Origin of the sequence: Advenella mandrilli (genome assembly GCF_016595155.1) — a bacterium.
Lineage (GTDB): Bacteria > Pseudomonadota > Gammaproteobacteria > Burkholderiales > Burkholderiaceae_B > Advenella > Advenella mandrilli.
On record NZ_JAENGP010000012.1, the window covers coordinates 57,672 to 115,342 of the forward strand.

At 50.0% G+C, this 57,671-nt stretch carries 51 protein-coding genes (2 of these 51 cut by a window edge); 28 read left to right on the top strand and 23 right to left on the bottom strand.

Annotation, left to right across the window (positions count from 1 at the left end; all coding sequences use genetic code 11):
* Nucleotides 1–17, bottom strand: the beginning of a protein-coding gene (locus JHL22_RS11095; protein WP_200237288.1) for an AMP-binding protein. It extends 1,825 nt beyond the left edge of the window; 17 of the gene's 1,842 nt are visible here — the first part of the coding sequence; its start codon is at nt 15–17; the stop codon falls past the left edge of the window.
* A gap of 161 nt (nt 18–178) precedes the next feature.
* Here JHL22_RS11095 and JHL22_RS11100 point away from each other — a divergent pair, with 161 nt between their 5' ends.
* The 12 genes from JHL22_RS11100 (at nt 179) to JHL22_RS11155 (ending at nt 12,904) form a co-directional block, all read left to right on the top strand.
* Entirely contained in the window at nt 179–1,348 is a 1,170-nt protein-coding gene (locus tag JHL22_RS11100) for a thiolase family protein (protein ID WP_200237290.1), read from the top strand.
* Between the two features lie 10 nt (nt 1,349–1,358).
* Nucleotides 1,359–2,990, top strand: a complete 1,632-nt coding sequence (locus JHL22_RS11105; RefSeq protein ID WP_200237292.1) for a 3-hydroxyacyl-CoA dehydrogenase NAD-binding domain-containing protein — start codon at nt 1,359–1,361, stop codon at nt 2,988–2,990.
* A gap of 15 nt (nt 2,991–3,005) precedes the next feature.
* Nucleotides 3,006–4,844, top strand: a complete 1,839-nt coding sequence (locus JHL22_RS11110; protein ID WP_200237294.1) for an acyl-CoA dehydrogenase family protein — start codon at nt 3,006–3,008, stop codon at nt 4,842–4,844.
* The gene (locus tag JHL22_RS11115) at nt 4,834–5,247 is read left to right on the top strand and encodes a MarR family winged helix-turn-helix transcriptional regulator (RefSeq protein WP_200237296.1); all 414 of its coding nucleotides are present in this window, start codon (nt 4,834–4,836) and stop codon (nt 5,245–5,247) included. Before JHL22_RS11110 ends, JHL22_RS11115 begins: the two co-directional genes overlap by 11 nt.
* Before the next feature lie 134 nt (nt 5,248–5,381).
* Nucleotides 5,382–6,104: an IclR family transcriptional regulator gene (locus tag JHL22_RS11120; RefSeq protein ID WP_200237298.1), complete on the top strand. Its 723-nt coding sequence runs from the start codon at nt 5,382–5,384 to the stop codon at nt 6,102–6,104.
* A gap of 282 nt (nt 6,105–6,386) precedes the next feature.
* The gene (locus JHL22_RS11125) at nt 6,387–7,277 is read left to right on the top strand and encodes a fumarylacetoacetate hydrolase family protein (RefSeq protein WP_200237301.1); all 891 of its coding nucleotides are present in this window, start codon (nt 6,387–6,389) and stop codon (nt 7,275–7,277) included.
* 2 nt (nt 7,278–7,279) lie between these two features.
* Nucleotides 7,280–8,224 (top strand): cupin domain-containing protein, encoded by a 945-nt coding sequence (locus JHL22_RS11130; RefSeq protein ID WP_234041248.1) that lies wholly within the window; start codon nt 7,280–7,282, stop codon nt 8,222–8,224.
* 20 nt (nt 8,225–8,244) lie between these two features.
* On the top strand, nt 8,245–9,216 hold the full coding sequence (locus tag JHL22_RS11135) for a Bug family tripartite tricarboxylate transporter substrate binding protein (protein WP_200237304.1): 972 nt from the start codon (nt 8,245–8,247) through the stop codon (nt 9,214–9,216).
* Nucleotides 9,217–9,243: 27 nt separating this feature from the next.
* Entirely contained in the window at nt 9,244–10,443 is a 1,200-nt protein-coding gene (locus JHL22_RS11140; protein ID WP_200237308.1) for an FAD-dependent monooxygenase, read from the top strand.
* A 30-nt stretch (nt 10,444–10,473) separates the two neighbouring features.
* Nucleotides 10,474–11,400 carry a hydroxymethylglutaryl-CoA lyase gene (locus tag JHL22_RS11145; protein ID WP_200237311.1) on the top strand — a complete coding sequence of 309 codons (927 nt, stop codon included), beginning with the start codon at nt 10,474–10,476 and terminating at the stop codon, nt 11,398–11,400.
* A gap of 26 nt (nt 11,401–11,426) precedes the next feature.
* Nucleotides 11,427–12,620 carry a CaiB/BaiF CoA transferase family protein gene (locus JHL22_RS11150; RefSeq protein ID WP_200237314.1) on the top strand — a complete coding sequence of 398 codons (1,194 nt, stop codon included), beginning with the start codon at nt 11,427–11,429 and terminating at the stop codon, nt 12,618–12,620.
* Nucleotides 12,621–12,754: 134 nt separating this feature from the next.
* A complete protein-coding gene (locus JHL22_RS11155) occupies nt 12,755–12,904 on the top strand; it encodes a hypothetical protein (protein WP_200237317.1) in 150 nt (49 codons plus the stop codon).
* 116 nt (nt 12,905–13,020) lie between these two features.
* Here JHL22_RS11155 and JHL22_RS11160 read toward each other — a convergent pair whose 3' ends face one another.
* Together JHL22_RS11160 and JHL22_RS11165 are read right to left on the bottom strand one after the other, a co-directional pair.
* The gene (locus JHL22_RS11160) at nt 13,021–13,263 is read right to left on the bottom strand and encodes a dehydroquinate synthase/iron-containing alcohol dehydrogenase family protein (protein WP_200237319.1); all 243 of its coding nucleotides are present in this window, start codon (nt 13,261–13,263) and stop codon (nt 13,021–13,023) included.
* 172 nt (nt 13,264–13,435) lie between these two features.
* Nucleotides 13,436–13,837, bottom strand: coding sequence for a lysozyme inhibitor LprI family protein (locus JHL22_RS11165; protein ID WP_200237321.1), 402 nt, complete (start codon nt 13,835–13,837; stop codon nt 13,436–13,438).
* A gap of 360 nt (nt 13,838–14,197) precedes the next feature.
* On the opposite strand from JHL22_RS11165, the gene JHL22_RS11170 reads away from it, so the two are divergent.
* Nucleotides 14,198–14,776 carry a DJ-1/PfpI family protein gene (locus JHL22_RS11170; RefSeq protein ID WP_200237324.1) on the top strand — a complete coding sequence of 193 codons (579 nt, stop codon included), beginning with the start codon at nt 14,198–14,200 and terminating at the stop codon, nt 14,774–14,776.
* Nucleotides 14,777–14,901: 125 nt separating this feature from the next.
* Here JHL22_RS11170 and JHL22_RS11175 read toward each other — a convergent pair whose 3' ends face one another.
* The gene (locus tag JHL22_RS11175) at nt 14,902–16,179 is read right to left on the bottom strand and encodes a bifunctional O-acetylhomoserine aminocarboxypropyltransferase/cysteine synthase (RefSeq protein ID WP_200237327.1); all 1,278 of its coding nucleotides are present in this window, start codon (nt 16,177–16,179) and stop codon (nt 14,902–14,904) included.
* A 199-nt stretch (nt 16,180–16,378) separates the two neighbouring features.
* Between JHL22_RS11175 and trhO the strand changes: the two genes are divergently transcribed.
* Nucleotides 16,379–17,404, top strand: coding sequence for an oxygen-dependent tRNA uridine(34) hydroxylase TrhO (trhO, locus tag JHL22_RS11180; protein ID WP_200237489.1), 1,026 nt, complete (start codon nt 16,379–16,381; stop codon nt 17,402–17,404).
* Between the two features lie 323 nt (nt 17,405–17,727).
* Here trhO and JHL22_RS11185 read toward each other — a convergent pair whose 3' ends face one another.
* Together JHL22_RS11185 and trxB are read right to left on the bottom strand one after the other, a co-directional pair.
* Nucleotides 17,728–18,432 (bottom strand): Smr/MutS family protein, encoded by a 705-nt coding sequence (locus tag JHL22_RS11185; protein WP_200237331.1) that lies wholly within the window; start codon nt 18,430–18,432, stop codon nt 17,728–17,730.
* Nucleotides 18,419–19,381, bottom strand: coding sequence for a thioredoxin-disulfide reductase (gene trxB, locus JHL22_RS11190; protein WP_200237334.1), 963 nt, complete (start codon nt 19,379–19,381; stop codon nt 18,419–18,421). The genes JHL22_RS11185 and trxB overlap by 14 nt, the downstream gene beginning before the upstream one ends.
* 44 nt (nt 19,382–19,425) lie before the next feature.
* Here trxB and JHL22_RS11195 point away from each other — a divergent pair, with 44 nt between their 5' ends.
* From JHL22_RS11195 to JHL22_RS11205, 3 genes are all read left to right on the top strand, one after another.
* On the top strand, nt 19,426–21,801 hold the full coding sequence (locus JHL22_RS11195) for a DNA translocase FtsK (protein WP_200237337.1): 2,376 nt from the start codon (nt 19,426–19,428) through the stop codon (nt 21,799–21,801).
* Between the two features lie 495 nt (nt 21,802–22,296).
* Complete coding sequence (lolA, locus tag JHL22_RS11200; RefSeq protein WP_200237341.1) at nt 22,297–23,016, top strand: outer membrane lipoprotein periplasmic chaperone LolA; 720 nt, start codon at nt 22,297–22,299, stop codon at nt 23,014–23,016.
* 236 nt (nt 23,017–23,252) lie between these two features.
* On the top strand, nt 23,253–24,584 hold the full coding sequence (locus JHL22_RS11205; protein WP_200237344.1) for a replication-associated recombination protein A: 1,332 nt from the start codon (nt 23,253–23,255) through the stop codon (nt 24,582–24,584).
* Nucleotides 24,585–24,705: 121 nt separating this feature from the next.
* Here JHL22_RS11205 and JHL22_RS11210 read toward each other — a convergent pair whose 3' ends face one another.
* Together JHL22_RS11210 and JHL22_RS11215 are read right to left on the bottom strand one after the other, a co-directional pair.
* A complete protein-coding gene (locus JHL22_RS11210) occupies nt 24,706–26,073 on the bottom strand; it encodes a type II toxin-antitoxin system HipA family toxin (protein WP_200237346.1) in 1,368 nt (455 codons plus the stop codon).
* Nucleotides 26,070–26,387 (bottom strand): helix-turn-helix domain-containing protein, encoded by a 318-nt coding sequence (locus JHL22_RS11215; protein ID WP_200237348.1) that lies wholly within the window; start codon nt 26,385–26,387, stop codon nt 26,070–26,072. Before JHL22_RS11215 ends, JHL22_RS11210 begins: the two co-directional genes overlap by 4 nt.
* Before the next feature lie 517 nt (nt 26,388–26,904).
* Here JHL22_RS11215 and serS point away from each other — a divergent pair.
* From serS to JHL22_RS11230, 3 genes are all read left to right on the top strand, one after another.
* On the top strand, nt 26,905–28,251 hold the full coding sequence (gene serS, locus JHL22_RS11220; RefSeq protein WP_200237350.1) for a serine--tRNA ligase: 1,347 nt from the start codon (nt 26,905–26,907) through the stop codon (nt 28,249–28,251).
* Between the two features lie 268 nt (nt 28,252–28,519).
* The gene (gene yaaA / locus JHL22_RS11225; RefSeq protein ID WP_200237353.1) at nt 28,520–29,290 is read left to right on the top strand and encodes a peroxide stress protein YaaA; all 771 of its coding nucleotides are present in this window, start codon (nt 28,520–28,522) and stop codon (nt 29,288–29,290) included.
* On the top strand, nt 29,287–30,522 hold the full coding sequence (locus JHL22_RS11230) for an MFS transporter (protein WP_200237356.1): 1,236 nt from the start codon (nt 29,287–29,289) through the stop codon (nt 30,520–30,522). The genes yaaA and JHL22_RS11230 overlap by 4 nt, the downstream gene beginning before the upstream one ends.
* A 47-nt stretch (nt 30,523–30,569) precedes the next feature.
* Here JHL22_RS11230 and JHL22_RS11235 read toward each other — a convergent pair whose 3' ends face one another.
* The 6 genes from JHL22_RS11235 to JHL22_RS11260 all read right to left on the bottom strand — a co-directional run bounded on the left by JHL22_RS11235 (nt 30,570) and on the right by JHL22_RS11260 (nt 38,779).
* Nucleotides 30,570–31,694, bottom strand: a complete 1,125-nt coding sequence (locus tag JHL22_RS11235) for an ABC transporter permease (RefSeq protein WP_200237359.1) — start codon at nt 31,692–31,694, stop codon at nt 30,570–30,572.
* A 2-nt stretch (nt 31,695–31,696) separates the two neighbouring features.
* A complete protein-coding gene (locus JHL22_RS11240) occupies nt 31,697–32,836 on the bottom strand; it encodes an ABC transporter permease (protein WP_200237362.1) in 1,140 nt (379 codons plus the stop codon).
* Complete coding sequence (locus tag JHL22_RS11245) at nt 32,833–34,599, bottom strand: ATP-binding cassette domain-containing protein (RefSeq protein WP_200237364.1); 1,767 nt, start codon at nt 34,597–34,599, stop codon at nt 32,833–32,835. The genes JHL22_RS11240 and JHL22_RS11245 overlap by 4 nt, the downstream gene beginning before the upstream one ends.
* A 1-nt stretch (nt 34,600) precedes the next feature.
* Nucleotides 34,601–35,647, bottom strand: coding sequence for a secretion protein HlyD (hlyD, locus tag JHL22_RS11250; protein WP_200237367.1), 1,047 nt, complete (start codon nt 35,645–35,647; stop codon nt 34,601–34,603).
* Complete coding sequence (locus JHL22_RS11255) at nt 35,644–36,261, bottom strand: TetR/AcrR family transcriptional regulator (RefSeq protein ID WP_200237370.1); 618 nt, start codon at nt 36,259–36,261, stop codon at nt 35,644–35,646. Before JHL22_RS11255 ends, hlyD begins: the two co-directional genes overlap by 4 nt.
* Before the next feature lie 238 nt (nt 36,262–36,499).
* Nucleotides 36,500–38,779 (bottom strand): FUSC family protein, encoded by a 2,280-nt coding sequence (locus JHL22_RS11260; RefSeq protein WP_200237373.1) that lies wholly within the window; start codon nt 38,777–38,779, stop codon nt 36,500–36,502.
* 546 nt (nt 38,780–39,325) lie between these two features.
* On the opposite strand from JHL22_RS11260, the gene JHL22_RS11265 reads away from it, so the two are divergent.
* From JHL22_RS11265 to ilvC, 3 genes are all read left to right on the top strand, one after another.
* Nucleotides 39,326–41,047, top strand: a complete 1,722-nt coding sequence (locus JHL22_RS11265; RefSeq protein WP_200237378.1) for an acetolactate synthase 3 catalytic subunit — start codon at nt 39,326–39,328, stop codon at nt 41,045–41,047.
* 9 nt (nt 41,048–41,056) lie between these two features.
* Complete coding sequence (gene ilvN, locus JHL22_RS11270) at nt 41,057–41,548, top strand: acetolactate synthase small subunit (RefSeq protein WP_200237381.1); 492 nt, start codon at nt 41,057–41,059, stop codon at nt 41,546–41,548.
* Between the two features lie 83 nt (nt 41,549–41,631).
* Nucleotides 41,632–42,648 (top strand): ketol-acid reductoisomerase, encoded by a 1,017-nt coding sequence (gene ilvC / locus JHL22_RS11275; protein ID WP_200237384.1) that lies wholly within the window; start codon nt 41,632–41,634, stop codon nt 42,646–42,648.
* 152 nt (nt 42,649–42,800) lie between these two features.
* Here the strand turns inward: ilvC and JHL22_RS11280 are convergent, their stop codons facing one another.
* Nucleotides 42,801–43,790 (bottom strand): SLAC1 anion channel family protein, encoded by a 990-nt coding sequence (locus JHL22_RS11280; RefSeq protein WP_200237387.1) that lies wholly within the window; start codon nt 43,788–43,790, stop codon nt 42,801–42,803.
* Between the two features lie 17 nt (nt 43,791–43,807).
* On the bottom strand, nt 43,808–45,226 hold the full coding sequence (locus tag JHL22_RS11285; protein ID WP_200237390.1) for a dihydrolipoyl dehydrogenase: 1,419 nt from the start codon (nt 45,224–45,226) through the stop codon (nt 43,808–43,810).
* Between the two features lie 383 nt (nt 45,227–45,609).
* On the opposite strand from JHL22_RS11285, the gene JHL22_RS11290 reads away from it, so the two are divergent.
* Both JHL22_RS11290 and JHL22_RS11295 read left to right on the top strand, forming a co-directional pair.
* Nucleotides 45,610–46,368 carry an ABC transporter substrate-binding protein gene (locus JHL22_RS11290; RefSeq protein WP_200237392.1) on the top strand — a complete coding sequence of 253 codons (759 nt, stop codon included), beginning with the start codon at nt 45,610–45,612 and terminating at the stop codon, nt 46,366–46,368.
* A 29-nt stretch (nt 46,369–46,397) separates the two neighbouring features.
* Complete coding sequence (locus JHL22_RS11295) at nt 46,398–47,540, top strand: methionine aminotransferase (RefSeq protein WP_200237394.1); 1,143 nt, start codon at nt 46,398–46,400, stop codon at nt 47,538–47,540.
* Between the two features lie 226 nt (nt 47,541–47,766).
* On the opposite strand, the gene JHL22_RS11300 is transcribed toward JHL22_RS11295, so the two are convergent.
* Nucleotides 47,767–48,726 (bottom strand): Bug family tripartite tricarboxylate transporter substrate binding protein, encoded by a 960-nt coding sequence (locus JHL22_RS11300; RefSeq protein ID WP_234041250.1) that lies wholly within the window; start codon nt 48,724–48,726, stop codon nt 47,767–47,769.
* Nucleotides 48,727–48,959: 233 nt separating this feature from the next.
* Between JHL22_RS11300 and JHL22_RS11305 the strand changes: the two genes are divergently transcribed.
* Nucleotides 48,960–49,934: a tripartite tricarboxylate transporter substrate binding protein gene (locus JHL22_RS11305; RefSeq protein ID WP_200237399.1), complete on the top strand. Its 975-nt coding sequence runs from the start codon at nt 48,960–48,962 to the stop codon at nt 49,932–49,934.
* Between the two features lie 250 nt (nt 49,935–50,184).
* Nucleotides 50,185–51,153 carry a tripartite tricarboxylate transporter substrate binding protein gene (locus JHL22_RS11310; protein ID WP_200237402.1) on the top strand — a complete coding sequence of 323 codons (969 nt, stop codon included), beginning with the start codon at nt 50,185–50,187 and terminating at the stop codon, nt 51,151–51,153.
* Between the two features lie 174 nt (nt 51,154–51,327).
* Here the strand turns inward: JHL22_RS11310 and JHL22_RS11315 are convergent, their stop codons facing one another.
* Nucleotides 51,328–51,921, bottom strand: a complete 594-nt coding sequence (locus tag JHL22_RS11315) for a nitroreductase family protein (RefSeq protein ID WP_200237404.1) — start codon at nt 51,919–51,921, stop codon at nt 51,328–51,330.
* 107 nt (nt 51,922–52,028) lie between these two features.
* Nucleotides 52,029–52,733, bottom strand: coding sequence for a pirin family protein (locus JHL22_RS11320; RefSeq protein ID WP_200237407.1), 705 nt, complete (start codon nt 52,731–52,733; stop codon nt 52,029–52,031).
* 402 nt (nt 52,734–53,135) lie between these two features.
* On the opposite strand from JHL22_RS11320, the gene JHL22_RS11325 reads away from it, so the two are divergent.
* Nucleotides 53,136–54,092, top strand: a complete 957-nt coding sequence (locus JHL22_RS11325) for a LysR substrate-binding domain-containing protein (RefSeq protein ID WP_200237410.1) — start codon at nt 53,136–53,138, stop codon at nt 54,090–54,092.
* On the opposite strand, the gene JHL22_RS11330 is transcribed toward JHL22_RS11325, so the two are convergent.
* The 4 genes from JHL22_RS11330 to JHL22_RS11345 all read right to left on the bottom strand — a co-directional run.
* Entirely contained in the window at nt 54,080–54,877 is a 798-nt protein-coding gene (locus tag JHL22_RS11330) for a hypothetical protein (RefSeq protein ID WP_200237413.1), read from the bottom strand. The genes JHL22_RS11325 and JHL22_RS11330 overlap by 13 nt on opposite strands.
* Nucleotides 54,878–55,084 (bottom strand): hypothetical protein, encoded by a 207-nt coding sequence (locus tag JHL22_RS11335; RefSeq protein ID WP_200237415.1) that lies wholly within the window; start codon nt 55,082–55,084, stop codon nt 54,878–54,880.
* 80 nt (nt 55,085–55,164) lie between these two features.
* A complete protein-coding gene (locus JHL22_RS11340) occupies nt 55,165–56,373 on the bottom strand; it encodes an RNA-guided endonuclease InsQ/TnpB family protein (protein WP_200237417.1) in 1,209 nt (402 codons plus the stop codon).
* Between the two features lie 779 nt (nt 56,374–57,152).
* Nucleotides 57,153–57,671, bottom strand: the final stretch of a protein-coding gene (locus JHL22_RS11345; RefSeq protein WP_200237420.1) for an acyl-CoA dehydrogenase family protein. It continues 636 nt past the right edge of the window; 519 of the gene's 1,155 nt are visible here — the last part of the coding sequence; its start codon lies off the right edge, out of view; the stop codon is at nt 57,153–57,155.

The following is a 57,671-nucleotide window of genomic DNA, read 5'->3' on the forward strand; positions in this document are numbered from 1 at the left end:
AGGAACTCTTCCTTCATAAAAATCCTTGATCCTTAACTTAAAGTAAGGTAATCTTATATTAATAAATACACTTATTAACCTAGGGAAAACCCCTTTTTTATTGATATAAAATGAATTATATCATTATTTAATAGGTAATTATAATGAGTATACTCTTAATATATAAGGTAACCATACAATGAAAATAAAAGATAAAGCATATATAGCTGGTATTTGCGAGCACCCGATCAGAAGGGCGGGAGAACTGACCACGGCACAGCTTCATGCTGATGTTGCGTTGGGGGCACTGGAAGACGCCGGGCTAACGCTTGATGATGTTGATGCCTACTTTTGTGGTGCTGATGCGCCAGGCCTGGGTGGGTTAACCATGGCGGAATATCTGGGTTTGCGTAATCTTAAACACATGGATACCACCGAAACAGGCGGTTCGTCTTATCTTTTGCATGTACGTCATGCGGCACAGGCCATTGCCGTCGGTCATTGTAGTGTTGCGCTTATCACGATGGCTGATCGCCCGCTGGCGAAAAAACAAGGGACTGCTTTATCGGGGGTGGATCGCAGCAGTATGCCCGATTTGCCCTTTACGGTGGGTGTGCCTGGCATGCCTGTTTACGGATACGCCATGGTGGCAAGGCGTCATATGTATGAGTTTGGCACAACGCCAGAGCAATTGGCTTGGGTGAAGGTGGCGGCATCGCATCATGCACAGTACAACCCACACGCATTGCGACAAGAAGTGGTCACGGTTGAGGATGTGCTTCAGTCACCGATGGTGGCGGATCCTTTGCACCGGCTTGATTGTTGTGTGATGACAGATGGCGGAGGAGCTGTTGTTGTTGTCAGTCCAGAAGTTGCTGCCCGCTTGAATAAGCCCAAGGTCAAGATTATTGGCACCGGTGAAGCCACTAAGCACAGGGATGGCGGGTTTATGGATATCAGCTACTCCGCAGGAAAATGGTCGGGAGAGCGGGCGTTTGCTGAGGCCGGTATTTCGGTTGATGATATTCATTATGCCTCGCTGTATGACAGCTTCACCATTACGGTCATTATGCAGCTGGAAGACCTTGGTTTCTGCAGGAAAGGAGAAGGGGGCAAATTCGTACAGGATGGCAATCTTATCAGCGGCCAGGGCCGGCTGGCTTTTAATACGGATGGTGGCGGGTTGTGCAGCAACCATCCGGGTAACAAGGGGGGGATGACGAAGTTGCTGGAGGCGGTTCGTCAGTGTCGCGGGCAGGCGCATCCCTTGCTGCAAGTAAAAAATCGTGAATTCGTCTTGGCCCACGCAACAGGCGCCATGATGTCAAGTTACCACAGCGCCGGAACAATCATTCTGCAGGCAGAGTAAAGGATATAACGTGCAAACTTCATTAAATACATCTACATCTACCGGTATTTCAGCGCATTATTCGCAATTTCTCGATGCGGGTCAACTTGGCTTCAAATGGTGTGAGCAATGCCTGAAGCCCCATTTTTATCCTCGTGTCCATTGTCCTCATTGCGGCAATCGCGAGACGGTTTGGCGTGTTTCAAGTGGAAAGGGGCGTATTTATTCTTTTACGATTGCCGATCGAATTGCACCGGCCATCATTGAAATGGAGGAAGGTTTCAGGCTGACGTCAATCATTGTAGAGGCTGATGTTAATGCGCTGGCTATTGGAGATGAAGTGGTGGTGCATTGTTCCAAAGAGCCGTCAGGTGAAGCTATCCTGAGTTTTACGACACCGGCAGCAAATTGTGCCCGAGAGTACTCTCAAAAAGCATTGGCGCAAATTCAGGCGTCCATTCCTTCTGCTGATGATGGCGCATTTCCGTTGAACTGCGTGGCCATTATTGGTAGTGGTCGTATGGGGCGGGGTATTGCGATGGCATTGATCAATGCGGGCATTTCCGTGATGCTTTATGATCAAACGCAAGAAGCGCTTGATGCGGCACACAAAGCTATTAATGACGAGCTGCAAAAATTGGTTGATAAAGCCAGAATTAGCCAGGATGAAGCGCAGAAGCGTTCAGCACGCATACGCGCTACCCTTGATATTTCCGACATTAGCGCGGCCGATGCCGTGATTGAAGCGGTATGGGAACAGATGGAATTGAAAAAATCCATCTTTGCGCAAATAGATCAATATGCCCCACCGCATGCGATATTGTGCAGCAATACTTCTACGCTGGATATTGACCAAATTGCATCGGTAACGCGTTGCCCCGAGCGTGTGCTTGGCCTGCACTTTTTTAACCCGGCGCATGTAATGCGTTTAATTGAAGTCATTAAAGGGCCGCGTACCAGTACGCACGCCATCAATCTGGCCAAAGTACTTTCAAACCGTCTTGGCAAGATCCCGGTGGTGGTGGGTATTTGCAAGGGGTTTGTGGGTAACCGTCTTATGATGGCGCGAGAGCGACAGGCTGGCCAATTGTTACTGGAAGGCGCATTGCCGCAGCAAATTGACAGGGTATTACGTGCTTTTGGTTTGCCCATGGGGACTTTCGAATTGCAGGATATGGCAGGGGGTATTGCCGTTAATTATATGCGCAGGCAGGAAAGTGGCGAGAAGGATCTGATTATTGACCGGCTTTACGAAACGGGGCGAATAGGCAAGCAGGCAGGGAAAGGATACTACGATTATGTACCGGGCAAGCGTGCACCCGTTCCCTCTCAAGAGGTAAAAAACATGCTTGAGGCCGCCTCGGCGCAGGCGCAGATTCCCCGACGTCGCATTGGCGATGAGGAAATTATTCAGCGTCTTGTTTTCCCGATGATTAATGAGGGCATCAAGTTGCAGGAGGAAGGTATTGTTGAGCGTGAGAGCGATATTGATATGGTATGGCAATACGGATATGGCTGGCCGTCATGGAAGGGGGGGCCGATGTATTTTGCCAGGCAGCAGGGTTACGCAAAAATTTACCATAAGCTTGTTGAGCTTGAGCAACGTTATGGCGAGTCTTTCCAGCCTGCCCGTTTACTTAAAGAATTGGCTCTTAATCAATAATACAAGGAATGCGCCATGCTGGTTTACAAAGCACCTACAAAAGACTTTTTATTCATTTTGAACGATTTGCTGAAGGTACAGGAGCTTAAGGGGGTAGAGGGGTTTGAAAGCCTGACGCCAGAGTTCTGCCAAGAAGTTCTTTATCCTGCAGCACGGTTTCATGAAGAGGTGCTGTTCCCGGTAGGCATCGCAGGAGATCGTCATGGCGCGCATCTTGTTGATGGCAAGGTGCTGACGCCACCCGGTTATAAAGAGGCCTGGAAGCAGTACTGTGCGTCCGGTTGGTTGCAATTAAGCATGCCCGAGGAACTGGGTGGTGCAGGCTTGCCGTCCATTATGGCGTCGATTATTGGTGAAATGCGTATTACGACGGCACACTCCCTTGCCATGTACGGCAGCTTTTGCCTGTCGGCCGCGCGGATGCTGAACTCACTGGCACCCGAGTGGATCAGGACGCATGTTGTGCCCAATCTGGCCACGGGTCAGTGGACGGCGACGATGTGCCTGACGGAAAGTCATTGCGGCACCGATCTTAAACAAATCCGGACCACGGCGGTACCGCAGCCGGATGGCAGTTACGCTATCCATGGCAGCAAAATATTTATTTCAGGGGGGGATCATGATCTGACTGACAATATCATCCATCTCGTCCTGGCAAAAATACCGGATGCAGATGGCAAGGTGGGAGCCCGTCTGGATGAGGTGAATGTGTTTATGGTGTCCAAGCACAAGATAGATCTGCAAACGGGGGAGCTTCTTGAGAAAAATGCCTGTCATGTCAGTTCAATTGAACATAAGATGGGGATTGAGGGTAGTGCCACCTGTGTGCTGAACTTTGATGGGGCACAGGCATGGCATATTGGCAGTACTTCCGGGGGCGTGAAGCGTAACTCCATGTTGCCCATGTTTCTCATGATGAATTATGCGCGTTTGAGTACGGCGTTGTCCGGGGTGGGTTATGCCGAGATCTCGGCGCAAAATGCCCTGTTTTATGCCAAGGAGCGCAGGTCAGGCAAGACACCCATTTTCTCGTCGGGTGACCAGAGCATCGCAGATCCTATTATCAATCACCCGGATATTCGCCGTAATATTATGGCGGCCCAGTCCTTTGCGGAAGGTGGTCGGGCCACGGCTTTACGTGTGGCGGTCTGGCAGGCTCAGGCTGAGTCAGATCAGATAAGTGCCGAAGAAAGACGGCGTTTGAAGGATATGGTGGATTTGTTTACCCCAGTGATGAAGGCATACTTTACCGATAAGGGGTTTGATTGTGCGAGTGATTGTCTGCAGGTGTTTGGCGGGCACGGCTATACCAAGGATTATGGTATTGAGCAGGTAGTAAGGAATGCGCGTATAGGAAAGATTTATGAAGGTGCCAACGGTATTCAGGCCATTGATTTGTTGCGCAGGAAGTTGCCAGACAACGATTGGCGGGCGTTTGATTATTTTTTTCAAACGATCCATACCTTTATAGGCCAATATTGTGTATCTGGGCAGGCCGACCAAGGTCTGCTTGGGCGTTTTGTTGCTGCGGTTACTTTATTGCAGAACACGGTGGAAGAAATCAGGCAGGAAAGTCAGCAAGGTGCGGGCGTCTTGCCACACTTGGCCGTTGCTTATGACCTTTTGCACGCTTTTGGTATTATTGTTGTCGCATGGAATTGGCTTGAAATCCATCAATTGCTTCAAGAGAAAGCGAATGCTGTTGAATTGACACCCTTTGAGAACAGGAAAGTTATACTGGCTTGTTTTTGGGTTGAGTACGAGTTACCCTTGGTTCACGCATTATGCCAGCGAATCCAGCAGGGAACTCCCTCGGTTTTGAAACTGCCACCGGAAGCATTAGATGTCGAGTAAACGCAGACCATTTTTTTACATTCATCAACTGGAACAACTTGTCAGGCTACAGTTGGAAAGCACTTTAAATCCCTTGGGGATCACGGCAGGCCAGTATATGATACTAAGTCTGATTAGCCACCACGAGCCCATATCATCGGCTGAGTTATCACGACTCGTAAGGATTACCGCCCAATCGATGGGTGAATTCATCAAATATCTGGAGAGTAAAGATTGGATTCTTCGAAGGGAAGATCCCTGTAATAAGCGTGTGTTGCTTATTGAGACGACGATCGAAGGCCGCGTTTTGTTACGTCGTTGTGAACAGGAGGTGGGCAATTTGGAAAAAGAGTTTTTCAAATCAGTTCCTGCGCAGGAACTGGTGCTTTTTGAGGAAACTCTAAAGAGGTTAAGTGCTGGATAACGTTAAATTGTCAAGTGGATCACTGTTGTTAGTCATTAATGAAAATGGTGATATTGCATTTGGATAGCAATATTCAGTGATAGGCCAGCCAGAATGGGTTTAAATGAGTTTTTACTGGGTTACGAACGGGTTTTATGTCTAAAAAATCATCAACTTTATCAATAGCTGACAAAAATCCATCTGCAGGAGGTGTTGCCGCTGTTGACAGGGCATTGTCCTTATTGGTTTCTTTCAATAAAGATGATGAGTACTTGTCTTTGATGGAGCTTGCCAATCGTACTAACATGTACAAAAGTACCATTTTAAGGCTTCTGGCTTCTCTTGAGCATTATGGCCTGGTTCGCCGAACAGAAGAGGGGCGGTATGGGCTTGGGGAGACGGTTGCTCAATTATATGGTGTTTATAATGCTTCATTTTCTCAGGCTGAAGTTATTGTCCCCGTGCTTAAAGCATTAGTGGAAAAAACAAAAGAAAGTGCTTCGTACCATGTCATTAGTGGCAAGGGACGATTATGTTTACACCGTATTAATTCGCCACTCCCCATCAGCTATCAAACAAGCGTTGGTGATATTTTGCCCCTGGACAAAGGGTCTGGAGGACGTGTTCTTCAGGCCTTTAATGGTGCGGTGGGCGAGATTTATGATCAAATCCGTCAAGAAGGTGTGATTGTAATGGATGGAGACAGAATCCCGGATTTGGCAGGTGTATCAGCCGCGGTTTTTAATGCTCACAATGAACTTGTGGGGGCAATCACATTAACGATGCCCTCCAGCAGGTTGGTGCCATCTTTTAAAGAAGATGTTTTGGAAGCGGCTCTTTCTTTAAGTCGAAAACTGGGTTATGTAAAAAATAAATAAATTATTTTCATCCAAAGGTGACTCAGCCGTTAACCGGGGTGTTCCTATGGGCAAGCGGGGTCTTTGCCTTTTTTAGGATTTTTTAAGTTCAGGGATTTCCGCAAGTTGAAAAAGCAACAAGATATTGCCAGACAAAAGTCTGGCTTTTTTTGGGCTAAATAAATCTTAAATTGTTGACTTTAAGGTGAAAAAAATATAAAATTCTATTAGGTAGAATAAGATTCTGTTAGATAGAACTAGTTTTGATTTAATTAAAAATATTGATTTTTTAGGAGTTGGGCAATGAAGTTGGCTAGATTTAATGAGGGGCGTGTTGGTCTTGTTCTTGGTAATGAAGTGGCTGACCTGACCAATGTCCTGGAGGTGGATACGACAGAGTGGCCGCCCATGGGCTTGTTGCGAGTAATCGCAAATATTGAAACTTACCGGCCGGTTATCGAAGAGGCGCTTAAAAATGCCCGGCGATACAACCTTGACGACATTAAACTGGTCACGCCAATTCCTTGGCCAAATAAAGTGATTGCTTTTCCTGTTAATTACCATGACCACGGTCAGGAAATGCAGGCTGATTATCGTGCGACCCATCAAGGGTTTTTCTTAAAACCCAATTCTTCGCTTTCTGGCGCCGGAGAGCCTGTTGTGCTTCCAAATGTGAACGATAGAGAGGTGCATCACGAGTGCGAGTTGGGCATCGTTATTGGCAAGGGCGGAAAGGATATTCCTGCTGAAAACTGGAAAGACCATATTTTTGGCTATACATGCTTGTTGGATATGGTTGTTCGGGGGCGCGAAGAGCGTGTAGCACGAAAAGCCTATGATACTTTTTGTCCCGTTGGTCCATGGGTGACAACCGCCGATGAGGTAAGTGATCCATGTAATCTTGAAATGAAGTTATGGGTGAATGGTGAGTTACGCCAGCATGCCAATACACGGGATCTGGTTTTAGATATTCCGGGCATGATTGAAATGGCATCCGCTGTGATGACCTTGTATCCAGGCGATATCATTGCAACAGGTACCCCGGCAGGTGTAGGTCAGGTCAAAGACGGGGACACAATACGTATTGCCATTGATGACTTGGGGGAGATGAATATACCCGTGATACAAGGCGAGGGTGGTCGTACCTTTATTTTTGAAAAAGATTACACACCAAATATTATCAAGCAGAGGTAATCATGAGCAAACAGATAAACACGTTAGAAAAACTTTATGACGCATTTGATGGGCTAAGCGTAGAAGGGGGGTGGCATCGCCGCACGCCAGCTTTATGGCCAGAGCCCAGGAAAACCATGCATCCTTTTATGTGGACTTACGATTCCGTGAAGCCCATTCTTGATGCAGCAGGTGATTTGGTGAGTACAGAGTTTGCAGAACGACGCAACTTGACCATGACCAATCCTCTGGAAGGCAATATTTATTCTACCGTCCGGACCATGGTTGCGGCTTATCAAATGATCAAGCCGGGCGAGACCGCAGCGTCGCATAGACATACCCCCAATGCACTCAGGATTATCCTGGAGGGTCATGGCAGCTATACAACGGTAGAGGGAACGCGTGTTGAAATGCGCCCCGGTGATGTTCTGCTTACACCCAGCATGATGTGGCACTCGCATGAGAACGTTGGGAATGAAGATTGTTATTGGGTTGATATTCTGGATGTGCCACTGGTTCATTTGCTTGAACCCATGTTTTTTGAGCGTCACCCAAACCGTGTCGAGAACGAGTTTGTTAATGCAGAAGAGTCCCCTATTGCATTTCGCTGGGAAGATACCTTGAAAAACCTTGAGGCGGTTAGCGAAAGTGGGAACCCGATGGCAGAGCGTGAAGTGCAGCTAGGCAATCCGGCGATGCTGACGATTGCGCTATTTGTGCAGCAGTTTGGAGCAGGGTTTACCTCTGCCCGGAAACGGACAACCGCCAATCAGATTTTCACTGTTCTTGAAGGATCAGGAAAAACCTATGTGGATGACCAGGTTTTCGAGTGGAAAAAAGGCGATGTCATTGCAGTGCCCGGCTGGAGGCCTTACAAACATGAGGTGTTGGAGCCTTCTTATATGGTATGCGCAACGGATGCCCCACTTTATGCCGGCTTAAATCTGTTGCGCGAAGAAATTAATTAAATGTTGATCTGGAGACATCAATGAAAGTATATAAAAACGTATTAAGAAATATTGTTTTAAGTGTTTTGGCTTTAGGTACGTGTGCAGCGTATGGCGCAGAAACTTATCCGCAAAGACCAATCAAAATTGTGGTGCCTTATCAACCGGGTAGTGCCGTGGATACCACCAGTCGAAAAATTGCCGATCAGTTGTCAAAACGTTTAAACCAACCGGTTGTGGTTGAAAATAAAACGGGTGCTTTCGGGCTAATCGCCTTGAAAGCCCTTAGGGATGCCCCTGCCGATGGCTACACATTAATGGTAGATACGCCTGCCATGGCGATTAATCCAAGCGTTCGGAAAGTTGACTATGATCCCTATACCGATATTCAGCCGATTGCACAGTTAATGGCTTTGCCTTTTGTGGTGGGTATGAATCCGGCTATTCCGGCGAAAAACCTGGAAGAGTTTATCGCATATGGGAAAAAACATGAAGACAAAATGAATATTGCAGAGGGGGGTACGTCAACATTACTGGCCAGTTTGCTGTTTGGGATGGAAACAGAGGTCAAGATGCAAACTATTAGCTACAAAGGTGCAGCACCGGCTGTCCTGGCGGTGCTGCAGAATGAGTGCCAGGTGATCGCCATTGATTTGGCGAATCTTGCGCCACATATCAAGGCTGGAAAAATGATCGGGCTGTTGACGACAGGGGAAAAAAGATCGCCCATGTTGCCAGATGTTCCTACCGCTAAAGAGGTGGGGCTTGAGAATTTTAATGTTTCAACCTGGTTTGGGTTATTTGCCAGAAAAGGCACCCCTCAAGAGATTTTAGATAAATTGAATGCAGTGATTAGCGATACTTTTAATGATCCTGATTACAAAGAATATGTTGAAGCTCGCGGCGCGACGCTCAATCCTTATTCGGTTGAAGAGTTTACTGAATTCTTTAATAACGATGTAAAAACCTGGGCCAAAGTCGTTAAAGACTCTGGCGTAAAGTTTGAGCAGTAAACCGACTTCAGTTCATAGGACAAAATTATGAAAAAAGATATAAAAGTAATTATTGCTGGTGGTGGCATTGGTGGTTTGTCGGCAGCATTGGCGTTATTGAGGCAAGGCTTTGATGTGGAAGTTTATGAACAGGCCAAAGAACTCAGGGAAGTGGGTGCAGGGATCCAGATAAGTCCTAATGGCAGTCGTGCCCTGGATGCGCTGGGCATTTATGAAAACGTTAAAGCAGACTCTTGTAATCCAGAAAAAAAAGAGTTTCGGTTGTGGAATACAGGAAAATCCTGGTTGCTTTTTGATCTTGGCGATGACGCCGTTGAAAAGTACGGTTATCCCTATTTAACGGTTTATCGTCCCGACTTGCTCAAAGCCCTGGTTGACGGCGTCGAGGCCATAAAACCAAACGCCATTCATCTTGACAGTAAAGTGCATTCTTTTTCCCAAGACAAGGATTCCATCAAGCTTAAACTTGAAAATGGTCAGGAAATAAGCGGCGACTTGCTGATTGGGGCAGACGGGGTGCGCTCGGCCATTCGTAATCAATTGTGGGGGCCAACCAATCCTAATTTTTCGGGGATGGTTGCGTGGCGCGGTGTGATTCCAATGAAGAACTTGCCAGAACATTTGCAAAAAATGGTGGGCTCAACCTGGATTGGACCAGGAGGCCATGCCGTTAATTATCCCTTGCATAGGGGAGAAATAATGAACTTTGTTGGCACCATAGAACGTAAAGACTGGCAAGTTGAATCCTGGAGTACCCAAGGTACCGCAGAGGAATGCCTGAATGACTTCAAAGGCTGGCATGAAGATGTGCAAACCATGATTCGCTTATCACCTCAGTTATTTAAATGGGCGCTTATGCAGCGTGATCCGATACCTCAATGGACGCAGGGAAGGGTGACATTGGTTGGCGATGCCGCACATGCCACGTTACCTTTCCTCGCACAGGGGGCTGTTCAGTCTATCGAAGATGGCGTGGTGCTGGCAAGATGTCTGGATAAGTATGTGCATGATTTGCCATTGGCATTTGAAAAATATGAAAGCGCCAGGATTGAGCGGACAAGCAAAATGGTGCGTGGTGCAACGGCCAATACAGGGCGTTTTCATAGCGCAGAGTTGGAAACTGAAGAGGGAGCTGAAGCCTATCTCCAACGTGAGTGGGGCAGTAATCCTATTGCTGACCGGTATGATTGGCTGTATCGCTACGATGTATTGACAGCTGAAATTTAATCAACATTCACCGATATAAAAGAGGAATTCATGTCAAATAATACTGGCGATAATGTGTTGATTAGTGAAGTAGGCCCAAGGGATGGATTGCAGAGTATTAAGACCATTATGCCAACCGCATTCAAGCTTAAATGGATTTCGGCGCTTTATGATGCGGGAGTCAGGGAAATTGAAGTGGGTTCTTTTGTTCCCAGCAAGCTGTTGCCACAATTGGCTGATACAGCCGAAGTGGTGGCGCATGCATTACAGCATCCGGGTCTGACTGTGATGGCCCTAGTGCCGAACTTACGCGGCGCGGTCACGGCTTTTGAGGCGGGCGTGCATAAAATCACCTTGCCTATTTCTGCAAGTGTTGCACATTCTCAAGCCAATGTGCGCAAGACACCTGAGGAGATGATGGAAGAGGCAAAGCGAATTGTTGCCTATCGTGATGCCAATTTTCCGGCTATTAGCATAGAGGCGGGTATTTCAACCGCTTTTGGTTGCACGCTCCAGGGCAAAGTGGATGAGGACGATGTTATTCGTCTTTCAGTCATGGCTGCTCAGGCCGGTATTGATGATATCGGGCTGTCCGATACCACTGGCTATGCAAATCCCAAACAGGTACGCCGGTTATTTAGAAGGCTTTTTGATGAAGTTGGTGAGAAGGCCGGTGCGGCACATATGCATAATACCCGAGGTCTCGGGATTGCAAATTGCTTGGCTGCTTTTGAAGAGGGTGTCAGGACGTTTGATTCTTCTCAGGGCGGGTTGGGAGGGTGTCCGTATGCGCCAGGGGCTTCAGGAAATGTGGTTACCGAGGATCTGGTGTTTATGTTTGAGGCGATGAATGTAAAGACCCATATCAATTATGAAAAATTAATGCAGGCACGGGTTGCTTTGCAGGAAGGTTTGCCAAATGAGCCCATCTATGGAATGACCCCCGAGGCTGGCTTACCTAAAGGGTTCATTCAATAACAATAATTAATAATACAGGAGCAATAATGTCTGAAGATAAAAAACTGCCTTTGGAAGGTGTTAGGGTTGTTGAGTTTACCCACATGGTGATGGGGCCAACATGTGGAATGGTGCTGGCTGACTTGGGGGCTGAAGTCATTAAGATAGAGCCGGTTAAAGGTGATAGTACTAGACATTTAATGGGGTCGGGTGCGGGTTTTTTTCCACTTTTTAATCGAAATAAAAAAAGTATTGCTCTTGATTTGCAAAGTCCTCAGGGCATAGAGATCGCGTATAAATTGATCTCGACCGCTGATATTGTAAGTGAGAACTTCAAATCGGGCACTATGCAAAAACTTGGCCTGGATTATGCGTCTTTACGTCGTCAAAATGAAAATTTAATTTACGTGAGTCATAAAGGTTTTTTGCCTGGTCCCTATGCGCATCGCACCGCTCTTGACGAAGTGGTGCAGATGATGGGGGGGCTTGCATATATGACAGGCCGTCCCGGGGATCCTTTAAGAGCGGGTACCAGTATTAATGACATTATGGGCGGGTTATTTGGTGCAATAGGTGCCATGGCTGCTCTTATGCAGCGTACGCATACGGGTAAAGGAATGGAGGTTCAATCGGCACTGTTTGAAAATAATGTGTTTTTGGTGGCTCAGCATATGATGCAATATGCGGTTACTGGAAATGCGGCAAAACCCATGCCAGACCGGATATCTGCATGGGGTATTTATGATGTTTTTACCTTGAAAGATAATGAGCAGGTATTTCTTGGTGTGGTCAGTGATACCCAGTGGGATCTTTTTTGTAATGCTTTTGGTTTTAAGGATTTGCGGGCTGATGAACGCTTGAAATCCAATAATGCCCGAGTTCAGCAAAGGTCCTGGTTGATGCCTGCACTGCGTGAGAGATTGGCCGAGTTTAGTGCTAAAGAGATAACGGCTATTTTTGAAAAACAAGGTTTACCTTTTGCTCCTATTTCCAAACCACAGGATCTTTTCGATGATATTCATTTAAAAACAACGGGGGGGCTTGAGGTTATGGAGTTGCCGAATGGTAAAGAAACAGCAGTGCCGCTTTTGCCTATTACATTGGAAGGTGAGCGTCTTCACATACGCACGGCCCCACCAAAAATAGGCCAGAACAGCGTAGAGTTATTAACCGAGCTAGGATATTCCGAGATGGAGACGAAACAGCTGTTTGAGAATAAAGTGGTTCAGGCTCTTGATTAGGTATCCCATCAGGCAGCGCGGCAATACACACCTGGTTTCGAGACTCGTATACTCGTTACCACGCTCCCGCCTGGAAACAAAAACGGTTTTAACGTTAAAATCAAAGCTTGCCTAACCATTTTGGAAGACCTGCCATGAGTAGCGATACTGATCTTGATTTTGATACCGCGTTTGAGAATATTGATTTTGATGAGATTGAAAAGAAAAATGCCGAGCGTATTCAGCAGTTGGACGATAACGTGCCAGAAGCGGATGACGACTGCGGCGATGCCTGCAAGATTTAAGCGGTTCGTTTGTAATTTTTAAATGCAAGAAAAGGATGGAATTGGCCATCCTTTTTTTGCATCATAAGCTGGCAGCTGCCATGATAACGGTCGCTGTGGGTGAGTGGGTTCCGGGTTTATTGAACAGGAGGCCGCCCGTGAAAAGCGTTGTCCAGCAGTTGCCGTATGCTGTCAAGTTCAACCGGGCGGGGGTTCCAGTAGGCGTTTGCCACGGCCAGTTTGGCGGCCTGCTCCAGGTTTTCTTCTTGTAATCCCAATGATTTTAATGAATTTGGAATTCGCAGCTCCTGCAAAAGCTCAAACAGGGCGGCCGGTGCGGATGCTTCAGGGCGGCCCAATGCGCGGGAAATGCGCATCATCGTGTGATTGCCCTAGAAGGCCCGGTACCCACCCGTATTCATGGTTTGATTTTTTCAGAAGCCCATGAATTATCGCCCGCCAGCCTGGCCTTTTCAGTATTAATAAGAAGGCAGGCGTTGTTGAGTAATAATTAAATGGGTTTATTCGACCAGTCTGGGTTTATTAAAGGCTTCAGTCACACCCGGGTTGTGTTCCACCTTCCCAGTTGTTGGCCGCTTCCATTTCGCAGGTGCGTTGCAGGGTCATGTAACGCCTGCATTCGGCCGCCTGAATACGCCTGATGGTGCCTTCATTTGCATAATAAAAACTGCAGTTGGCATCCCGATATTGAATCCACAGGCGCTGAGTGGTTCTTAATAGTCCTTTTTGCTCATCGCTACTGCGAGACATGAGTTCTTGATAGGCTTTGTTCAGGCGATTGTCCCACATTTTTGTTTGCTTCCCGACACATTGTTCAATTTGAGGAGTACTACCTCGGTTACATTTTTGGTAGTCGCCCGAATACATCTGGGCCTGGCTGGGGGTGGATATAAGCAGGGCGGAAGTGGCCAGTAGCAGATAAAGAGGTTTCATGGAGATTCCTTTTTAGGTGGTTGCTGCGGTGGGTGGGTTGGCTTTTTTAGGGGTAAGGCGTTGCATTTTTATACTGCTTTATAGGGGAAGCGCTTTCCCCGATTTGAGTTTCGGTTCAATGCGTTGAAATGCATGTGTATTATGTAGCCAGAACCCCAGTGGTTAGGTTTTTTTGGCTTTATCTGCAAATGTATGAATGAAAAACAGCGGCAGTTAAGACCTTTGATTTGGTTGGGCTAAATATTTTTTGGCCATTGGCTAAAAATGCTTGTTTGCCATTAAAATGATATAAAACAATAATATAGTAAACCTTTATTTCAAAAAAGGTAATAGGGTGTTTTTTAACTTGGGAGACCTGTCATGAGTAAAGCGATTTTAATGATTGCCGGTGATTTCACTGAAGATTACGAAACCATGGTGCCGTACCAGTTTTTATTGGCGCTGGGGTATACCGTACATGCGGTATGTCCCGATAAAAAAGCCGGTGATCGTGTGGCCACGGCCATTCACGATTTTGAGGGGGATCAGACGTATAGCGAGAAGCGGGGTCATAATTTTGCGCTTAATTATGATTTTGCAGCGGTCAATACCAATGATTACGTGGGTTTGTTAATACCCGGTGGTCGTGGGCCCGAATATTTGCGTTTGAATAAGCGGGTGCTGGATATTGTGCGTGAGTTCAATACGGCCGGCAAGCCAATTGCCTCGGTTTGCCATGGCGCGCAAATTCTGGCCGCAGCCGGTATTTTAAAAGACCGTACTTGTTCCGCTTACCCGGCCTGCGCCCCAGAGGTGGAACTGGCCGGTGGCAAATATGCCGATATCGCGATTGATGCCGCCGTAACCGACGGCAACCTGGTAACTGCCCCCGCCTGGCCCGCCCACCCCGCGTGGCTAAGCCAGTTTGCCAAAGCGCTGGGGGCGGAGATCAAGATTTAACCGGGGGTTTTGATCCTCCTGGTTCCCATGCTCTGAACTGACCCCAAAAAGTTGGACACCTCTTCAACTTATTGGGGTCAGTTCAAGCATGGGAACCAATCCTGCTTTATATGACAACGCAGGTATTAAGCCTTGCTGGCTTCCAGTGCCTGGTCCAGGTCGGCGATAATGTCGTCGATGTGTTCAATACCAATAGACAGACGGATCATGTCGGCACTCACACCAGCGGTGGCCAGTTCTTTTTCGTCTAGTTGGCGGTGGGTGGTGCTGGCGGGGTGGCAGGCCAGGGATTTGGCGTCGCCAATATTAACCAGTCGGGTAATAAGCTGCAGGGCGTCAATAAATCGGGCGCCGCCTTCGCTACCGCCTTTAATGCCAAACGTCAAGATGCCAGAAGGAATGCCACCCATGTATTTTTGTGCCAGTGCGTGTTCGGGGTGATCGGGCAGGCCAGCGTATTTAACCCATGCTACTTGCGGGTGGTTGTTAAGGTGCTGGGCCACTTTCAGGGTGTTTTCGCAATGACGTTCCATGCGCAGCGACAGGGTTTCAATACCCTGGATAATTAAGAAAGCGCTTAAGGGGGCCAGGGCGGCACCGGTATTACGCAGCGGGCCAACGCGGCAGCGGCCAATGAAGGCGGCGGGACCGAAGGCGTCGGTGTAAACCACACCGTGGTAGGCCGGGTCGGGTTCATTCAAAATGGCAAAGCGTTCTTTGTGTTCGGCCCAGGGGAATTTGCCTGAATCAACCACGGCGCCGGCAATGGTGGTGCCATGGCCGCCAATGTACTTGGTCAGGGAATGCACCACAATGTCGGCACCGTGTTCAAAGGGGCGGCACAGCGCGGGTGAAGCGACGGTGTTGTCAACAATAAGCGGTACGCCATGGCGGTGGGCGGCATCGGCCAGGGCCTGGATGTCAATAATGTTACCGGCCGGGTTGCCAATAGATTCGCAGAAAACCGCTTTGGTGTTGTCGTCAATAAGCGCTTCCAGGGCAGCAATGTCGTTATGCGGCGCCATGCGTACTTCAATACCCTGACGGGGGAAGGAATGGGCGAACAGGTTGTAGGTGCCGCCATACAGGGTACTGGTGGAAATAATGTTGTCACCGGCGCCGGCAATGGTTTGGATGGCGTAAGTAATAGCGGCCATGCCCGAGGCCACCACCAGAGCAGCCACTCCGCCTTCCAGTGCGGCCACGCGCTCTTCAAGCACCGCATTGGTGGGGTTCATGATGCGGGTGTAAATATTGCCAGCCACTTTCAGGTCAAACAAATCAGCCCCGTGCTGGGTGTTGTCGAATGCGTAGGAAGAGGTTTGGTAAATAGGTACCGCCACGGCTTTGGTGGTGGGTTCGGGTTTATAGCCGGCGTGAATGGCCAGTGTTTCTAACTTCATGTTTCCTCCTGGGGATAAAAATAGCGAATTATTAATCCGTAGACTAGCAGATTTTACATAACTTGAAGTTATTTTGTTATTGCAAGTTTCTGGCTCCCATGCTCCCGCGTGGGAACCAGAAAGAAAAGTGCCAGGCCAATGTCATTGCAAACTCTTGGTTTGATTTATAATGGTTGTTTTATTATTACCCGCTTGCCGTATGTCCAACTTTACCATTGCCGCTTTATATAAATTTGTTGAATTGCCCGATTACCAGGCAATGCGTGAACCCTTGCAGGCTTTTTGCGAGCAGCATGAGGTAAAAGGCACTTTGTTGCTGGCGCTTGAAGGCATTAATGGCACGATTGCCGGCCCACGCGAGGGTATTGATGCGGTGCTGACGTATTTGCGCAATGACCCCCGCTTGGCTACCCTGGAACATAAAGAATCCTGGTCGGAAGACTGCGAGCCGTTTCACCGCATGCGGGTGCGCTTGAAAAAAGAAATCGTGACCATGGGGCAACCCAATGTGAATGGGCAGAATGCGGGTACGTATGTGAAGCCTGAAGACTGGAATGCCTTAATTTCCGACCCTGATGTCGTGTTGATTGATACCCGCAACGATTACGAAGTGGATATTGGTACGTTCAGGGGGGCGGTTAATCCTGAAACGGTTACGTTCCGCGAGTTTCCGCAATGGGTGCAGGCGCAGGCCCAAGAGGGCGGCTTACTGGATAAAACCAGGAAAAAGAAAGTGGCCATGTTCTGTACCGGCGGGATTCGTTGCGAAAAGTCTACGGCGTACATGAAGTCCCAGGGCTATGACGAGGTCTACCATCTGGAAGGCGGTATTCTTAAGTATTTGGAAACCATTCCTGCGCCGCAAAGCCTGTGGGATGGCGAGTGTTTTGTGTTTGATGAACGGGTTTCGGTGGGGCATGGGCTGGTGCCTGGGCCATATATTCAGTGCCGGGCCTGCCGTCATCCTTTAAGTGATGAAGACCGTGCGTCCGCTCATTATGTGCGTGGTGAAAGCTGTCCGCATTGCTGGGACAAAATTACTCAGGAGCAACGTGAGCGTTTTCGGGAAAGGCAGCGTCAGGTGGATTTGGCCGAACAGCGGGACGAAGAACATATTGGCGCGAAAATGGATGAGCAAATTCGCAGGCGTCGCGAAGAAAAACTGGCGCAAAAAGATAAATCCCGCCAATTGGCACATGAGATTGATCAAGAAAAGAGCAATTAGTTGTTTTTATTATTGAAAAACCGTAAAAATTAGTGCATACCCTAAGTGTGAATTGTCATAATCTAATGCATAATACTTTTCATGCAGGTGAGGAGACAAACCACTCGGCAAAGACCGGGTAACTTGCTGGTTAATAACAGCCCATAAGCAGTTATGCCATACCAAAATAAATACAAGAAAGGGCGATTAATGTCACAAGCATTAATCGCCCTTATCAATTTCAGCGCGGTTTATGTATTCCTATGCAGAGCGTGGGAACGAGCCGACGAGCCGACGAGCCGACGAGCCGAACGAGAGCGCAGGAACCCCTTCCACGACTTCGCTTAAATCTTGGTGTTTAACAACACCAGCAAAGCACCGGTTCCACCCATGCTTTCAGGGGCCTGAATAAATGCCTGGGTGGCTTCCAGCTGCCGTAACCACGCTTTCACCCCATCTTTTAGTACCGCCTGCCCGTCTTTAGAGCCGTAGCCTTTGCCGTGAATAATGCAAACGCAACGTACCTGATGTTGCAGGCAAGACTGAATAAACCGGTCGAACCGTTCGGCGGCCTGTTCGGCGGTAGTGCCATGCAGGTCAAGGGTGGCCGAAACGGGCCAGGTGCCACGGGCCAATTTTTTCAGCAGATCTTTACTATGAGCATGCTGCACGTAAGAAGAATCATCGGGCTGCAGGTTTTGGCCTGGTTGCACTGGGCGGGTTTCCTGACCGGCACCGGGGGCCGGGGTAAGCGCGGGTATTGTCCTGCCTTCGGCCTGTGCCCGCCGGGCAAGAACCAGAGCATTGGGTGACTTGCTGGTGGCCACATGTGGAATGCGATTACTGCCAGGCAGGGGGGTAACCCCCTTTACCGATTGCTGGAACAGGGCGGCGTCTTCACTGGACAGCGCTACCGCAGCGGCACTGCCTGAAGTGGGTTTGGTGTGCCGGGCCTGTTCTTTTACCTGCTTTTCTGCCTTGGCCTGTTGTGCACTGCGTTTTTTTTGCAGGCGTTTCAGGTCTTCAAGATTGCCTTTAATTACCTTCATTGTCCAGCCAACGTTGTGCATCAAGGGCAGCCATGCAACCGGTACCTGCGCTGGTAATGGCCTGGCGGTAAATATGGTCTTGCACGTCGCCGGCCGCAAAAACGCCGGGTACGGAAGTCATGGTGGCCAAGCCTTGCTGGCCGCTACGGGTTTTAATGTAGCCGCCGTTTTCCATCTCTAACTGGCCTTCGAAGATGCCGGTATTGGGTTGGTGGCCAATCGCAATAAAAGCACCGGTTACGGGTAACTCCTGTGTGGTATTATCTTGCGTGTTGCGAATGCGCACACCGGTTACGCCGCTGTCGTCGCCCAGTATTTCCTCCAGGGTGTGAAACAGTTGCAGTTCCATATTGCCGTTTTTTACTTTTTCCATCATTTTGTCAATTAAGATGGGTTCGGCACGGAATTTGTCGCGGCGGTGAATAAGGGTGACTTTGCGGCAAATGTTAGACAGGTACAGGGCTTCTTCAACCGCTGTGTTGCCACCGCCCACCACCACCACGTCCTGGTTGCGATAGAAAAAGCCGTCGCAGGTGGCGCAGGCAGACACGCCCTTGCCCATGAAGGCTTCTTCGGAAGGCAGGCCCAGGTATTTGGCGCTGGCACCGGTGGCAATAATCAGGCTGTCGCAGGTGTAAACATTGCCCATTTCGGAATGCAGGGTGAAAGGGCGTTTGGACAGGTCCACGCGCTCAATCTGGTCCAGAATGATGTCGGTGTTGAAACGTTCTGCATGTTGTAAAAAACGCTGCATCAGGTCTGGGCCTTGCACGCCTTCGGGGTCGGCCGGCCAGTTGTCTACGTCGGTGGTGGTCATGAGCTGGCCGCCTTGCGCCATGCCGGTAACCATGACCGGGTTCAGGTTGGCGCGGGCCGCATAAACCGCCGCAGAATAGCCCGCTGGGCCCGAACCCAGAATCAAAACCTTGGAATGTTTAACATCGCTCATTTATATTCATCCTATAATGGTAATCCACAATTATAATATGACTTATGGCACGTTCTTCTAATACACTTTCAAATCGCTCAGCTGGTCGTAATAAACGCAACCAGAAAAGCGGCTCTTCTCCAACGACCGATCGCGTGGTTTCCCTTTTTGGCGAGGCCAAGTGGGTTATTTACGCGGCATTGGCGGTGGCCTTGGCGTTTACGCTGTTTACCTGGCACCCCACTGATCCCGGTTGGGTCAGTACCTCTTCCAGCCAGCTTGTGCAAAACAGGCTGGGTATGGTGGGGGCTTATGTTTCAGATATCCTGTATTACCTGGTGGGGCTTTCCGCCTGGTGGCTGGTGGTTTGCTTTGCGCAAAGAATGTGGGTGGGCTATCGCCGCTTAATGAAACGTATTGTGCTAGACCCAGACCTTGATTTACCCCGCGTGCACTGGGAACAGGGCATTGGTTTTATCATGCTGTTTTTGGGCTCAATGGGTTTTGAAGCCAGCCAGCTACAGGGCTTTGGTGAACAACTTCCCGGGGGCGCCGGTGGCGTTCTGGGGGGAATTTTTGCCAATAACCTGTTAATGCTTATCGGGCCCAGTGGTTCGGCCATTGCGCTATTCCTGTTGTTGGTGTTGGGCATTAGTTTCTTTTTTGGTTTTTCATGGTTAACCGTGGCTGAAAAAATCGGTTTTGCCATTCAGCGCGGTATTGCCGGTGTGGGTGATTTTTTTAGTGCTCGCAAAGACCGCAAGGCCGGAGAAGCCGCCAAAGCGGTGCGTCAGGAAAACCTGGTTGAGCAAAAAGTAAAATTAACCCACGAGAAGCCGGTAAGAATAGAGCCGGCTATTACCAGTATTCCCAAGTCAGAACGGGCGGTTAAAGAAAAGCAGCAAACAGAAAAGCAGCAAACCCAGTTTCCGGTGGTGAGCCATGAGTCCGAAGGGGCCTTGCCGGCCATAGACTTGCTAGACCCGGCCCAAGATAATATAGAAACCGTTTCCCCCGAAACCATTGAATATACGTCCCGCCTTATTGAGAAAAAACTGCGCGATTTTGGGGTAGAGGTGACAGTGGTGGCGGCTCAGGCCGGGCCGGTGATTACCCGTTATGAAATAGAACCCGCTACCGGGGTTAAGGGCAGCCAGATTGTTAATCTGTCCAAAGACCTGGCTCGGGCGCTTAGTTTAATTAGCATCCGGGTGGTGGAAACCATTCCCGGCAAGAATTTAATGGGGCTTGAACTGCCCAACCCGCGCCGTCAAATGGTGCGGTTGTCTGAAATTATTGGCTCTAAAACCTATCACGACAACCCTTCAGCCTTAACTATGGTGCTGGGCAAAGATATTGCCGGTAATCCGGTGGTGGCTGATCTGGCCAAAATGCCCCATTTGCTGGTGGCCGGTACCACCGGTTCGGGCAAGTCGGTGGGTATTAATGCCATGATTCTGTCTTTGCTGTACAAGGCCGATGCGACACAGGTTCGCCTTATTCTGATTGACCCGAAAATGCTGGAAATGAGCATTTACGAGGGCATTCCGCATTTGCTGGCACCGGTGGTTACCGATATGCGCCAGGCCGCCAACGCGCTGAACTGGTGTGTGGGCGAGATGGAAAAGCGTTATAAACTGATGAGTAAAATGGGCGTGCGAAATTTAAGTGGTTATAACGCTAAAATTCGTGAAGCCATCAAAAAAGGCGAGCCTATTCCGAACCCGTTTTCCTTAACCCCTGAAGCGCCCGAACCGTTAAGCACGCTGCCCTTTATTGTGGTGGTCATCGACGAACTGGCCGATTTAATGATGGTGGTGGGCAAGAAAATTGAAGAACTCATTGCCCGCCTGGCACAAAAAGCCCGGGCTTCGGGTATCCACCTGGTGCTGGCCACCCAGCGGCCCAGCGTTGATGTGATTACCGGTTTAATCAAGGCCAATATTCCTACCCGTATTGCGTTTCAGGTGTCTTCAAAAATAGACTCGCGCACTATTTTGGACCAAATGGGGGCAGAAACCCTGCTGGGCCAGGGCGATATGCTGTTCTTGCCACCGGGTACCGGCCTGCCACGCCGGGTGCACGGTGCTTTTGTGGCCGATGACGAAGTTCACCGCGTGGTGGATTGCCTGAAAGAGCAGGGTGAGGCCGATTATATTGATGGCATTCTGGAAGGCGGCGTACCCGGTGAAACCGGCGATGGCCTGGGCAGCGTAACCGGCTTTGCCGACCCTGAATCAGACCCGTTATATGACCAGGCGGTGGCGATTGTGCTAAAAAACCGCCGGGCTTCTATTTCGTCGGTGCAGCGTCACTTGCGTATTGGCTACAACCGCGCCGCCCGCTTGTTAGAGCAAATGGAGCAGTCTGGCGTAGTGTCTGCCATGCAGTCTAATGGCAACCGGGAAATCCTGGTGCCGGCGGGGCAGGAAGAAGGGTGATTATTTCAACGCCGTAATTGGATTTACGCTTGTGTAACAGTGCTGTGGGGTAAATTCTGTTAAAAACAGGTGGTAGGGGGCGTGACAGTTGCTGCGTCACTTGCAGAGTGGTGGCAGGAATTTTGTAGTTGGTGTGTAATTTACAGGGCCTGTAGTGGGAGTTGTAAGTTACGTGTCACTGTGATAGGGCCTGTAAGAGGCGTTTGTAAGTTACGTGTCACTGTGATAGGGCCTGTAAGAGGCGTTTGTAAGTTGCGTGTAACCACCCCGTCGCTTCGCGCCACCCCTCCACGGGAGGGGAATTATCTAAACCCTTTTTACCGCTGAAAAGAGTTCCACAAATTCCCCTCCCGTGGAGGGGTGGCAGGCGGAGCCTGACGGGGTGGTTGTATAAAAAGCACTTCCCCCACCCAATAAACCCCGCCTCCGCGGGAATTGACAAAAACACACCTAGGTTGCACTGCCAAGATTGGCGGGGTTTTCCGGAGAATATAGATGAAGAAAAAAGCATTGCTTGCTACCATTACCCTGATATTGGCCACTTCCAGCTGGGGAGTTCAGGCGCAATCCATGACGGTTTCCCCCGGTTTTCAGCTGCCCGAGGCAGGCCTGAATACCGATTTGCAGAATTTGCAGTTTGAGGAAATTCCGGCAGTTAAAAACACGGTCAAGGCCGATGCCAGTCAGCAGTTGAAAGATTTTGTGCGTAATGTGAAATCGGCCAGTGGCCAGTTTGCCCAGCAAACCACGGGTTCGGGGGCGCAAACGGGTTCATTCGGCTTCGAGCGGCCTGGCAAGTTTTACTGGAATGTGGCTACGCCTTACGAGCAGCAGGTAATTTCCGACGGCAAAATCGTGTATCAGTATGATCCTGATTTAATGCAGGTAACCCAGCGTCCGGTGGACCAGGCGGTGGGGGCGTCACCGGCGGCCATCCTGTTTGGTTCGGGGTCGCTGGATGAAAGCTTCAATGTTAGCGTGTTGCCAGAACAAAATGGCCTGGTGTGGCTGCGTGCCACCCCCAAAGTGCCCGATGCCGGTTTGTCGCACGTTGATATCGCCTTTGCCAACAACCTGCCCGCCGAGCTGGTTATTCTGGACTCTTTCGGGCAGACCACCAGTATCAAAATGCGTAATTTTAAATCAAATGCCAAAATTCCGGCCAGCCAGTTCCAGTTCAAGGCACCAGCCGGGGTAGACACGGTTAGAATGTAAGCGTGTGTTTGCCAGTTCATAGGGGGAAAGGGCCGTGACGATGGCCCTTTTTTTGTTTTGGCTGTTGATGTATACAGTATTTGGCGTGTGGTTTAATATACTGGGGTATTGGTAGCAGTATCCGTATCGATGTAAGATTTTTGCCTAAAAAGACGAAAATGTCCGTTTCTTAATTGCATTTTCACTATTGAAGTGACGAACATATTAATGTTAAGTATTTACAGAGTTTAATCAGCGTGAACGACAATGATTTATTTCAATCCCAGGCATTAAGTTCAGCGCCGCTGGCCGAGCGTTTGCGGCCGCGCACGCTGGATCAGGTGGTGGGGCAGTCGCATTTGCTGGCACCGGGCAAGCCTTTGCGGGTGGCCTTTGAATCTGGCCGACCGCATTCCATGATTTTCTGGGGGCCGCCGGGGGTGGGTAAAACCACGCTGGCACGCCTCATGAGCGACGGCTTTGATGCCCAGTTTATTGCTATTTCAGCCGTGTTGGGCGGGGTCAAAGATATTCGCGAGGCCGTTACCGCTGCGCAGGTGGCACAGGGGCAGGGCCGTAAAACCATTCTGTTTGTCGATGAAGTGCATCGTTTTAACAAGGCCCAGCAGGACGCTTTTTTGCCGTATGTGGAAAGCGGCCTGTTTACTTTTATTGGTGCCACCACCGAAAACCCTTCTTTTGAAATGAATTCGGCCTTGCTGTCCCGGGCCCGGGTGTATGTGCTTGAATCGCTGGGGCAGGAAGAGTTACTGGAACTGGTAAACCGGTCGCTGGAATTGGTGAACAGCGACCGGCCTGAACAACCGGTGCAGATGGATGAAAAGGCCCGCACGCAGCTGGCGGCCTGGGCTGATGGCGATGCCCGCCGCCTGATTAATGCGGTAGAGGTGGTGCTGGATTCGGCCATTTCCTCGGGCCGCGACCTGGTGGACAGTGCCTGGCTGGAAGTGGCCCTGTCACAAAACCTGCGCCGCTTCGACAAGGGGGGCGATGCCTTCTACGACCAGATTTCCGCCCTGCATAAATCGGTACGCGGTTCCGACCCCGATGCCGCCCTGTATTGGTTTACCCGCATGCTGGATGGCGGGGCCGATGCCAAATATCTGTCGCGCCGTATTGTGCGCATGGCCTGGGAAGACATCGGCCTGGCCGACCCCCGCGCCATGCAAATTGCCAATGACGCGGCCGCCACCTACGAGCGGCTGGGTTCACCCGAAGGGGAATTGGCCTTGGCGCAGGCGGTTATTTACCTGGCCGTGGCAGCTAAAAGTAACGCCGGTTATATGGCCTACAACCAGGCCCGTGCTTTTATTAAACAGGACAAAAGCCGCGAAGTGCCGCCCCATCTTCGCAATGCGCCCACTAAATTAATGAAAGAACTGGGCCATGGCCACGCCTACCGCTATGCCCACGACGAGCCTCATGGCTATGCCGCCGGTGAAAACTACTTCCCCGAAGGCATGCGCAAACCCGGCTGGTACCGGCCCGTGCCCAGGGGGCTGGAAAGCAAAATTGCTGAAAAGATGGCGTTTTTGAAGGGGTTGGATGAGGAAGTTTGGAAGAAGTAAGTGGGGATTGCTTGTGTTGTGTGTTGCTCGTTAACCACCCCGTCAGGCTTCGCCTGCCACCCCTCCGCAGAGGGGAATTTTTCTGCTTCGTGGGAATGCCTAACTTTAAAGAGCAAGAATCTTAATTTTGTCTGCGCAATACGCTCTTAACCAAAGGATGGGCCAGAAAGTACTTTAAAAGCTTTTTTTTCTGGCTTTCAAACAATAGGCTGTTTTCAATCATGTCGGGCCAGGTTTTTACCGCATCTTTAACACATTTGGATATTACCGCTGTTGCGGGTTTTTCGGGTATTTCAAGCGCTTCACAAAATACTCTTAAAACCATGGGTGATAATCGTAATTGCCGATGTGTACCGTTGGCTAGTTCTTTGGGGCCAAGTTGTGTTTCAAGGCTTTGGGGTAGCAGTCTAAGCCCGTGCCCATAACTGGGCGTGTAGATACAATGCGCCACAATGTCATAAGCTGGGGGGAGTTCAGGGGTTTTGCCATCGGGATACCAGACACCTATGTTTTTTAAATGCATGTCAGGATTACCCAGCATTTCATTTACTGTGATTCGACGCAATAGTTCATGTACGGCTTCTGTACCCAGACTGGGGTAAGTGAGAAAGGCGGCAGCAATATCCAGATAAGAATGAGCGGAAGAATATTTGTTTTCTGGCATGATGCCCAGTATTTGGGCGAAATCTTCGCAGTGGATACGTTGGCCAATATTGCGATCGTAGCGGGGGACGGCAAGAAAGTTCGTATTGGCCTGGACATCACCTAATTCATAATGGTGTTGCACGGCAAGTTTATGCATGGGGGCCAGATAAGCATTGCAGGCGTTGACCCCTGCGGTGCTGGCAAGGCTAAGGGAAAGCGCCTCTGCCTCGGGAAGCAGCGGATAACTCATCACGGGTAGTTTGGCAATAATATGGGTATCCTGGTCTTTGGTTCGGGCGATATATCGTTCACCTTTTTTAATCACACCCAATTTAGGCTGAAATCCGGAAAGCGACACACCATCTTCCAATGGTTCTGCCGTAATGCTCATTTCCAGAGCGTCTGCATCTTGTGTAACATAGTAGCCAAGTTCGGCACGGCTTAATTCAACCGGCAGGGCATATACGTTGCCGGGTAAATCTTTGCCGCAGGCCGCCAGAAGTTCAAAATGGTCATTGGACGCGCATTGCCGGGCACGTGCAAGCTGGTCTCTGAATACCCCTTCGGGTAATAAATTTTGGAAAAATGCGGGCAAGAGCCAACTTTGCCCGTCTTTTGAGAGCTTGCCGTTAAACAGGGTGCTTTGAAAATCACGCCACAGCAGGGCCTGGTCTTGTGGGGTATCTGCCAGCATGGAAAGCGAAAGGGTGGGTTGCTGGATGGTGTTAATGAATGCTTCGTCTGCGACAAAGCGGTTGATGGTTGCTGCATGCGCGGGTGCAAACTGGAATAGCACACCAATACGTTGTTTGCCAAGATGGATTTCAAGCGCCTTTACATTCATTTGAGTTGTTCCGTCTTGGCTCTTAAACGCTCAAGGGTGGCTTGTACGGTGCTGGTTACTTTTGGAGGGGTCGGGGTGGTGGTCGGGGTAAGGTTTATTCCCCTGGCGGCTTCTTTGGGAAGCAGGACAACATCCAGGCCCAGCCGGTCTGCTATCGCCAGCAGTGTGGTGAGCTTGTAGTCTTGTTTGCCACTTAATACATTAGTAAGCGTACGCCTTGTGATACCTGTGTCTTGTCTAACGGTTTCCTGTGTTAGCTTGAGCGCCTGAAGTTGCTTTCTGAGTGTTTGGGAAATACTGGAAAGGGTAGCCATGATGAGTAATAAAGTAGTATTAATTATGTTTATCCTACTTTAATATTTATTTTTAATCAATGGTTTGTATATTAAAGTAGTATTTATATTGTTTGTACTACTTTAGTGGTGTTTTTTGGTTTGGCGTTTGTTCGTTTTTATGCTATGAACTGACCCATCCTGGTTCTGCGCCTGCGTGGAAATCAGGAACCACCCCGTCAGGCTTTGCCTGCCACCCCTCCGCAGAGGGGAATTTTTCTGCTTCGTGGTAATGTCTGTGTACTTTCTCGTTCCCATGCTCATGTGTGAGCTGCCCCCAAAAAGTTGGACACCTCTTCAACTTTTTGGGGGCAGTTCATTCCTACGTGGTAACGAAGATGGCGTCAATAGCGCTTGCCTGTGAATTTTCTGCGGGCTGGCAGAATGCCGTTTATAATGGTAGGCTTTGGTGCTCACGTGTAATCATCAGACGTGAGGCAAAATCTTCCGGCTTTCTGCCGGCACCTCCCATACTTGAACCCTGTTTAAAAAGAAGATTATGTTAGATCCTGTTTTACTGCGCAAAGATTTACCCCGGGTTGTTGCGGCGTTAAAACGCCGTGGCGTCGAATTTGACGAAGAGCGCTTCAATGCCCTTGAAGCCCGCCGCAAGGCGGTTCAGGTTGACACCGAAACCCTTCAGGCCCAGCGCAACTCGCTGGCCAAGCAAATTGGCAAACTCAAGTCGCAAGGGCAGGATGCCAGTGCCGTGATGGCCGAATCACAGGCGATTCCCGGCAAACTTAAAGAACTTGAAGGGCAGTTGAACGGCATCAAACAAGAGCTGGATGCCTGGTTAATGTCTATTCCCAACCTGCCCAATGATGTCGTGCCTAATGGCAAAGACAGCGATGACAACGTGGAAGTGCGCCGCTGGCTGCCTGGCAAAGAATATGTGAAAGACGAGATGCCGGCTGCCCTGGGCTTTGAAGTGGCCGATCACGTGGCGCTGGGCGAAAAGCTGGGGCTTGAGTTTGATACGGCCGCCAAGTTGTCGGGTTCACGTTTTGTGTTCATGCGTGGTCAAATGGCACGCCTGCACCGTTCCCTAGCCCAGTTCATGCTAGACTTGCACACTGCCGAACACGGTTATACCGAATGCTATACCCCTTATATTGTGAACAGTTCTACCCTGTTTGGCACGGGCCAGTTGCCCAAGTTCAAAGAGGACATGTTCTGGGTGACCAAAGGGGGCGATGATGAGCCTCAGGTAGACGAGCAGGGAAATACGGTTGCCAAAGAAGAGCTGTATCTTATTTCCACCTCTGAAATCACGCTTACCAGCACGGTGGCCGACGAGATCGTGCCCGGTACCAATTTGCCCATCAGGCTTACCGCACATACGCCTTGCTTCCGCTCTGAAGCGGGCAGCGGTGGCCGAGATACCCGTGGCATGATTCGCCAGCACCAGTTTGACAAAGTAGAAATGGTGCAGGTGGTGCATCCTGAAAAATCGTACGATGCCCTTGAAGAAATGGTGGGCCACGCCGAAAAGGTCTTGAAATTGTTGGGCGTGCCTTACCGTGTGGTGTTGCTGTGCGCGGGCGATATGGGTTTTGGGGCTACTAAAACCTATGACCTTGAAGTCTGGATTCCTTCCCAGGATACCTGGCGCGAGATTTCTTCGGTGTCCAACTGCGAGGCGTTCCAGGCCCGTCGTATGCAGGCGCGCTTCCGTAACGAGCAAGGCAAGACAGAATACGCCCATACCCTGAATGGTTCCGGCCTGGCCGTGGGCCGTGCTTTGGTGGCGGTACTTGAAAACTATCAGCAGGCCGATGGTAGTATTGTGGTGCCAGAGGTCTTGCAGCCTTATATGGGCGGCATCAAGGTGCTTCAACCTTAAATTTTCGTCCCCATGCCTGCGTGGGGACGGGAACGTAAAAATGCGCCGCGTGGGAACAGGAACGTCCTTGGTTAACGTTGATGATGAGAAAGGCGTGTAGTCCGGAATAAGTTTTGTATATCAAGGCCTTGTCTATTTTCAATTGGACAAGGCCTTATGTTTGGTTTAAATATAAGACATTGTCAGATATTTTTCCGTATTCAAATTTAATGGTCAGCCCGGGTGTAAAACATGCGGGCAGCATTTTTTATAAAAGTAGATTGAATTTATGTTATTTGTTTTATCTCCTGCTAAAAAACTGGATTACGACACACCGCTGGCTATTCAAAAACATACCCAGCCTTTCTTCGTTCCGCAAGCGGCCGAACTTATTGAGAGTCTTAAAACCAAGTCGGCTGAAGATATTTCAGCCTTAATGAAGTTAAGCCCGGCACTGTCTGAATTGAACGTAAACCGTTACGCCGCCTGGACAACCACGTTTGATCAGCATAATTCACGCCAGGCCCTGTTTGCCTTTAATGGCGATGTGTATGAAGGTCTTGAGGCACAAACCCTGAATGAAAGCCAGGTTGACTGGGCACAGGAACATGTTGCTATCTTAAGTGGGCTGTATGGGGTGTTGCGGCCGCTGGATTTAATGCAGCCTTACCGTCTTGAAATGGGCACCCGGCTGGACAATGCCAAGGGAAACAACCTGTATGCGTTCTGGGGCAGTCAGATTGCCGCCTACCTGAATGCGCGCTTGAAAAAACGGGAATCCAGGGTGGTGATTAACCTGGCTTCGGAAGAATATTTTAAATCTATTGACCGTAAAACATTGGATGCACGTGTGGTACAGTGCGTGTTCCAGGATTATAAAAATGGTGTTTACAAAATCATTAGCTTCAATGCCAAGCGGGCACGTGGGCTGATGGTGCGTTTTGCCATAGAAACACAAGCACAAAAACCCGAAGACCTGCAGTTATTTGACAAGGAGGATTACAGGTTTGACCCCGAGGCCTCTAGCCCGGACAAGCTTGTTTTTAGACGGAAACGATGAATGCAAAAACAGGATTACGCATTTTTTTGATTTTTGCGATAGGCTATTTTTTGTCGTATGTATATAGGGGCTTAAACATTGGGTTTGCCCCTTTTTTGACGGCAGAATTGGGGCTGTCGGCCGGTGATCTGGGTTTGTTAACCAGTGCTTATTTTATGAGTTTTGCCCTGGCCCAGTTGCCGGCGGGCCTGGCGCTGGATACTTACGGTGCCCGTAAAACCGAAGCCTGCCTGTTATTGCTGGCTGCCTTGGGTACGGTGGTTTATGGCATGTCCAGTGGCATGGTTGGCCTGTTTATGGGCCGGTTTTTAATTGGGATGGGGGTCTCGGTGTGTTTGGGTGCTGCCTTTATGGCACTGGCACAAAATTTTCCCATGTCCCGCCTGCCCATGCTTAATGGCGTGATGGTGGCCTTGGGTGGCATGGGTGGTGTGGTGGTGGGTACGCCCTTGGCGGCCTTGCTTCAGCATTATTTATGGCAAACCATTAGTATTGGTATGGCGGTGTGTACCTTGCTGATAGCCACTCTAATCTGGTTTGGCGTGGTGGAACCCAAGTCGCAGCGGGCCAGGGCCAAAGTGTCTTTTAGCCAGCAGATGGCAGGTACCAAACGCATTCTTTCCCACCGGGTATTCTGGCAGCTGGCGTCGCTGCCTTCGGTTTGCGGGGGCGCTTTTTATGCTGCCCAGTCTTTATGGGTGCGGCCTTATATGATTCAGGCGCAGGGCATGCTGCCCGAACAGGCCGACCGGCTGGTTTCCCTGCTAGGCCTGACGATGGTGGCCGGCACGGCAGTGACCGGTTTGCTGGCTCGTAAACTGGAGCGGCTTGGCTTGAATTTATTCCGTTTTGCTGGCTTGGGTATGCTGGTTTTCCTGTTTATCCAGCTGGGGGTGATTATGCAGTGGCCGATACCTCATGCGCTGTTATGGAGTGTTTACGGGTTTTCAGCATCCTGTGGCATTTTGGCTTATTCCGTCATGGCGGAAGTGTTTCCGCAGCATGTAGTGGGGCGTGTGACGACGGCTTTCAATATGGTGTTTTTTGTGTGCATTTTTTCTATGCAAATGGGGATTGGCTATATTCTGGATGTTTGGCCGCAGCAAGAGGGTGTGTATCCGCCCCAGGCACACATTACGGCATGGGGAATCATGCTGGGCCTGCAATTGCTGGCAGCACTGTGGTATTTCTGGCCGTCAGCGCTTAAGGTGGATGCGGCAGAGTTTGCCTGAACCGCTTCGCTACCATGCAGGCACGGGAGCGGGGTGCGTGATTGTTATCATTGCAAACGCCTCCTAACAAACAGGGTGGCGGTGCTTAGTGTGATTAAGGCGATCAGTGCAAGGGGCCAAAGATTGGCAAGCACATCTACTGCCGGCAGGGCCTTAAGAAAACTGCCTTCAACAATAATCAGGAAGTGGGTAAGTGGGATGGCTTGGGCCAGCCATTGCAGGAACACAGGCATGTTTTCTACCGGTGTGGAAAAACCCGACATTAAGACCGATGGTACGCCAATCGCGAAGGCGCCTAAAATGGCCTGTTGCTGTGTCATGCTGATGGCGGAAATCATCAGGCCAATGCCCACAACAGACAGGATGAAGAGTAATAAACTGGCCAACAAGAGCAGAAAAGAACCGTAAAACGGGATGCCAAACAGAAAGACACCGGCACCCGTCATAAACAGGCCAAGCAGGGTGCCAATGGCCAGCCCGGGCAGGGATTTGGCAATAATGATTTCAGACACAGAAGTGGGTGACACCAGTAACTGGTCGAAGGTACCCAATTCGCGCTCGCGGGCAATCGACAGGGAGGTAATCAGTAACGCGCTGAACAGCGCCAGGACACCGGTCAGGCCAGGCACGATGAACCAGCGGTAGATCAGGTTCGGGTTGAACCAATGGCGTACCGCGACGGGCGTGGGTGTTTGCGCGTCAGGCGTCATTTGTGCGCCGGTTTCTGCGGCAATGACCGAAAGATAAGCCAGCGTAATCTGGCCCGAGTTGCTGCGCCGGCCATCAATCACAACCTGGGCCGATGCGCTGCCTCCGGCGGCGATGGTGCGTGAAAAATCGGCCGGAATGGTCAGGGCGGCAATCACTTCTCCTTTGTTAATGAGCTGCTGCAAGGCTTGTCGGCTTTCAATATGATAAATACGCTTGATAAAATGGGCGCTGTCCAGCCGTTGCACCAGTTCATGCGAGGCGCGTCCGGCATCCTGGTTGTTGATGGCAATATTGACATTGCTCACTTCCAGGGTGGCCGCAAAGGCAAAAACCAGCAGCTGCAGCAGGGGCGGCACAAACACCACCATTCGGCTACGGGGGTCGCGCAGCACGCTAAGGATTTCTTTAATGAACTGTGCCCGCAAGCGTGTGAAAACAAGCGCGCCCGATTGTTGTGTCATGATCAACCCTCCAGATTCTTGCGTGTGGCGCGTTTGGCCAGCACAAAAAACAAGGTGCCAATTGCGGCCATGGCCAGCAGGTTGGGGATGAAAACGGCCCAAATGTCACCCGCCAGGAACACGGTTTTAAGTGATTCAACAAAATAGCGGGCCGGAATAAGCCAGGTGATGAGGCGGATGGGGGCGGGCATGGCATCTATTTCAAACAGAAAGCCCGAGAGCATGAAAGCCGGTAGAAAACCTGAAAACAGGGCAATTTGCGCTGCCAGGAATTGGTTGCGTGCCACAGAGGAAATGAGCAGCCCCTGGCCCAGGGCCGGAATCATGAAGACGGCCGAAAGCAGCATGAGAGCGCCAAATGAACCGCGCAAGGGCACGCCAAAAACGTAAATGGCCAAGATGGCCGCGGCCAGGGTAGACAGCATGCCCAGTACAAAATACGGCAGCAGTTTGCCAATCAGGATTTCCGCGACCGAGGCGGGGGTAGACATGACGGCTTCCATGGTGCCGCGCTCCCATTCCCGCGCCACCACCAGGGCGGTTAACATGGTGCCAATAATGGTCATGATGATGGCAATAGAGCCGGGAATTAAGGCACGGCGGCTTTCCAGCTCGGGGTTAAACCAGTAGCGGGGTTCAAGTGTCATGGCAATGGGAGGCGGGTTAATGCCTGCATCAGGCCGGTTGATCCACGATTGCACCACGCCGCGCGCGTAATTTTCAACATAATTGGCGGTATTGGGGTAAGAACCGTCGGTAATGATTTGCACCAGGGGTTCGCTGCCCTGCAAGGCCATGCGTTTTTCAAAATCCTGCGGGATGAGCACGTAACCCCGCAACGCGCCGGACACCAGCATGGGGGTTACTTCCTGGCGACTATGAACGAAGTGCGTGTCTAAATAGCCACTGGCAGAAAATGCGGCGGCCAGGGACTGGGCCGGGGCGCTTTGGGATTCCAGAACCACCCCGATACGTATGTTTTTGGCATCCAGCGACACGGCATAGGCAAACAGCAACAGCAGCACGAGCGGCAGCACGAAAGCGATCAGCAGGGTGGACGGGTCACGCATTGCCTGCAGGCTTTCTTTGTGAATCAGTGCGCCCAGGCGTTGCAGGTTAAAGCGGGAGGTCATGTTCTTCATGGGCTCACCTTGTCATGCTGCGCAGCCGATTCCACCAGATGGATGAAGGCGTCTTCCATGGTTGGATTGGGCCGGGCGGGGGTGGCCGCACCCTGCTTGAGCGCATCGGGGGTGTCCAGGGCAATTAGGCGTGCGTTTGAAAGCATGGCCACGCGATCGCAGTATTCGGCTTCGTCCATGAAGTGGGTGGTTACCATGATGGTCACGCCTTTACGCGCCAAGCCGTTAATGTGGGTCCAGAATTCACGCCGGGTGAGGGGGTCTACCCCAGAGGTGGGTTCGTCCAGAAACAGCACAGGCGGGTTGTGCATTAAGGCACAGGCCAGTGCCAGCCGCTGTTTCAGGCCCAGTGGCAGGGCGTCGGGGGCGGCAGACAGCCAGTTGCCCAGGCCGAAGGTGTCAATCATTTCTGCAATGCGTTCGCGCCGTGCCGGTCCTTCCAGCTGGTAAACGCCCGCTGAAAATTCCAGATTCTGGCGAACCGAGAGCAGGCCGTAGAGCGAGAATTTCTGCGCCATATAGCCAAGTCTGCTTTTGGCGGCACCGGTTGCCCGGTGTAGGTCATAACCGCCTACCTGTGCTTGCCCATGGGTGGGCTTAAGAAGCCCGCACAGCATTTTGAAGGTGGTGGATTTACCGGCGCCGTTGGGGCCAAGCAAGCCGAAAATCTCTCCCTTTTTAACCTCGAAGCTAACGTTATCGGTTGCCGTGAAATTGCCAAAATGCTTGGTTAATTGGTGGCATGAGACGGTAATTTCCGAATCGCTTTCAACCGGCGGCAGACGCTCGGCCAGTGCAGATGTGCCACCCGGGCCGCCGCCCAGCAAATCAATGAAGGCATCTTCAAACCGTGCCGGTACGGGTGTTAATGCCACTTGTGTCTGTTGGGCCAGGGCCTGGATCTGGCTGCCTGATGCACCTTCACGCAGTACCAGGCGCACGCTTGCCCCCTGGATTACGCCATCACTAACGCTGTCCAGGTCAAGTGCCTGGGTAAGCACGGCCCGGCGTTGGGTACCCACATTTTCCAGGCGAAAGCTACGGCCTTCAAGCCGTGCGGTCATGGTTTGTGGCGGACCATCAAATAAAAGCTGCCCCTGGTTTAGTAACAGTACGCTTTCACAGCGCTCCGCTTCGTCAAGATAGGCGGTTGACCAGATAACGGCCATGCCTTCATGGGTTAATGCCTGCACCATGCGCCACAGGTCCTGGCGGCTGACCGGGTCAACCCCCACGCCAGGTTCGTCCAGCAGCAAGACTTTGGGTTGTGCCATGAGTGCGCAGGCCAGCCCCAGTTTCTGTTTCATGCCGCCGGACAGTTTTCCGGCCAGGCGTTGGGCAAAGGGGGCCAGCCGGGTGAAATCAAGCAGTTGGTCAAACAGTTGTGGATGGCGCTTGGTATGCATGCCTCGCAGCCGTGCGTACAGGCGCATGTTTTCCATCACCGTCAGGTCTTCGTAAAGGCCAAAGCGTTGTGGCATGTAACCGCTGGCAACGTGAATGGCGTCGTTATCTTTAACGGTATCATAGCCCGCCAGGGTGACGCTGCCCGAATTGGGCACCAGCAGGCCAGCCAGCAGGCGCATGAGGGTTGTTTTGCCAGCCCCATCGGGCCCTACCAGGCCGGTCAGCCTGCCATATTCAATCTTTGCATTCAGGCCGCGCAATGCCTGGACCTGGCCGAAATGCTTATGGACATCTTCTACCACCACCGCCACGTTTGAGGTGGGTAATGGGCGTTCAGGGACAGGGCCGGTTTGCATGTCAGGGATTCCCGGCGGGCTGGTCAGGGGGATTGTTTGCCGTGTCGTTGACGTCTATGGTCACGGGCATGCCCTGGCGCAGGCCTTTGTCACTGTCGGCTTCATCAATCACTATGCGCAGGCGGTAAACCAGGTCGGTGCGCAAGTCGGTGGTTTCCACTGTTTTGGGGGTGAATTCGGCGCGTGGTGAAATAAAACCGATCTGGCCGCGATAAATTTTATTGGAAGAGTCATTGCTAACGCTCACCGCCATGCCGGGGGCGATGCGGCCAAGATCCGGTTCGCCAATATAAGCACGTACGTAGACGGGTTTGTCCAGGCTCAGGCTGTAGACAGGGTTTTGGCTGGCCACCATGCTGCCGGGTTCGCGTATTCGTGTAATGACGGTGCCAGTGCTGGGGGTCAGCAGTACCGTATCGGCCAGGGCGGTGGCGGCCTGGTTCCGGGTGGCCTGTGCCGCTGCCAGCAGCGCTTGAGCTGCCGCAATATCTTCCTGGCGAAAGCCTTCTGTTGCCAGTGACAGCCTTGCCTTGGCCGTTTCAACCCCGGCCACCGCCTGGTCCCGTTCAGCGCGGGCGGCATCAACCGTACTTTGGCTGCTGGCGCCCGAGGGGCGCAGTTTTGTTTGACGTTGGTAGTTGCGTTCGGCGTTAACGGCAATGGCTTTCGCCTGTTTAAGCGCTTCTTGTGCCAGGACAATTTCCTGGGGGCGCAAACCGCTGCGCAGTTTGGATAATTCCGCCTGGGCTACCTGGACGGATGCTTCTGCGGAAGCCAGAGCGTCACGGTAAGGCTGGTCGTCCAGTTTGGCCATGGGCATGCCCGGGCTGACGGGGTCGCCTTCATCAAACATCATGCTGGCGATGCGCCCGGGTTGCCGGAAAGCCAGCTGCACTTCCCGGATATCCACATTGCCGTATAAACGCAGCGGGTTCTGATTTGTGCCGGTGCGCTGTATTTGTACATAAGCAATACCGCCTGCGATGGTGATGATAATAAGCAGGACCAGTACGCGCCTGATGGGGCGGGAAAGGCGGCCGGTGTTCATTGGGGGCTTTCCATGTGGCTGATGCCTTTGCGGTAGATGGCGAACAGGCCAGGGGCATCCTGACGAATACGGGATACATTGCCAGCAATGAGGGATTGCATGACCAGGCCTTGAATGGTGCCAATAAACAGGACGGCAGCGGCGTTCACATCCAGTTGGGCATTCAGTTCGCCCTTTTCCTTGCCCGCTTCCAGCAGGCGATGCAGGCGTTCTCCGTATTGTTGGGTGAGGGTGTGGACCATTCGTTTGGGCAGGGTGTCTCCGGAGCGTTGCAATTCACCAAAAAGCATTCGTGGCACACCGGGGTGGTCGGAGACGAAGTCAATATGTGTCATGAAAACGGCTTCAAGGGCGGCCAGCGGGGAAGAAATGCCGTGAGCGGCTTTGTCGATGCGCGCCAACAGGCGTTCTGCAACCCAGGACATGACGGCTTGCAGGATGGCGTCTTTGCTGGTGAAGTGACGGAACAGGGCACCCTGTGTCAGTCCCATGTATTGGGCGATGGTGGTGGTGGTGATGTCGCTGGGGTTTTGTGTGCCTGCCAAGTCAATCACCGCCTCTATAGTGGCGGCCCGGCGCTTATCGGCAGGAAGGTGTTTGGGGCGTTCATTCATTGCGGCAAACCTGAAAGTAAGTAATCTATTACTATCTTATCAGGAGTAAAAAACGCTTACAATGACTTTAGGGGTTTTTGTGTTGGGGGGGATTGGTTGGGTTAGAACCACCCCGGCGCTTCGCGCCACCCCTCCGCGTGGGAATACCCCTATTCCAATGACCCGTATTCATTAAGAAACAGTCAGTTCAGCTCCGCGTGGGAATACCGCCAAGCTTGGGCGTTACTGCTACCCATTTTTAAAAAGCGGCTTGAGGCGCATTGCTACTGGCGTTGTCAATCTCTTCATTATTCGCGTCCACCTTTTCAACCGCCGGCATCAGGCCCAGTTCATGGGCTTGTTTGCGGATGGTTTGTACGCCGTTGCGCATTTGTTTCAGCCTTAAGGCCAGTGCGCCGTATTCGCCAGCGTTTTCAATATTGGCCGGGGGGGCGGGTATTTTGGTTTGGCTTTCGTCCAGCATGGCTTCAATATAATCCAGGAACTGCTGCATTTTGGGCGGTATTTCAGCCATATCGGCAATGACCGGCATGACCGAGCCAATTTCACTGGCCATGGCATCGTTTTGCACCAGCAGTTTATTCAGTTGCCGGATATGGACTTGCTTGGATTTGGGTTCGTTCAGCATACGGGCAAAACTGTCGGCAAAATCGCTATAGGCATTCAGCAGGTTCTTTTTGGCCAGCTGGGTACTAACGTAGAAAATATTGTCGGCCGGCGCTTTTTTTTCGCCTTCTTTTTGTGGCAGGTTGGATTGGGCGTACAGCAGGGCGTTTTTCAAATAACTGTGGTTGGCCTGAATGGTTTTGCGGGCCAGGTTCAGGATCTGGTGCTTTTCCCACCAAGGGAAAATGAAACTGGCCCCAAAAGCCACCAGGGCGGCAATCAGGGTATCCAGGGCCCGTTCACCAATAATAAACAGGGGGCTGGGTGTCAGGAAGTAAAAACCAATTAACACATACATGGTAATAAACATGGAGCCAACGCGATAATTGCTGGCAACAAAGGCATTACCCATGATCATGGCCGCGAGCATAATAACAAAATGAATATAGGCGTTGCCGGTAAGCATGAACAGGGCCAGTGTAAGCAGGCAGCCCATGATGGTGCCGGTAAGCCGCTTGCCGGTGCGTTGCTGGGTAAGGGCAAAACCCGGGCGCATAATAATCAGGATGGTAATGACAATCCAGTAACTGTGGGCAATCAGGGAGTTGATAATTTCAGAGCTGGAATTGAAAAACGAAGCAACATACGTCGTGGACATGACCAGAAAAATGGCCAGGGTGACCCGCAAGGCATAACGAAAAATAGCCGAGCCCATATTCATATTGTTAAACAGCTTTTCAAGGCGGATTTCCTGGCTGCTTTGGAACTGGATAAGCGAGTGGTCGCGGCGCAGGGTATTGAGCGGTTCGATTTTCGTGTTTGCACGCAGGTTGTCGGCAATGCGGTCAATATAGCGGCTGGCATTACGCAGGCGCCGTAAAATTTGTACCTGCAACGCGTAAACTTCGGGCTCGTTCTCGTTCAGGCAGTTCTGGCGCGACTGTTCTATTTCATATTCAAGGGCGCGCAGTTCCGCCTTGACACTGTTGCGATAATCAACCGGGCGGTTGCGTGACAGGCTAAGAGCGGTACGGTTCAGGGTCCGGCTAAGCTTGAAGAGTGTATCGCGCATGAACAGCAGGCTGTCATTATCTTTGAAGCGTTCCCTTAAAATGACATAGTCGGTTTGGCTGGCAACCAGGGTGTCAAGGATGGCAATCATGTCAATAAAGATATTCCACATGATAATGCGTTGCCGGTTGTTGCTGTTTTTATTGTTTTTACCCTGGGGCAGGTTGCGTAAAACCACATCCCGGGCGCTTTGGTGGCGCGTGGTCATGGCAATCATTTTGGGTGTCAGTTTGCGGTAACTGTCATCAAGGTCCTGGGCGGTATCGTAAAGATTGGCACGGGCCTTCATATATTCAGCCGTGGCATAAAGGGCATCGGCCAGCGTCTGTTTTTCTTCACGGTAACGAAACAGGGCGCTGCTGATAATGCTGAACAGAAAATAGCTGATGCTACCCAGCAGGGTAAACTGGGTGTGGTACAGGGCCTGTTCAAAATCCAGCGGGGTGCGCAGGGTTAAGATCATGATAAGCATGCAGCCAAACCCGATGAAACCGCCACGGGCACCATATACCGACAGCATGGAAAAGAAAAATACCTGGGCGGTAATAACAAACAGTACCAGTAAGGGGTAGGGGTTGGCTAGCCCGGTAAGCAGGGCGGCCAGGTTACCCATGATGAGCCCGGCCAGCATTTCGTTGAAGCGCGATTTCTTGGTGCCACCGGGCTGGTCAATTAAGGCAATGCAAAGCGAGCCGGCCGCAAAAGCCAGGCCTTCGTTATATTGTTTGAAAATGCCCAGGAAAATAACCACGGGCAATAACACCCCGATTGCCTTGCGAACCGCATAGAAAAAGTTGGGGCTGTAAAGAAATTGGGAGATTTTTTCTGCGCGTAAATCCATTGCTAACGAAATGCCTGTACTGGTTTCTGGTAGAGCTGCTATCTTAACAAACTGTATGAAATTCACCAGCGATAATCTTTGTTTCCTTTGTTGCTGGCTGCGTAAAATGCAAATCTTGCCCGCCAGAGGAACGGCGCTTAATGTGTGACTTCATTGCCACAACCATTTTACTGAAAATGCAATAGTTATTTGCTTTCCATGTTGCGATGCGGTACATTTAAACATTATTTTGCCCAAACAACGGTAAAAATAAGTGGTTTGCATAGTTGTCATGCTATCCGCATGATGTTATTGCGCCCTACAGTAAATAGAATACAGCTCCTGGCCGCGCCACAAGCGTGTGTTGCCTAAGCATCCATTTCGAACTTTTTTGCGTTTTTAACGCGTTAGCGAAAGTTGGTTGATCATGCATGCGCTGGTTTTTCGGCGTCCTCGGGTGGATTTTCTCCGTGAGAAATGAAGCGCCGTCGATGGCGAATAAAACAGTTCTTGTGTGCGGTTTAAATACCAGTCAATGCAGCCCAGCCGGTTATGAAAGGAAATAACATGGAACTCAATGGCGCCGATATCGTCGTGCGTTGCCTTGCCGAAGAAGGTGTTCAACACATTTTTGGTTATCCAGGCGGCGCGGTGCTCTACATCTACGACGCAATCTATAAACAAGAAGATTTTCAGCATATCCTGGTCCGTCATGAACAGGCAGCCGTGCACGCGGCCGATGCCTATTCACGTACCTCTCAAAAAGTGGGTGTTTGTCTGGTTACCAGCGGCCCCGGCCTGACCAATGCGGTTACCGGTATTGCCACGGCTTACATGGACTCCATCCCCATGGTTATCATCAGTGGCCAGGTTAGCACCAAAGCCATTGGCGAAGACGCCTTCCAGGAATGCGATACAGTGGGTATTACACGTCCCTGTGTCAAACACAACTTCCTGGTTCGTGATGTCAAGGATCTTGCCGATACCATGCGCAAGGCCTTCTTCATTGCCAAAACAGGGCGTCCCGGTCCGGTGCTGGTGGATATCCCCAAAGACGTCTCTATGGATACCTGCAAGTACTCACCCCCCAAGGGTGAAGTGAAAATGCGTTCCTACGCACCGGTGGTTAAGGGGCATCACGGGCAAATCAAGAAAGCGGCCCAGCTGTTGCTGAATGCAAGCCGTCCCATGATTTATACGGGCGGTGGCGTGGTCCTGTCCAATGCCGCACCTGAATTGCGTGAACTGGTTCAGTTAACCGGTGCGCCGTGCACCAACACCTTAATGGGGCTGGGCTCGCTTAATGCCGATTCAGAGCAATACCTTGGCATGCCTGGCATGCACGGTACGTATGAGGCCAATATGGCCATGCAAAACTGTGATGTGCTCATTGCCATTGGCGCGCGTTTCGACGACCGGGTTATTGGCAATCCCAAACATTTTGCCCAGGTAAACCGCAAAATTATCCACATCGACGTCGATCCGTCTTCCATTTCTAAACGGGTCAAGGTAGATATCCCTATTGTGGGTAACGTTAAAGACGTGCTGCTGGACTTGAATGAAATTGTCCGTGAAGCGGGTGACGTTCGCAAGAAAAATGAAAAAAACCTTAAAGCCTGGTGGGAACAGATCAAGGTATGGCAAGATAAGCAGTGCCTTAAGTATGAACCTTCCAGCGAGCTTATCCGGCCCCAGTTTGTGGTTGAAAAACTGTGGGAAGTTACCGGTGGCAATGCGTTTGTCACATCAGACGTTGGCCAGCACCAAATGTGGGCGGCCCAGTATTACCGTTTCAACGAGCCGCGCCGCTGGGTGAACTCTGGCGGTTTGGGTACCATGGGTGTGGGCTTGCCTTATGCCATGGGTGTGCAAATGGCCAACCCCGATGCGCAAATTGCGGTTATTACGGGCGATGGTTCCATTCAAATGAACATCCAGGAACTGGGTACCTGCAAGCAATATCATTTTACGCCTAAAGTATTGTGCCTTAACAACCGTTATCTGGGCATGGTACGCCAGTGGCAAGAAATTGATTACGGTGGCCGTTACTCAGAATCTTATATGGAGTCGCTGCCCGACTTCGTCAAGCTGGTGGAAAGTTACGGCCATATTGGCATGCGTATCGATAACCCTGCAGATGTAGAACCGGCACTTAAAGAAGCCTACGGTAAATATAAAGATCGTCTGGTCTTTATTGATTTCATTACTGATCCTGCCGAAAATGTCTGGCCGATGGTCAAGGCAGGCAAGGGCCTGACTGAAATGCTTTTGGGTTCAGAAGATCTGTAAGGAGCCAACATGAAACACATAATTTCCATACTGCTTGAAAACGAACCGGGTGCGCTGTCACGAGTCGTTGGGCTGTTTTCCGCGCGTGGCTATAATATTGAAACCTTAACGGTAGCACCTACCGAAGATGCCACCTTGTCACGTTTAACCATCATGACCACCGGCTCAGAAGAGGTGATAGAACAAATCACCAAGCACCTGAACCGCCTGGTAGATGTGGTCAAGGTAGTTGACCTGACCGAAGGCGCCCACATAGAACGCGAACTCATGCTTATCAAGGTTCGTGCCGTGGGCAAGGAACGCGAAGAAGTCAAACGCATGGCAGATATCTTCCGTGGACATATCGTTGATGTAACCGATAAGTCCTACACGATAGAACTCACCGGTACTCAGGAAAAAACCCAGGCATTCATTGATGCCATGGATCGCAGTTCCATTCTTGAAACCGTCCGTACAGGCGTGTCCGGCATCGGGCGCGGTGAAAGGATTTTGAAACTGTAATTGTTGTGAAATCAGGTATGATTCTACTGATGCAGTTCAAACCATTTTTTTGATTTATAAAAATATATATTTTGGGGCTTTAAATGAAAGTTTTTTACGACAAAGATTGTGACCTGTCTTTAATCAAAGGCAAAAACGTGGCTATTATCGGTTATGGTTCTCAGGGCCATGCCCATGCACTTAACCTGCATGATTCCGGTATTAACGTTACCGTTGGCCTACGCAAAAATGGCGCAAGCTGGAACAAAGCGGTTAACGCTGGCCTGAAAGTGGCTGAAGTAGCCGAAGCCGTTAAATCTGCCGACCTGGTCATGATTCTTCTGCCCGATGAAAACATTGCTGAAGTTTACAAAAACCAGGTTGCCGACAACCTGAAACCCGGTGCCGCACTGGCTTTTGCTCACGGTTTCAACGTTCACTACGGTCAGGTTGTACCTCGCACCGACGTTGACGTGATCATGGTTGCGCCTAAAGCGCCCGGTCATACTGTACGTGGTACTTATGCGCAAGGTGGTGGTGTTCCTGCCCTGGTTGCGGTTCATCAAGACAACTCCGGTTCTGCCCGTGATGTAGCGCTGTCTTATGCGTCTGCCATTGGTAGCGGTCGTGCCGGTATTATTGAAACCAACTTCCGTGAAGAAACCGAAACCGACCTGTTCGGTGAGCAGGCTGTTCTGTGTGGCGGTGCTGTTGAGCTGATCAAAGCCGGTTTTGAAACCCTGGTTGAAGCCGGTTATGCCCCTGAAATGGCTTACTTCGAATGTTTGCACGAACTGAAACTGATCGTAGACCTGATCTACGAAGGTGGCATTGCCAACATGAACTACTCTATTTCCAACAACGCAGAATATGGCGAATACGTAACCGGCCCACGTGTGGTTACCGAAGAAACCAAGCAAGCCATGCGCGAAACCCTGAAAGACATTCAAACTGGTGAATACGCGAAAAGCTTCATCCTGGAAAACCAGGCTGGCGCACCCACACTGCGTTCACGCCGTCGCCTGAATGCCGAGCACCCAATCGAGCAGGTTGGTGCACAACTGCGCGCCATGATGCCCTGGATCGCTGCCAACAAACTGGTTGACCAGTCTAAAAACTAATTTTGGTTTTGCGGGTCAGAAGACTCGCTCACTAAAAATACAGCCCCGCATTTTGTTGGTTTTTACCAATAGAAATACGGGGCTGAATTTTTTCCTGTTGCTTGTTGTCCGCTCTCCGTTCCACGCGAGAGTATGAGAACGAAAAACCTGGTCTAGTGTTCTGGCAGGCAGATTTGTTTGCGTTTAACCGCCAGCAGGGTGCGATAGGTCAAAATTAAAATAATGCCGCTAAGTACAAACAGCAACAGGCCTGCCAGAAGACTGTAGAAACTGCCTGCACTTTGGGTGGCCATTTCGGTGGTGGCAATGGTGATGGCTGCCAGCGGAAATGAGTAAGCCCAGGCTGAAAGGGCAAATGGCAACCTGAAAAACCGCAGGGCATTACTGGCCAACAGCAAGGTAAGGAAGAGCGCAAAGAAGTACAGCACTCTGGCAAAGCCATCCAGCTGGTGGTGATTAAGGGCCAGATAGGAAATAAAAGCCACTGATGGTGGTGCAATTAGAATGAACAGGGTGGGCGTCATTTTGGCAGGCAACGGGTCATGGAAAAAGATACGGTAAAATACGATGGTCATTAATACCACCCAGAAAACCAGGCCAATACTGAAAAAGAACCAGCTGATATCCGCCGGTGCATGGTGCACGCCGGCAATGGGAATTAAAATATTGCCCACCACCGGAATAAACCAGGCTGGGTTGACATGGGTAATTTGGTAATGGCTTTTGTTCAGCCAGCTGTTAATAACGGCAATAGTCAGCAAAAAGTGCCCGATGGTGGCCACCGCCCACATCCATTTTGAAACGCCGGGTGCCGACAGCCATGAAATGGAAACCAACAGCAAGCCAATGGTGATGGCGGCCATGAAATTGATTTTAACCGGGTGGCACCATTCTTTTTTCACTTCGTCGGGAAAGCGGAATAGCTTGCTGGTGTAAACAATAAGTAGAAATACATACAGCAGGGTAGCCAGCCAGCGGATGCCAATACCTGGGCCGAGTGGCAGGTTAAATGCCTGTGCGGCTTTCAGCCAGGCAATGGCCAGGCCGGCCATGCCCATGACTGAAGAAAACAGGGCAACAGGAAAGTAGGCAAGCCGACTATTTTGTTGAGCGGGAAGGTTGCTGCTAATGGAATGACTCATTTTAAAAATGTTCCAGGTTAATTACAATTCAAGACAGACAGGCCAAAGGGATAGGGTGATTGCACAGGCATTTGGCGGACAATATCCTGTAGCGCAGACTGAATCATTTCCTCAAGGACCGGATGATAAAAAGGCATTTGCAGCAAAGAGGCCGCGGTTTCCTGGCGTTGAATGGCCCAGGCCAGCAGGTGGGCCAAGTGTTCACCACGGGCAGTCATGCCGGCAGCACCCAGTAAGGTGCCGCTTTGGGCATCGGCATAAATATGCAGCAGGCTGTTTTCTTCGTGCAAAACCCGGGCGCGGCCATTATTGGTGCCTTGTGCTTTACCGGTAATGGTGTTGTGTTCTTTAAGATTGCCTAACGTTTCACCCACACTGAAAACATCCGGGTCTGAAAAAGCGATGCCCAATGACTGCATGCGTTTGAAGCAAACGGGGTTGTCTTGCACGGCATTGAAGCCGGCAATACTGCCTTCGGCGCTTGCTTCATGCATTAAGGTTTTGCTGCCGGTGCAGTCACCGGCCAGAAATACGGGCAGGCCGGTGATCTGCATGGTATGCGGGTTGAAGGCGGGGATGCCTTTTTCATTAAGCGGGAACCCGGCTGCTTGCAGGTTAAGGGCATCCAGGTTGGGGCGTCGGCCCAGTGCAGCCAGTAGCAGGTCTACCTTGGCCTGGCGATTGCCCGATTGCAGCAGCACCCCTTTATCAGCCAGGCTGACGGCGGTTGGCTGGCCAAGCCAAAGTTCCATTTCCTGGCTGAAACGGGCAATGGCCTGTTCATTGATGTGCGGGTCGGCAATGCCCGCGATGGCGGGTGATAAATCAGCCCCCACCACTTTGATGCCCAGGCGGGACAGGGCCAGACCCATTTCCATGCCGATGGCGCCAAGGCCTAAAATGCCAATGCTGGAAGGCAGTTCTTTAAGTTCAAACAGTTCATCGGTACTAATGGTGTGTTCTAGCACCGGATCAAGCCAGGCGGGTATGGCGGGGCGTGAACCGTTGGCAATAATGACTTTTTTTGCCTGCACCAGCGTGATTTGGCCAGCGTTGCTGACTTCCAGGGTAGTGGGGGTTAAAAAGCGGGCGTTACCGGTTAAAAGCTGGTCTTTGGCGGCTGAAGTGGCTGCTTTGCTGGCCCGGTTGGCAAAAAAATCTCTTTGTTCTTGCAACCGTGCCCAGGTTTTGTTTAGTTTATCTGCGTCAAAAGTGTTGGTTTTGTTTTCAGTATTTTGTTGCCGTTTTTGTAGGGCGCCTTCATGCAAGGCCAGTTTTGAGGGCATGCAGCCTACCCGTGCGCAGGTGGTGCCCAGGGGGCCTTTGTCGATAAGCACGAATTGTTTGTTGGCGCGACGCACTTCCCTAAGCGCATAAAGGCCGGCCGTGCCTGCGCCAATAATAGCGACATCAGTTTGAATGGTTTTTTGGTCCATGGCAGATATTCCTTTCTGTTGAAAGAGGCAGAATGCTTTACAGCTAGATATTATATAAAATAATATAATATTTATATATATAATTATTTGTTTCGGATCAATGAAGCAGAAAATGGTGCCAGTAAAAAGATTTCATGCTGTTATCATTCAGTCAACAGCATTGAAAGGTCACCGCAGCAAGATGGACTTGCCTTCCACAAACCGGTTGAACAATCCAATAATTGCGTGTAGCCTTGTTGTTATTCGCGAGTGTTTCAGGTGTGTGTTTGCTTGCCTTGGCAGGCGGCGCAGACTTGTATTAACACAGGTTATAAAACGATCAACCTCTGTGAAAACAGAGGTTTTTTTGCAGGAAAATCCAATGAAAATAAAAAACTCTGGTTATGGCGGGCATGCTGGCCCTGGCTTCCCTGACGGGCGTGGCACAAGCCAATGAAACTCTTGAAATCGGTGTGGAAGCCTTGTACCCACCTTTCGAAAGCAAAGCGCCCGATGGCACCTTGGTGGGCTTTGATATTGAATTGGGTGAGGCCGTTTGTGCCAAAATGAACGTCAAATGCGAATGGGTGGAAACCAGTTTTGATGGCCTGATTCCCGCCCTGAATGCACGCAAGTTTGACTTTATCAATTCAGCCATGGATATCACGGCGGCCCGTCAGAAAGTGATTGATTTTACCCAGCCGGTATATATCGTGCCCAGCCAGTTGCTGGTTAAAAAAGGGTCTGGCCTGCAGCCCACTGTTGAGAGCCTTCAGGGTTTGTCGATTGGGGTATTGCAGGGCTCTTCGCAGGAAGCCTTTGTGCGCAAGCATTGGGGCAAACAGGGGGTGAAGATTGTTTCTTATGCCTCGCAAGATCAAATTTACCAGGATTTGGCCAATGGCCGTATTCAAGGTGCCGTGCAAAACAGTCCCAGCGCCCTGGACAGTTTTCTGAATCGCCCTGAGGGTGAAGGGTATGAGCTGGTTGAACCCATTTTGCATGATGCCGAGATTTTTGGCGAAGGTATTGCTTTTGGCTTGCGAAAAAAAGATACCGAACTTAGGCAACATCTTGATGCCGCCATTCAGGAGTTGAAAAATGACGGGACTATAGGCAAACTGTCAGAAAAGTATTTCAATGCCAACTGGGTGGCGAAGTAATCAGCCACCTTTAACGTCAGGATGTCATTATGCAAATCAAATCCAAGTTTGCCGCTAGCGGTAGCAGTATTTTCAGTGCTGCCGATTATTTATTAACGCAATATGATGCTGTTAACCTGGCACACGGTACGCCCGACTTTCCTTTTTCTCAAGAATTGATAGAAAATGCCAATGAGGCCATGCAGGCTGAAGGCAGTTTGCAGGCTCCCTGGGAAGGCTTAATGGCACTGCGTGAAAAAATTGCCGACAAGATTTCATTTCTTTATACCCATAGCTACCATCCCGACACGGAAGTAACCGTGATGCCCAGTGCCAAAGAGGCGCTGTTTGCCAGCATTGCCGCGGTAGTGCATGCGGGTGATGAGGTCATTTATTTTGAACCGTCCTTTGACAGTTATGCCGCCATGATTGCGTTGCAGGGGGCGGTTCCGGTTGCCATCAAGCTGCAAGCGCCCGGTTTTACGCCTGACTGGGATTTGGTGAAAGCAAAAATCAATGCCAAAACCCGCATGATTATTATCAATTCGCCTCATAACCCGACAGCATCGGTGTTGTCAGAAGCAGATATTCAGGCTTTGCAGGGCTTGGTGAAAGACAGCCATATTATTATTCTGTCCGATGAGGTTTACGAGCATCTGGTTTTTGACGAGGATGTGCACCGTTCCATGTCGTCTTACCCAGACCTGGCTGCCCGCGCTATTGTGGTAACTTCTTTTAGCAAGGTGTATCAGGTAAGCGGCTGGCACGTGGCTTATTGTGTGGCACCCGCCATGCTTACGCAGGAAATCCGCAAGGTTCAGCAATATGTGATGTTTCCTGCCGATACGCCCATGCAGTATGCGCTGGCTGCGATGATGGAGCAGCCCAATCATTACATGACCTTATCAACCATTTACCAGGAGAAAAGAGATTTGCTGGCGCATGGCTTAAAGGCATCCCGGTTTGAATTGTTGCCCAGTAAAGGCGGCTATTTCATGCTGGCCGGTTTCGGGCATTTTAATGATTTGTCTGATGTGGAGATGGTTAAGCATTTAATTGTCAACCATGGTGTAGCCACCTTGCCGTTGTCGGCATTTTATTCTGACGGCGCTGATCAGGGTATATTACGGTTAACGTTTTCCAAAGATGACGAAACGCTGGAAGAAGGGGCCCGCCGGTTGTGCGAAGTTTAAGGGGGTGGGGAGTTGGAGCGATGAAAAGAGGCCTGCTCTTGGTTTTTTCTTTGAGCAGGTTTAAGGTGTGGAAAAGGGTGGTCCGGTGCAGCGATTTCGGCCCGCAGGGGCATCGGAGCAAGGCGGATTGCCCTTGCTGCACCGGTTTCAAGTAGAAAGCCAACCGCTAGCAGATAGCAGTAAAAACAAATAGCGTTCAAAAACCTGAAAACCCAAGCCCCGCTATTTACTGCACTTTAATATCAGATTCCTTCACAATATTTCCATACAGTTCGGAATCCCGTTTAATGAGTGCATCCAGTTCTGCCGGGGTGCTGCCAACGGGTACAAAACCCGCGCTTCTGAATTTTTCAATCACCTCAGGCTCTTTCACCACCTCGGCAATTTCTTTTGAAACCCGCTCAACAATCTCTGGTGGCGTGCCGGCCGGGGCCATCAGGGCCACCCATGAATTCATTTTGAAACCCTTGAAGCCGGACTCATCCAGCGTGGGTACTGATTCTTCACCTTCATACTTATCTAAAGAAGTAATCCCCAACACATTCAATTTGCCTTCTTTCACATAAGGCATAGGGACCAGGATTGGATCAAACACCATGGAAACCTGGCCACTTAACAAATCAGCCAGAATAGGGGCGCTGCCTTTATACGGAATATGATTCATCTCTAGGCCCGCAATTTTTGCAAAATGCGCGCCTGTTAAATGTGCGCTTGAACCAATCCCGCTAGAGGCATAATTCAACGGGTTTTTCTTGCCATACTCAACCAGTTCCTGTACCGAATTAACCGGCAACTGCTTGCTGGTAAACAGGAACAGCGGTAAATCGGCCATGTGTGAAATAGGCTCGAAATCATCATTGGAATAAGTCAGCTTGTACAAATGCGGGTTGGCGGAATAAGCCGCCAGAACCGTTACAAACGTATAGCCGTCAGGTTTTGAACGGGCTGCCTGTGAGGTGCCAATGGTACTGTTGGCGCCGGGCTTGTTTTCTATCACAATGGTTTGCCCCAGACGATCGGACAGTTTTTGCATGACCACACGTGAAACCGTATCAGTAGAACCGCCAGGTGTGTAAGGCACAATGACCGTAATCGGCTTGGATGGCCATTTGTCCTGGGCCACTGCCTGTTGTGAAAGTACCAGCGGGCTAAGTGCCGCCAACGTTGCTAATGCTAGTTTTTTCATGATAGAAAGTCTCCTAAGGTTGTTTTGCATAGTAGAACATGGTTTTGATTATTAGGGTTAATGATAGATGTTTTATATTAATAAATCCAACTATCATTAATCACCTAGTGAAAACACTCATCCCTGTCTATGGGGGGGATTCCGCTAACTCTATTTACGGTTAACCGTATCTTTAGCAGCCCAGGTGTGCGGTAATTTTTCTAAAAACAGATATATCAATCAGGAAGTGAGACATGAAGTTTACGTTGAAAGGAATTCAGGCAATAACGCTGCCCGTGACAGTGGTCGGTATTTTGTTGGGCGCACCGGCTTTTGCGCAAGACAATTATCCGTCCAAACCCATTACCATTATTGTGCCTTACGCACCTGGTGGTACGACAGATCTTATTGCCAGGGCCATGGCAGACAGCCTTTCCCGCCAGCTTAAACAAACCGTCGTCATTGAAAACAAATCGGGGGCAGCCGGCTCTATGGGGGCCAATGAAATGGTGACCACCAAGCCTGATGGATATCGCCTGGCCCTGTCGCCAGTGGGTATTTTCCGTCAACCCTATTTGCAGCAAACCCGTTATGATCCCATCAAGGACTTAACCTATATTGCCGCCTTTGCAGAATATGATTTCACTATTTCCGTGGCGGCTGATTCTCCCATCAAAAGCATGAAAGAGCTGGTAGCGCATGCGCAAAAAAATCCGGGTGAGATTGATTACGGCACACCGGGCCGCTTTACCGGCAATCATGTGGTCATGACCGAACTGGGTACGGCAGTGAATGCAAAATTTACCCATATTCCTTACAAGGGAGATGCGGAAAACGTGGGCGCCCTGATGGGGGGGCATATTAAAACATCCGTTGTATCCAATAGCGTGATTCCGTTTGTTCAATCGGGCAAGGTCAGGATTCTGGCAACCGCTGCCAATGAACGCCCAGATGCCTTTGCCGAGTATCCGACCCTGAAGGAACTGGGTTATCCGGTGGTGATTCGTTCTCCATTAGGCCTGGCAGGCCCCAAAGGTTTGCCTGAAAACATTGTGTCTACCCTGGAGAAGGCGGTAAAAGTGGCCATGGATGACCCAGTGGTAACCAAAGTGTTAAAAGACTATGGCATTCGTACTGATTACATGGATGCCGCCCAATACACTGAATTTGCACAGAAAACGTTTGAGGAAGAACGCAGTATTGTAGAAAGAATGAAGCAGGAATCCTGAGCCGGGATATAGGTATTATCCGCTTATTAATTGCCCCTTCTGCGTTTCCTGCCAGGAGGGGCAATTGTATTTAATTCAGACTTCTTGCGTTAAATCATTCCGCAATGCAAAACATGGTTTTATAATATTGATTGGATTGGCCGGCCTGATGCTAAGGAAATCAACCCGACTAATGATAGAATAGACCAATATGGTTACTGGGCAATACGCCTGATATTATTCCGATCACGGAAGCAGGAGATGTTTATCTATGAAAAAACTTTATCAATTGGCTGTCTTAAGCACTGCCGTAAGCGCTGCTTTTTTTACCCCGGCAACAATGGCAAAGGGTGCTGAAAACTACCCTAGCAAACCCATTACGCTGGTCGTTCCCTATGCAGCGGGCGGCACTACCGACCTGATTGGGCGGGCACTGGGTGCAAGCTTGTCAAAACAGCTAGGTCAAACCATTGTGGTTGAAAACAAACCTGGTGCTGCCGGTTCCATGGGTGCCAATGAAATGGTTAACACCAAGCCCGATGGCTATAAACTGGCGTTGACCCCAGTGGGTATTTTCCGCCAGCCCTATTTGCAGGCAACCCGTTACGATCCCATCAAGGATTTAAGTTATATTGCCGCTTTTGCCGCCTATGATTTTGCGATTGGGGTAGATGCCAACTCTTCCTATAAAACACTGGATGACCTGCTGAAATATGCCAAAGAAAATCCGGGTGAACTAACGATTAGTTCACCTGGACGTTATTCTGGTAATCATGTAGGCATTGTTGAGCTGGCCAGGGCTGCCGATGTAGAAGTAACCCATATTCCTTACAAATCAGACTCCGAGGCCATTGGTGCCTTGATGGGGGGGCATTTACAAGCAGTGATGTCTACCAACGTTATCATTCCATTCATGGAGTCTGGCAAGGTGCGTGTTTTGGCAGTCGCCGCCGAAAAACGTCCTGAAGCCTATGCGGATATTCCTACCATTACTGAAGCCGGTTACCCTGTTATAGTGCCTTCACCGTTAGGTATTGCCGGTCCTAAAGGCTTGCCACAGGAAATTGTAGAAAAGCTTGACCTGGCGGTGAAAGCGGCCATGGAAGACCCCAGTTTCCTTAAAGTGATTAAGGACTACGGTGTAAGAACCTATTACATGGATAACAAGGCCTATACCCAGTTTGCGATTGATAACTTCGAGAACGAAAAAGACGTTATTGAAAGAATGGGCGATGAGTAATTAATTAAGTCATCATGCAAAAAAGTCCAGCTAATTGGCTGGACTTTAAAAATAAAACCCGAGAAACCGGTCCTTAATACCGGGTTCTCGGGTTTTTTAATGATAACTGGCTATTTGCCAGTCTGCACAACCACATGCCGAGTGCTTCGCAGGCGGTTGTTCAGCTAGCAAAAATCAGGCAAAAACGCGGAAACGATCTTCGTCTTCCATAAATGCTTTTTCACCGGCGGGGGCTTCAATGCTGCCGAAAGGCATTTGGGCACGCAGTTTCCAGTTGGCGGGCAGGTTCCAGCGGGCAAGGGTTTGCTCGTCAATGATGGGGTTGTAGTGCTGTAATGAAGCGCCAATGTCGTGGTCTGCCAAAGCCAGCCATACAGCGTGCTGGGCAATGCCAGAAGCCTGTTCGGACCAGACCGGGAAGTTGTCTGCATAAGCGGCAAATTTTTCTTGCAGGCCTTTGACGACGTTTTGGTCTTCAAAGAACAGAACGGTACCGTGACCGGCCTTGAAACTGTTGATTTTGGCTTCGATGGCAGCGAAAGCATCGGCCGGCACAATAGCGCGCAGGGTGTTTTCAACAATTTCCCAGAAAGCAACGTGCTCGCCATTGAACAGGATAACGGCACGTGAGCTTTGTGAGTTGAAGGAAGAAGGCGAGTTGCGGACAGCTTCCTTGATAATGGATTCAATGGTACTGTTGTCTGTTGCTATGTTACGGCCCAGTGCATAGATGCTGCGGCGTGATTTCAATTTATCTAAAAAACTCATGTCTAACCCTTGTTAAAAAAATAATTATATCGTTCCTGTTCATTTTTGCTTTGCCATTCGGAACCTGATATGGCATTAAACTTCTCATGACTGCCGCGATTCTGTGTTTAATGGGCTGTCATGTCAAATAATAGGACTTCGGCATTATTGGCTTGCTGAATCTGAATAAGCGATTCGGTGGTCAGCTTGAGCGCGTCACCCGCCAGCAGGGCCTGGCCATTAATGGTAATACTGCCCTTGACGACATGAATATAGGCGATGCGGTCATCTGACAAGGTATATTCGGGTGCCTGCTGGCCGTTGAAAATGCCGGCATACAGTCTGGCATCCTGGTGAATGCGTACGGCGCCCTGTTCACCGGTTTCAGAGGCGATCAGGCACCACTTGTCCTGTTTGTCCTCATCGTTAAAAACGGCTTCTTCATAGCTGGGCTCAATATTTTTCTGGTTAGGATAAAGCCAGATTTGCAGAAAATGGGATTCATCAGTGGCAGAAGGGTTGAACTCGCTATGCAAGACACCCGTTCCGGCGCTCATGCGCTGAACCTGGCCACGACGCAAAACAGAACCATTGCCCATGTTGTCTTTGTGTTCAAGCGAACCCGACAGCACATAACTGACAATTTCCATATTTTCATGGCCGTGAGTCCCAAAGCCCTGGCCGGGTTCTATCCGGTCTTCGTTAATAACCCGCAGCGGCCCAAAACCCATTTGTTTAGGGTTGTAGTAGCTGCCAAATGAAAATGAGTGACGACTATCCAACCATCCGTGCTGGACGTGACCTCGCTCATGACTTTTGGTAATAGATAGCATGTCATATTCCTTACATATAAGAACAGATTATTTGAAAGCATGTATTTCTTATAAAATCTGTTTAAATTCAATATGTAGCTATTATCTTATATTTCATTCCGTTTGAAAAACGGAATGTTTTGTGGCATATCATCAAAATATTTGAATATAATAGTCTGATCAACGATCAACGATCAACGATCAACGATCAACGATCAACGATCAACGATCAACGATCAACGGTCAACGGTCAACGATCAACGGTCAACGGTCAACGATCAACGATCAACGATCAACGATCAACGATCAACGATCAACGGTCAACGGTCAACGATCAACGGTCAACGGTCAACGGTCAACGGTCAACGGTCAACGGTCAACGGTCAGGCGGCCTGTTGTATGAAATGAAGGAAAGGATTTTTTATGTTCAAAATCAGTCTGGATGCTTTGTATTTGCTGGATGCCATCGACCGGCATGGTTCTTTTGCGGGCGCTGCCAAAGAGTTGTTTCGGGTACCTTCGGCGGTTTCTTATACAGTGCAAAAGCTGGAAGAAAACCTGGACGTAAAATTGTTTGAGCGCAATGGCCCCAAAATCAGCCTGACCCGGGCGGGTGTCGAGTTGCTGAAAGAGGGAAGGGTGCTTATGCAGGCCGCTGCCGAGCTTGAAAACAGGGTGCAAAGGGTGGCCAGTGGCTGGGAAACCGAACTGCGGATTGGGGTCAATACCATGTTTTCTTCGCTTTGCCTGAAAGACGATTTGCTGGCCTTTCATCAGGAAACCAGTCAGACAGGCATACGGATATCCGAAGAGGTGCTGTCGGGCACCTGGGAGTCCCTTCAGGATGGCAGAACCGATATTTTTATTGGGCTAACGATTGATAATATTGCCTTAAGTGGTGAGTTCCATACGCATTTGATTGGGCAGATGCCGTTTCGTTTTGTGGTGTCGCCCAGTCATCCGCTGGCGCAGATTGACCGCCCGCTAACGCAGGCCGATTTGCTGGCACATCATGCCATTGTGGTGTCCGACTCAGCCCGAAGGCTACCGGCCCGTACGGTAGGTGTGCTGTCGGGGCAGTCCAGTATTACGGTACCCAATTTGTTAAGCAAGTTTGAATACCAAATGGCAGGCCTGGGGTTTGGGTTTTTGCCAGCCGCTTATGTGGAAGAGGCACTGCGCCAGCGCTTGCTGGTTGAAAAAGCGGTCAGTATCCCCAAACCAATGGAAACCTTGTATGTGGCCTGGCGCAATGAGTCGCCAGGAAAGGCGCTGGCCTGGTGGCAGAAACGCTTGGCAAGGCCTGATTTATTTGAACGGATGGTGGCGTTTACTAAAATGCAGTTGTATAAACGGCCACAGCTTTTTCAGATTGTTTGATGGGTGTTTGTTTTTTCTTCGTGATGAAAGTCTTGATAATACTTAAAATCAAACAATGAAATACTTTCAACTTCATTCAATCGAATGACACATTTAAATTCTTTCATGTCTACCGCGAAGGTGTTGTCTGTTTCTGGCTGATGATTATTGTTGTTTTTCTTATATACTTTAAGGTAATTATGATCAAAATTAACGACCAAAGTATCTTTTTCACGGTGCCCGCTCAGGTAGGGGATGATAACGATATTGTCTGCGTCAATGTGTTCAAACTGTTCACTAACGATAACACCAACATAGACTTTTCTGGATTTTAAGGATATTTTTACCGGTTTGATTTCAGAAGAAGCATAAATTATGATATCCAGTATTGCATCCAGACTTCTTAATTGCGAAGTCCAATTATCCATCTCCGCCTGTTTTTCCTTGTCATGATTGATTTTACGTTGGCACATCGCCATTGAAAAAATTATGATGCCTGCTATCCAGACATCAATCTGTGCAATTTGTTTGAACCATATTAATTTGGTAAACCAATTAATGGGATCGTAATTTTCTAGTGTAAATGCCAGTTTGGGTAGGGCAAGAATGGCAGTTAAGGCGTATCCAAATATCACAAAAACAAGAAAGGCAAGTAAACCTTGCAAAATAATGGTTATGCCATGATGACCTAATAATACGTATGATTCCCAGCCTGCGCTTCTTTTTAAGATGGCTTGCTGAACCGGAATTGCTGTGCAATACCTATACCCTAAAACCAGAATAATCAGGATAAGGATTAAGGCCATTTAACGGCCTTTTAAATTGATTTTTTCCAGGCTTTTCAGGTGTTCTTTAATGTTTTTTTGCACTTTTTCATTTTTATAATTCAGGCGCATACTTCCGTCTTTTTCCAAAATAAGGACGTCATTTTTAAATGAAGAAACTTGTTCAGTTGACATAAGCTTCTTGCCCACAAATTCACAGAATTGCTTTGCACGGTTAAATGTACGCATGGTAATCTCCTTTGACATCCTCCCCTCCCTCTCGCTAACGCTCGGCCCCAAGGGGCCAAGGAAGGGGATTCCTACCGTGTTTAGCCCACAGGGACTAACTCACCTCGGTGGGTTCCTGCTGCTGGCGACCTGACTGCATCACTCACTTCACAGGCGAACCGGGCGTGTCCCGCCCTTAAAATATTAATCGCACCGACCTTGTCGGCATGATCTTCAAAACTGCATTGAAGACAATGAAATTGGGCTTGTGTCTGGCGGTTATCTTTGGAGACATGACCGCAACAAGGGCAAGTACGGCTGGTATTTTGCGGTGGTACGGCAATCAGCCAGCCACCATTCCATGCCGTCTTGTATTCAAGCTGTCGTCTGAATTCTCCCCAGCCTTGATCCAGAATGGATTTGTTCAAACCCGATTTGGCCTTCACGTTGCTACCCGGCTGCTCGCGGGTACCGGATGCCGACCTGGACATATTCCGTACCTGCAAATCTTCAATCACGATCATGGCGTGGTTTTGGCTGATCTGGCTTGAAGCCTTATGCAGAAAGTCCTTGCGGGCGTTGGCAATACCGGTATGTAGCTTTTGGACTTTGGCCCTGGCCTTTTTCCAGTTACTGCTGAATGTCACTTTACGGCTCATGGCCCGTTGATAGCGGGCAAGCCGTACCTGGTGCTGCTTGAAACGGTTGAGCGGTGCAATGTAGCTGCCATCGCTTAACGTGGCAAAACGGGCAATGCCCATATCTATGCCAATGGCAGTAGTCGCTTTAGGCAGGGGCTGGTCTACTTCCCGCTCGGTCTGGATGCTGACAAACCACTTACCTGCTGACTGGCTGACGGTGACATTCTTTACCTTGCCCTGAACGTTCTGGCTGTTGCGATAACGTATCCAGCCCAACTTGGGCAAGAATACCCGGCTATTGCCTTGCTCCAGCTGAATACCTTGCGGATAACGGAAGCTGTCAGCACGGCCTTTTTTCTTGAAACGGGGAAAATCAGCCCGCTTTTCAAAGAAATTTTTGTAGGCCCGTTCCAGATCCTTCAGTGCCTGTTGCAAAGCCTGGCTGGGGGTGTTATTCAACCAATGGGTTTCCGGTTGTTTTTTCCATGCAGTCAGTACCTTGCACAGCTCGGCATAACCCAGTTTCTTTTCACCCGCTTTATACCGTTCCTGCTGCAAGTGCAATGCCTGGTTATACACATACCGACAGGAACCGGCAAAGCTGCGCATGGCGTGCTGCTGTTGGCCATTGGGCATGAGTTCGAACCGGTAGGCTTGGAGACGTTGCATGGGTTTAGTATAGTTGAAACAGAAAAGAGTGCAAGAAAAGGGTGTCCTTCGGACCCCGTGCTATCCATCCCCACCATGAATGATGGGGCTTTCCGCACTTAGTGGTAAATGTGAGTTAAATGTACTAAGTAGGATAGGTATCCCGTAAGAAAAAGCATCTTGATATCTAAAATATTTTTGGCTTCCTGTCATTTGATTGTATGTTAAAAATTCATTGGTAGCAAACGTAAAGCTGGATGGTATTATCCAGCTTTACGTTTGCTACCTTGTTTTTAGTTATATGAAAACAGGCAGTATGCATCACTTTCTAAAACAGGCAAAAGGTGTGGAAAGTGTGGTTCCCTGCCGCGACTTCGGCCCGCAGGGGCGTCGGAGCAAAGGGGACTGCACTTGCCGCACCGCTGTTAAATAGGATTTAAACAACCAGCCCGGTGCTTCGTTCAATTACCTCGTCGCTTTAAGCAACCACCCCCGGTGCTTCGTTCAATTATCCCGTCGCTTTAAGCAACCACCCCGTCAGGCTTTGCCTGCCACCCCTCCACGGGAGGGGAATTAAAAACGCAGTCTGGACATGGAGTCACAGACTGCGTATTAATATCTAAACTGGTTATTGCATCTACTTGGTTATTGCATCTAATCAGGAATTGCATCTAATCAGGAATTGCATCTAATCAGGAATTGCATCTAATCAGGAATTGCATCTAATCAGGAATTGCATCTAATCAGGTATTGCATCTAATCAGGTATTGCATCTAATCAGGTATTGCATCCAGCCAGAATCAGATAGAATCGTTCCTGATTAAATCCTTGGCAATAATAATTTGCTGGATTTGTGAAGTACCTTCATACAACCTGAACAAACGGACATCACGGTAAAACCGTTCAATGCCGTACTCTGACACATAACCCGCACCGCCAAAAATCTGTACCGCACGGTCGGCAACGCGGCAGCACATCTCGGTAGAGAAATACTTCGCACAAGAAGCCAGTGCCGATACATTTTCGCCAGCGTCACGACGGCGTGCCGCGTCTAGAATCATACACTCGGCTGCGTAAATTTCAGCCTTGCTATCTGCCAGCATGCCTTGCACCAACTGGAAATTGGCAATAGGCTGACCAAACTGCTTGCGCTCTTTGGCATAATTCAGCGCATCACGCAACATCCGTTTGGCGGCACCGGTGGCAATAGAAGAAATATGCAGGCGGCCTTTATCCAACACCTTCATGGCGGTTTTAAAGCCAACCCCTTCTACACCACCAATTAACTGGCTGGCAGGAACGCGGCAGTTTTCAAAAAT

Bases quoted from the DNA above. Each gene is read 5' to 3' on its own strand.
- JHL22_RS11245 (WP_200237364.1), bottom strand. From the start codon at position 34,599: ATGCAAACCGGCCCTGTCCCTGAACGCCCATTACCCACCTCAAACGTG.
- JHL22_RS11305 (WP_200237399.1), top strand. From the start codon at position 48,960: ATGAAGTTTACGTTGAAAGGAATTCAGGCAATAACGCTGCCCGTGACA.
- JHL22_RS11260 (WP_200237373.1), bottom strand. From the start codon at position 38,779: ATGGATTTACGCGCAGAAAAAATCTCCCAATTTCTTTACAGCCCCAAC.
- JHL22_RS11185 (WP_200237331.1), bottom strand. From the start codon at position 18,432: ATGAAGGTAATTAAAGGCAATCTTGAAGACCTGAAACGCCTGCAAAAA.
- JHL22_RS11110 (WP_200237294.1), top strand. From the start codon at position 3,006: ATGCTGGTTTACAAAGCACCTACAAAAGACTTTTTATTCATTTTGAAC.
- lolA (WP_200237341.1), top strand. From the start codon at position 22,297: ATGAAGAAAAAAGCATTGCTTGCTACCATTACCCTGATATTGGCCACT.
- JHL22_RS11335 (WP_200237415.1), bottom strand. From the start codon at position 55,084: ATGCGTACATTTAACCGTGCAAAGCAATTCTGTGAATTTGTGGGCAAG.
- JHL22_RS11115 (WP_200237296.1), top strand. From the start codon at position 4,834: ATGTCGAGTAAACGCAGACCATTTTTTTACATTCATCAACTGGAACAA.
- JHL22_RS11165 (WP_200237321.1), bottom strand. From the start codon at position 13,837: ATGAAACCTCTTTATCTGCTACTGGCCACTTCCGCCCTGCTTATATCC.
- JHL22_RS11330 (WP_200237413.1), bottom strand. From the start codon at position 54,877: ATGGCCTTAATCCTTATCCTGATTATTCTGGTTTTAGGGTATAGGTAT.
- JHL22_RS11290 (WP_200237392.1), top strand. From the start codon at position 45,610: ATGGCGGGCATGCTGGCCCTGGCTTCCCTGACGGGCGTGGCACAAGCC.
- JHL22_RS11295 (WP_200237394.1), top strand. From the start codon at position 46,398: ATGCAAATCAAATCCAAGTTTGCCGCTAGCGGTAGCAGTATTTTCAGT.
- JHL22_RS11230 (WP_200237356.1), top strand. From the start codon at position 29,287: ATGAATGCAAAAACAGGATTACGCATTTTTTTGATTTTTGCGATAGGC.
- JHL22_RS11175 (WP_200237327.1), bottom strand. From the start codon at position 16,179: ATGAAGTTAGAAACACTGGCCATTCACGCCGGCTATAAACCCGAACCC.
- JHL22_RS11300 (WP_234041250.1), bottom strand. From the start codon at position 48,726: ATGAAAAAACTAGCATTAGCAACGTTGGCGGCACTTAGCCCGCTGGTA.
- ilvN (WP_200237381.1), top strand. From the start codon at position 41,057: ATGAAACACATAATTTCCATACTGCTTGAAAACGAACCGGGTGCGCTG.
- JHL22_RS11235 (WP_200237359.1), bottom strand. From the start codon at position 31,694: ATGACACAACAATCGGGCGCGCTTGTTTTCACACGCTTGCGGGCACAG.
- JHL22_RS11130 (WP_234041248.1), top strand. From the start codon at position 7,280: ATGAGCAAACAGATAAACACGTTAGAAAAACTTTATGACGCATTTGAT.
- JHL22_RS11195 (WP_200237337.1), top strand. From the start codon at position 19,426: ATGGCACGTTCTTCTAATACACTTTCAAATCGCTCAGCTGGTCGTAAT.
- trhO (WP_200237489.1), top strand. From the start codon at position 16,379: ATGTCCAACTTTACCATTGCCGCTTTATATAAATTTGTTGAATTGCCC.
- JHL22_RS11325 (WP_200237410.1), top strand. From the start codon at position 53,136: ATGTTCAAAATCAGTCTGGATGCTTTGTATTTGCTGGATGCCATCGAC.
- JHL22_RS11340 (WP_200237417.1), bottom strand. From the start codon at position 56,373: ATGCAACGTCTCCAAGCCTACCGGTTCGAACTCATGCCCAATGGCCAA.
- JHL22_RS11140 (WP_200237308.1), top strand. From the start codon at position 9,244: ATGAAAAAAGATATAAAAGTAATTATTGCTGGTGGTGGCATTGGTGGT.
- JHL22_RS11310 (WP_200237402.1), top strand. From the start codon at position 50,185: ATGAAAAAACTTTATCAATTGGCTGTCTTAAGCACTGCCGTAAGCGCT.
- JHL22_RS11135 (WP_200237304.1), top strand. From the start codon at position 8,245: ATGAAAGTATATAAAAACGTATTAAGAAATATTGTTTTAAGTGTTTTG.
- serS (WP_200237350.1), top strand. From the start codon at position 26,905: ATGTTAGATCCTGTTTTACTGCGCAAAGATTTACCCCGGGTTGTTGCG.
- JHL22_RS11210 (WP_200237346.1), bottom strand. From the start codon at position 26,073: ATGAATGTAAAGGCGCTTGAAATCCATCTTGGCAAACAACGTATTGGT.
- JHL22_RS11145 (WP_200237311.1), top strand. From the start codon at position 10,474: ATGTCAAATAATACTGGCGATAATGTGTTGATTAGTGAAGTAGGCCCA.
- ilvC (WP_200237384.1), top strand. From the start codon at position 41,632: ATGAAAGTTTTTTACGACAAAGATTGTGACCTGTCTTTAATCAAAGGC.
- JHL22_RS11280 (WP_200237387.1), bottom strand. From the start codon at position 43,790: ATGAGTCATTCCATTAGCAGCAACCTTCCCGCTCAACAAAATAGTCGG.
- trxB (WP_200237334.1), bottom strand. From the start codon at position 19,381: ATGAGCGATGTTAAACATTCCAAGGTTTTGATTCTGGGTTCGGGCCCA.
- JHL22_RS11215 (WP_200237348.1), bottom strand. From the start codon at position 26,387: ATGGCTACCCTTTCCAGTATTTCCCAAACACTCAGAAAGCAACTTCAG.
- JHL22_RS11255 (WP_200237370.1), bottom strand. From the start codon at position 36,261: ATGAATGAACGCCCCAAACACCTTCCTGCCGATAAGCGCCGGGCCGCC.
- JHL22_RS11285 (WP_200237390.1), bottom strand. From the start codon at position 45,226: ATGGACCAAAAAACCATTCAAACTGATGTCGCTATTATTGGCGCAGGC.
- JHL22_RS11170 (WP_200237324.1), top strand. From the start codon at position 14,198: ATGAGTAAAGCGATTTTAATGATTGCCGGTGATTTCACTGAAGATTAC.
- JHL22_RS11265 (WP_200237378.1), top strand. From the start codon at position 39,326: ATGGAACTCAATGGCGCCGATATCGTCGTGCGTTGCCTTGCCGAAGAA.
- JHL22_RS11315 (WP_200237404.1), bottom strand. From the start codon at position 51,921: ATGAGTTTTTTAGATAAATTGAAATCACGCCGCAGCATCTATGCACTG.
- JHL22_RS11240 (WP_200237362.1), bottom strand. From the start codon at position 32,836: ATGAAGAACATGACCTCCCGCTTTAACCTGCAACGCCTGGGCGCACTG.
- JHL22_RS11160 (WP_200237319.1), bottom strand. From the start codon at position 13,263: ATGATGCGCATTTCCCGCGCATTGGGCCGCCCTGAAGCATCCGCACCG.
- JHL22_RS11120 (WP_200237298.1), top strand. From the start codon at position 5,382: ATGTCTAAAAAATCATCAACTTTATCAATAGCTGACAAAAATCCATCT.
- JHL22_RS11125 (WP_200237301.1), top strand. From the start codon at position 6,387: ATGAAGTTGGCTAGATTTAATGAGGGGCGTGTTGGTCTTGTTCTTGGT.
- JHL22_RS11100 (WP_200237290.1), top strand. From the start codon at position 179: ATGAAAATAAAAGATAAAGCATATATAGCTGGTATTTGCGAGCACCCG.
- yaaA (WP_200237353.1), top strand. From the start codon at position 28,520: ATGTTATTTGTTTTATCTCCTGCTAAAAAACTGGATTACGACACACCG.
- JHL22_RS11320 (WP_200237407.1), bottom strand. From the start codon at position 52,733: ATGCTATCTATTACCAAAAGTCATGAGCGAGGTCACGTCCAGCACGGA.
- JHL22_RS11155 (WP_200237317.1), top strand. From the start codon at position 12,755: ATGAGTAGCGATACTGATCTTGATTTTGATACCGCGTTTGAGAATATT.
- JHL22_RS11150 (WP_200237314.1), top strand. From the start codon at position 11,427: ATGTCTGAAGATAAAAAACTGCCTTTGGAAGGTGTTAGGGTTGTTGAG.
- hlyD (WP_200237367.1), bottom strand. From the start codon at position 35,647: ATGAACACCGGCCGCCTTTCCCGCCCCATCAGGCGCGTACTGGTCCTG.